Origin of the sequence: Paraburkholderia sp. GAS334, assembly GCF_050436625.1 — a bacterium.
In the GTDB taxonomy this organism is placed as follows: domain Bacteria; phylum Pseudomonadota; class Gammaproteobacteria; order Burkholderiales; family Burkholderiaceae; genus Paraburkholderia.
The window spans coordinates 115,343-173,013 of sequence record NZ_JBNDMO010000004.1; the positions used below are offsets into that span (position 1 = coordinate 115,343).

The following is a 57,671-nucleotide window of genomic DNA, read 5'->3' on the forward strand; positions in this document are numbered from 1 at the left end:
AAGGCGGTGTCGTCCGCTTCGTCCGGTTCCACGGTCACAGCCCCTCGTGAGCGGCGCGGAAATCCGCCGCATGCGGGCGGCGCCCCGACCCGTCCCCAGGGTTTCCCACCACACCATTTCAACCTCCTTTCTGCCGATAACCCATAGAGGTAGGCCGTCCCATCCGACGTTCAGAAAAAGGCACGCGAGGTTGCCGCAATGCAAACACTCAGCTTCAGAAAGAAACTCTGGCTGCCACTGGTCGTCAGCCTGATCGCCCTGCTCCTCGTATCGGTCGCCGCCGCCTGGCAGTCCCGGCAAACGCGCGTCGAGGAGCGCAAGAACGATCTCGTCAATGTCGCGCACATTGGCCTTAGCATCGTCAACGAATACGCCGCACTCGCAAAAAGCGGCGCACTGACCGGGGATGAAGCCCGCAAACAGGCGCTCGATCGCCTGCGCGACGTGCGTTACGGCGAGGACGGCTATTTCCTCGTGATCGACTCGAGCCCGCGGATGGTGATGCATCCGATCAAGCCGGCGATGAACGGCAAGGACCTGCGCAACAACGCGGACGCGGACGGCCGTCACCACTACGTGACGTTCGCCACGGTCGCGCAGCAGCCCGAGGGCGGTTTCGTCGACTACGTGTTCGCGCGTCCCAGGGCGACGTCGGCAGGCCCGGCGGCTGAGGTCGGCAAGATCGGTTACGTGGTGCGCTACGCGCCTTGGGACTGGATCATCGCGACGGGCGCGTACGTCGACGATATCGACGCCGCGCTCGTGCGCTCGCTCTGGTTCGCGGCCGCCGTGTTCGTCGTGCTGGCGACGCTGCTCGCCACCTTCGTCGCGTTCACCAATCGCAGCATCCAGCGCACGATCGGTGGCGATCCGGCCGGCGCCGCGCACGTCGCCGACGCGATTGCGACCGGCGATCTCACGGTCGCGATCGAAACGCGCACCGACGACACCGTGAGCCTCATGCAGGCCATGCGCAGGATGCGCGATGCGCTGGCCCGCACGATCGGCCAGATCCGCGATTCGGCCGACCAGGTGGCAACGGCATCGCGTGAAATCGCAACCGGCAACGCCGACCTGTCCGCGCGCACGGAAAACCAGGCGGCGTCGCTCGAAGAGGCGGCGTCGAGCATGGAAGAAATCACGTCGATGCTCCGCCAGACCGCCGACAACGCGGGCACGGCCAGCCACCTCGCCAGCAGCGCCGTCAAGATCGCCGATCGCGGCGAAACGATGGTGATGGAAGTCGTCACCGCGATGCGCGATATTTCGGACGAGTCGCGCAAGATGGAGGACATCGTCGGCGTTATCGAAAGCATCGCGTTCCAGACGAATATCCTCGCGCTCAATGCGGCGGTCGAAGCGGCGCGCGCTGGCGAAGAAGGACGCGGCTTTGCGGTCGTCGCGGGCGAAGTGCGGACGCTCGCACAACGTAGTGCGACGGCGGCGAAGGAGATCCGCGCGCTGATCCAGAGCGCGGTCGGCAAGGTGGGCACCGGCGCGGCGCTCGTCGAACGCACAGGTGAGACGATCCAGGAGACGCGCGTTGCAATTGCGCGCGTGACCGATGTCGTGCGGGAAATCGCAGCGGCTGCGGCGCAACAGAGCACGGGCGTCGAGCAGGTCAACAGCGCGGTCGCGCAGATGGATACGATGACGCAGCAAAACGCCGCGCTCGTCGAACAGGCGGCCGCGGCCGCGCACTCACTCGAAGAACAGGCGCAGCAGTTGCAGGCTGTGATCGTCAGCTTCCGTACGGGCGGGCCTGGCATGGGCCAGTCAGAGACGAACCACGGATGGCACGGGGCGAATGCGGGCGTGAAGCCGGTGGCACGCGCGAACAGCCGTCACTTGCGGGCTCCTGCATAGCGCGGCAACACCCCGCTCAGGCGCACGCCGTTGACCGGGCTACAATCCCGGTCAACGGCGCGACATGCGTGCTTCGTCAGATTCAATGCGAAGCCGGATGATCCTTGCTACACAACGCTGCAGGCACGCCGTACAGCAGGATCAACGCACACGCCAGACTCATCGCGCCGATCACGTACAGCGCAGGTGTCGTGCTCCCGGTCAGATCCTTGATTCGCCCCACCATCACCGGGCTCACGATGCCGCCCAGTTGTCCCAGCGTATTGATCAGCGCAATGCCACCTGCTGCGCCAGCGCCCGTCAACAGCTTCGGCGGCAGTGCCCAGAAAGCGGGAATCGAAGCCACGACGCCCGCACCCATGACGCCGAGCGCGACAATCAGCAACGTAGTCTGTTTATCGAAGAACCCTGCGGCAAAGAATCCGAGCGCGGCCATCAGCAGCAGTCCGCATACAAACTTCCGCCGCTCGCCCGACGCGTCCGACATCCGCCCCACTACGACCATGCAGATCGCACCGCACACGTACGGCACGGCAGTCAGCAAGCCGATGATCGTCGGATTCTGCGTACCCGCAGTGCGGATCAGATGCGGCGCCCAGAAATTCAGCCCATACGACGCAACCTGGATCAGGAAATAGATCAACCCGAGCGTGAGAAAACCGGGCGTCTTTATCGCGCCGGACAGCGAATGGCCACCGGTGTTTCGCGGTTGCTGCTGCGCGATTCGCGCGGACAGGTACTGCTTTTCCGGGCCTGAGAGCCATTCCGCATCTTCGATCCGGTCCTTCAACAACTTCAGCACGAGCACGCCCAGCAGCACGCACGGAAGGCCGCCGAGCAGGAACAGCCAGTGCCATCCCGGCATGCCCCACACGCCGCTCAGATGCCCGAGCACGAGCCCGGAAAGCGGCGCACCGACCAGCCCGGAAAACGCCGACGCGAGAAACAGCAGCGACGTGATGCGGCCTCGATAGCTCGCTGGAAACCACAACGTCAGGTAGTAGAGAACGCCGGGCGCGAAACCCGCTTCCATGGCGCCGATGATGAAACGCAGCCCGTAGAACTGCCACTCGTTATTGACGAACACCATCGCCGCCGTGGCGAGTCCCCACGAGATCATGATGCGTGCGATCCAGCGCCGCGCGCCGACCTTGTACAGCATCATGTTGCTCGGCACCTCGAACAGCACATAGCCGATGACGAACAGACTCGCGCCCAGGCCATACGCGGTATCGGTGAAACCGAGGTCGCTCTGCAACTGGAACTTCGCGAAGCTGATGTTGATGCGATCGAAAAACGCGAAGAGATAGCAGATCATGATCAGCGGCATCAGTCGCCACGCGACCTTGCGGATGATCGCGTGCGTTCCCTGACTCGTTTCCGGGATCTGCCCGGCTTCACGATCGCTCGGGTTACCGAGGGCACTCAGGTCGCTCATGTTTGTCTCCTTGCCGGACTGGGCAGGTGCACCGTCCGGTCGATTGTTGATAGAAGGTAGGCGCGTGGGTTAAACGATGCTGCGTACGTAGTCCGGCACGGGATGCACGTCGCAGTTGCGGCCGGATTTCGCGAGTTGTCCCGGCACGTCATGGCCGAGCAACGCGGGCAACGCGCGCGACAGTTCGAGCAGCTTCACGAGATCGATGCCAGTCGGAATGCCCATTTCGTCGCACATGTTCACGAGATCTTCCGTGCAGATGTTGCCGGACGCGCCCGGTGCGAACGGGCAACCACCCAGCCCGCCGAGCGCCGCATCGAACCGGCGTGCGCCCGCTTCATACGCGGCCAGCACGTTCGCGAGACCCAGACCGCGCGTGTTGTGAAAGTGCAGCGTCAGCGCGTCGGGGCCGATGCGCTCCAGCACGCGCGTGACGATGCGCGCAACCTGACGCGGATTCGCCATGCCCGTGGTATCCGCGAGCGTCACACCGTGCATGCCGAGTTCGAGATACGCATCGACGATGGCAAGCACGCGGCCTTCGTCGATCGCGCCTTCGAACGGACAGCCGAACGCCGTCGCCACCGTGCCATTCAACGTGACGTGTGATCCCCTGACGCGCTTCGCGATATCGCCGAAGCCGGTCAACGAGTTCTCGCAGCTCATCCGCATGTTCGCGCGGTTGTGCGTCTGGCTCGCGGACATCACGAGATTCAGCTCGTCGGCGAGCGCGGCCATGGCGCGCTCCGCGCCCTTCACGTTCGGGATCAGCGCGACATAGATCACATCGGGATTGCGTTTGATGCGGTGAAATACGGCGTCGCCGTCGCGCAGTGCGGGGATCGCTTTCGGCGAAACGAACGAGCCCGCCTCGATACGCGAGAAGCCTGCCGTCGAAAGCTGATCGATCAGCGCGACCTTGTCGTCCGTTTCGACCCACGTCGGCTCGATCTGCAACCCATCGCGCGGCGCGACTTCCTGCACGATGAGTCTGTCGTTCAACCCCTCGGTGGCGGTATTCATTGCACGGCTCCTTCGCTACGCAGCTGCTCGATTTCGAGCGGACTGAAGCCGAGATCCGCCAGCACCGAACCCGTGTGTTCACCGAGCGCAGGCCCAGGCCAATGCACTTCGCCCGGCGTGTCCGACAGTTTCGGCACAATGCCCGGCATCTTCACTGGCGTGCCGTCCGGCAGGCTTGCCTGCAGCAGCATCTCGCGCGCCTGATAATGCGGATCAGCGACGATGTCCGCGATCGAATAGATGCGGCCCGCCGGCACCTGGGCCTGTTCCAGCGCGAAAAGGATGTCTTCGGTCGAATGATGCGAGGTCCACGCGGTGATCGCCTCATCGAGCATCGCGCTCTGCGCAGCGCGGCCGTCGTTGTGCGCAAGGGCAGGATCGTCGGCGAGATCGGCGCGGCCGATCACCTGCATCAGTCGCCGGAAAATCGGATTGCTGTTGCCCGCGATCACCACATACGCACCGTCTTCGCTGCGATACGTATTCGACGGCGCGATGCCAGGCAATGCGCCACCGCTGCGTTCGCGCACGTGGCCGAGCAGATCGTATTCGGGCACGAGGCTTTCCATCAGGTTGAAAACGCTCTCGACCAGCGACACATCGACGACCTGTCCGTCGCCCTGCCCCGTCTTCACCCGCAGCACTGACATCAATGCGCCGATCACGCCATGCAGCGACGCGAGCGAATCGCCCAGGCTCACGCCGACGCGTGCCGGCGCGCCGTCGGCTTCGCCCGTCGTATAGCGGATGCCGCCCATCGCCTCGCCGATCGCGCCAAAGCCCGGACGGTCACGATACGGACCGGTCTGGCCGTATCCGGAGATGCGTACCATCGTGAGTTTGGGATTGATTTCGTGCAGCACGTCCCAGCCGAGGCCGAGCCGTTCGAGTGCACTAGGACGCAGGTTTTCGATGACGATATCCGCGTCGGCAGCGAGGCGTTTGACGACCTCGATCCCTTCCACGGACTTCAGATTCACGCAGATCGACTTCTTGTTGCGCGACTGCAGATACCACCACAGTGACGTGCCTTCGTGCAGCTTGCGCCATTTGCGCAGTGGATCGCCGTCACGGGGTGCTTCGATCTTGATGACCTCCGCGCCGAATTCGGCCAGCATCCGGGCGGCAAACGGCGCGGCGATAAGGGTTCCGATCTCGATGACGCGAATACCCTTCAAGGGTCCACTCATGATGCTGTCTCCTGACCTGATCTTGTATGGAAGACAGCTTATGGGCGAGGCCGCTGCGGCGTCCAACCGCAATCCGGCAACGAGCGTTCGCCAGACGCGAACGCTCGCAAAGTGGCACGATCAGGCGCCCGTGCGGGCTTCGACGGTGCTCAGGTGATCGAACAGCAGACGGCTGACGGGCGACAGCGCATCGACATCACGCACGACGATAAGGAGACTGCGCGCGGCCCACTCTTCATCGAGCGTCACCGCCGTCAGCCCGAGCGACCGGCCGATCGCGTTATATACGTGCAACGGCAGCACGCCCACGCCCATGCCCGCCTGCACCATCCGGCACACCGCGTCGAAACCGGGCACATGAATGCGCAGCCGCAGCGGTTTGCCCGCCTGGCGCGCGGCGAGATGCGTACGCATGTTGATCGAGCTGGCCGCATGCAGTCCGACGTGATCGCTGTCGAGCGTATCGGCGAACGTCACGCTTTCGCGCGTTGCCAAAGGATGATCGTCGCACATCACGATGACGAGCCGGTCGTGACGGTAATGCGTAACGTGCAGGCCACGCGTGTCGGCGTCGCCGGAACAGATGCCGAGATCGACGAGGCTGTCGGCCACGCCACTGATTACACCACCGCTCGGCCGCTCTTCGAGTTCGATCCGCACGCGCTCATTGCCCGCGAGAAATGCGCGCAGATCTTCCGGCAGGAATTCGACGATCGCGGACAGGTTCGCCATCATCCGCACATAACCGATCACGCCGCTCGCGTGCTCGGCGAGTTCGAGGCCGATATTCTCGATGTCGCGCAGCACGCGTCGCGCGTGATGCAGCAGCGTCTCGCCCGCGGCGGTCAGTTCCATGCCGCGCGCCTTTCTCACGAAGAGCGCGGAACCGACCGCATGTTCGAGTTCGAGCAGACGCTTGCTCGCAGCCGATACTGCAATCGCTTCCCGTTCGGCCGCGCGCGTGAGCGTGCGCTCTTCATACACCGCGAGAAAAAGCTGCAGTGTCGTGAGATCCAGTTTTCTTTGGAGATTGGTCAGGGTCATGCTTGCCGGGCGCGTCGCGGAAAACCGCATTTTGACCTGAATCGTTCAGGATCGGGCTCCTTTGTCGGGCCGGCGCGATGTGATGCGGTGCCGCAATGCGTCTTCCCCGCCTGATCCGGATTTGCGCAATACGGATCAAATCGCCTGTCGCTCGCGGGCTCGCGTTGGTATGCTGGAAGCTGGTCTTCTCGCACGGGAGTCGTTTTGGCTGCTCAGGATCGCCCCCGCAGGCCCGCAACGGCCCTGCATATCGTCGCCGCACAGGCGAGCCCATGTGATGAACTCGTCATCCGCGCGCAGCCCTCCACGGTCGATCGTCCGTGCGTGCGCAAGCGTCTCGCGCTCGCGTCGACGATTCTTGGCTCCAGCATGGCGTTTATCGACGGCTCGGTCGTCAACGTCGCGCTGGCGTCGATCCAGAGCGAACTCGGCGCGAGCGTTGCGGCCATGCAGTGGGTCGTCAATGCGTATCTGCTCTTTCTCGGCTCGCTGGTGCTGGTCGGTGGATCGATGGGCGACCTGCTTGGCCGACGCACGGTTTTCATCGCTGGTATCGGGCTTTTCACGCTGGCGTCGATTGCCTGCGGCCTTGCGCCCGGATCCGGCACACTGATCGCCGCACGGGCTGTGCAAGGCATCGGCGCAGCGCTGCTCGTGCCGAGCAGTCTGGCGATCATCGGCGCCGTGTTCGATGACAGCGAACGTGGCCGCGCGATCGGCACGTGGGCCGGCATCGGCGCGATTACATCGGCGGCGGGGCCGGTTGCGGGCGGCTGGCTCGTCGACGTGCTTTCGTGGCGCGCGATCTTCTTTGTCAACGTGCCGCTCGCGTGCATCACGGTGGCGCTGGCCGTCGTCTCGGTGCCCAACAGTCATAGGTCCGATGCGCCGCGCCAACTCGACTGGGCCGGCGCATTCGCCGCCGCAGCGGGTTTAGCCGCGTTGACATGGGGATTGACCGTGGCGTCGTCACGCGGGCTTTCGAACCCGCTTGTGCTGGCCTCGATGGGCATCGGCATCCTCGTGCTGATCGCGTTTGTCGTCATCGAAATGAAGAGCCGCAACCCCATGATGCCGCTCGATGTGTTTCGCTCGCGCGATTTCATCGGCGCGAATATCGTCACGCTGCTGCTGTATTTCGGGCTGAGCGGCCTGTTCTTCTTTTTGCCGTTCACGCTGATCCGCGCGCACGATTTCAGCGCAACCGAAGCCGGCGCGGCCATTCTGCCGGTGCCGGTCATCATCGGTGTGCTGTCACGCTTTACAGGTGGTTTGTCCGATCGCTACGGGCCGCGTGCGCTGCTCACGGTGGGACCGGTTGTCGCCGGCGTCGGCTTCGCGATGCTCGGCTTGCCGTTCGTGCAGGGCACCTACTGGAGCGGCTTTTTCCCGGCAATGGTGGTGATCGGGCTGGGGATGACGATCACGGTTGCGCCGCTGACGACCACCGTCATGGGCGCGGTGTCGAGCGAGCGCTCGGGCGTCGCTTCCGGCATCAATAACGCGGTGGCCCGTGTAGCGGGTCTGCTGGCCATCGCGGTGCTCGGCATTGTGTTCGTGTGGTCGCACAACGCCGCGCTCGCGTCGAGCCTGAAAGTGCTGAATATTCCAGCGGATATCCATCGAAGCGGGCAATTGCTCGAACCGGAAGCCGACGCGGCAGAGGCTGTCAACACAGTTCGGATTCCGCCGCACACGCCGCTCGCCGACGCGCACGATGACGCCATCGACGATGCACTGCGCGCCGTCGCGCTCGTATCCGCAGCCTGCGCGCTCGCCGGCGCGGCCTGTTCGGCGGCGATGATCCGCACGCGCTCCTTCGCGCCCGCGAGCAACGATGCTGCGCGGGATTCCACGTCAGACCCTGCATCGGATACCACCGCGCACAGCGACTGACGGTCGAGCTTGCGGCGACATTTCGATCCAGCCTGAAACGTTGAAGGCAGCGCGCCACGCATACTGTGAGCACGAACCGGATATCAACCGGACGTGCCGACAGGAGCGCATTTCATGACCCTCACCTGCTTCATCCGCTACCAGATCGACCCATCCCAGCGCGACGCTTTCAGGGAATATGCAGAAAACTGGGGCCGCATTATTCCGCGCTGCGGTGGCCATCTCGTCGGCTACTTTCTGCCGCACGAAGGGACCAACGATATCGCCTGGGGATTGATCGCCTTCGAGAGTCTCGCCGCATACGAAGCGTATCGCGCCCGTCTGAAGACAGACCCTGAATCGGTCGCGAACTTCCGGATGGCGCAAACGCAGCGCTTCATCCTGCGTGAAGAACGCACGTTCACCGAAGTGGTGAACGGCACATTCGGCATTCCTCCGGAAAGCCTCGCGCGATAACGATGGGATGCTTTCAGTCTGCGCTTCGACGTGATTCGCGCGTATTTGACGCCATAACGTCGAATGCGCTCCGACGTCAGATCGATAGCACGATTTCTCGTTTCTGTTGCGAACAGGCGGCCTCTACCATGTTCAATGGTCACTACATGGACCCGCTATGTCGACTCCGCCCAGCCTCGAACTCGATTCCACCACGCTCGCCGAACAATACGACCGGCTCGGTACACGCCAGTTTTATCACGGTCTCGAACTCCTCAACGTGCTCGCTGTGCAAAGCGGCGAGAGAGTGCTCGACATCGGTTGCGGTACCGGCCTGCTGACGGAAGCCGTCGCTGAGCGCACGGGCGCGGACGGTGAAGTGCTCGGGATCGATCCACTCGCCCTGCGCGTTGAACTCGCGCAAAAGCGCGCACAGGGGCGCTTCCAGGCCCGGGTCGGCCGCGCCGAAGCGCTCGACGACGTGCCGGATGCGCACTACGACGTCGTCTATTTCAACAGCGTCATCCATTGGGTACCCGACCAGCTGGCCGCGCTTCAGCACGCGTTTCGCGTGCTGAAGCCAGGCGGTCGCGTCGGCTTTACGACGATGTCGCAGGAGGCGCCGCACGACCTGCATCTCGTCTTGCGCGAGCTGCTCGCGCGCGAACCGCGCTGGCAGACAGCGCGCGTCGGCGCCCCGCACAAGCTCACGCAGGAACGCGCCGCGCTGCTGCTTGCCGCCGCCGGCTTCAACGTGACGCTCAACGAAATCCGCGAGTTCGACGATGCCTTCGATACCGTCGATGAAGCGATCGCGTTCAGCCGCGCCAGTTCGTTCGGCAATTTCCTCTCCGCGCTGGACGAGGCGGATAGCGCGCGCGTGCGCCAGCTGCTCGGCGATGCGCTCGAAGCGAAGCGGGGTCCGCGCGGCATTCAGCTGAAACGGCGCATGACGTTCGCGGCTGGACGCAAGCCGGTTGCGCAATAACCGCTGGTACAGCCGCACAGTCACGCCGGATTCTCCCCATTGCACACGGAGCAGACGATGAGCAACAACAAGCGGCAGATCAAACTGGGCGCGTTCCTGATGGAAACGGGCCATCACATCGCCGCGTGGCGGCATCCAGACGCGCATGCGGGCGGCGGCCTCGACTTCGCGCATTACGCCGAAGTCGCGCAGATCGCCGAACGCGCGAAATTCGACACGATCTTTTTCGCCGACAGCGTCAGCGTGCGCGATACGAACCTCGCGTCGCTCTCGCGCACTGCCCGCGCAGATCACTTCGAACCGTTGACGCTGCTCTCCGCGCTATCGGTCGTGACGAAGAACATCGGCCTCATTGCAACCGTTTCGACGACCTTCAACGAACCGTACAACCTCGCGCGCAAATTCGCATCGCTCGATCATCTGAGCGGCGGACGTTCGGGCTGGAACCTCGTCACGTCGAGCACGGAATCGGAGGCGCTCAACTTCAGTTTCGAAAAGCATCCGGAACACGCAGTACGTTATGAACGGGCACGCGAATTCTACGACGTTGTCGCGGGCCTCTGGGATAGCTGGGAAGACGACGCGTTCCTGCGCGACAAGGAAAGCGGTGTCTATTTCGACCCGGACAAGCTGCACGTGCTCAACCATCGCGGCAAGCATTTCCAGGTGCGTGGGCCGTTGAACGTCGCGCGTTCACCACAGGGCTGGCCGGTCGTCGTCCAGGCAGGCGCATCGGATGCAGGCCGCGAACTCGCGGCGCAAACGGCCGAAGTCATCTTCGTTGCGCACCAGACACTCGAAGAAGCGCAGACGTTCTATCGCGACATCAAGAGCCGGCTCCCGAAATACGGCCGTCAACCGGATCATCTGAAGATCATGCCGGGCATCTTCCCGGTGATCGGCCGCACGCAGGACGAAGCGCGCCGCAAGTTCGACGCACTGCAGAACCTGATTCATCCGACGGTCGGACTCTCGCTGCTGTCGACTATGTCGGGCGGTGTCGATCTGTCGACGTATCCGGTGGATGGCCCGTTGCCCGAGCTGCCGGAAACGAACGGCGGCAAGAGCCGTCAGCGTTTGCTGTTCGATCTCGCGCGTCGCGAGAATCTGACGATCCGCGACCTGTATCTGCGCATCGCGGGCGCGCGAGGACATCAGCAGGTGGTCGGCACGCCCGAAAGCATCGCGGACCAGTTGCAGCAATGGTTCGAGGAAGAAGGCGCGGATGGCTTCAACATCATGTCGCCGTGGTTGCCTGGCGGACTCTCCGAATTCGCTGAACGCGTGGTGCCGGAATTGCAGCGACGCGGCCTTTTCCGCACGGAATACGAAGGTCAAACGCTGCGCGAAAATCTGGGCCTGCCGCGTCCGCAAAACCGGCACGCGCAACGGCAACGTCAGGAGGCCGCGAGTTGAGCGACGGCTGTTGCGCAAAACGCCCGGTCCGTGAAGCGCACAATTGCCTCGATGAACGCGAGGCGTTAAAGGCGCATCTGTTCGGGATTGCGTTCACCGCAATCGTGATCGTGAGTCTCGCGATGGCGGCGACGATGTTGATGCGATGGTTCGTCAACGAGTAACGTCGATGCCTCAGGGCATCATGCCTCGCCGAGTTGCTGCGCAAGTGTCTTCGTGTAGGGCGTCTCGACATCGCCTGTATGTTTCGTGCTCACCGTTTCGATGAGCACGATCCAGCATTCTTCGTGCGCCACCGGTTTGTGCAGCACGCCGCGCGGCACGACATGAATCGATCCCGGTGCAAGCTTCACCGTGCGGTCGTTTTCATAATTGATGTCGAGTTGCCCGCGTACGACGTAGAAGAGTTCATCTTCGTCTGCATGGCTGTGCCACGCGAACTCGCCCTGCACTTTCGCCACCTTGACGTATTGATCGTTGACCTGCGCCACGACTTTCGGCGACCAGTGCGCGGTGACGTCATCGAAGGCCGCGGCAAGGTCGACCGTTTCAGCAAACGGACTCATCATTCTCTCCACATTGGAACAATCGACGCGGCCAGCAGCACGCCCAACGCGACGTTGAGCACGCGCCACTGCCGCGGCGTTTTCAGAAGCCGCGCGAGCACCATGCCGGCGACACACCACAACGACAACGATACAACCGCCGCGATCCCGAAGGCTGAGCCGAGTAACGCCGCGAGCCGTAGCGGCCCGGTTGCCAGCACGGAAAACGAAGCCGCCGCGCCGAGCGTCATCGCCCAGCCTTTTGGGTTTAGCCACAGCAGACACGCACCGCCGATGAAACTCGTCGGCGCCGCAAGCTGCATGTCGAGCCTCGGCGGCCCGCTGCGGCCGATTTTCCACGCAAGCCACAGCAGATAAGCGCTGCCCGTGAGCTTCATCGCGAGTTCGAGCGCGGGCACAGCGAGCAGCACGCCAGCGAGCCCGGCCGCGGCAACCGCCGCCAGCAATGCAAGACCGACCGCAATGCCCGCCATCAGCGGAATCGAGCGACGAAAACCGAACTGCGCGCCCGACGCCGTGGCGAGGGTCGTCGCGCCGCCTGGCGTGACTGTGGAAACGGCCGCAAACAACAGCAAAGGTGCGACGGAGCTCGCAAGGATCATGGAGGCGTGGCGATCGTCTGTCTGAACGAGTCCAGACTGTAGGGCCGCGCGTGATATTAGTGAAACCATGTTTACGGATGCGAGGCATTAGCAAATATAATGTCTAAATGGCCAGAAACCTCGATCTCACCCTTGTACGCACGTTCGTCACGGCGGCGGACAGCGCCAGCATGACGGTTGCCGCGAACAGTCTGCATCTTACCCAGGGGGCGGTAAGCCAGCAGATCAGGCGTCTCGAAGAGGCGCTCGGCATCACGCTGTTCGAACGCGAGCGCCGTGGCCTGCGGCTGACGCCTGCTGGCGAGCGGATGCTGGGCAAGGCGCGCCGGCTCCTTGGCATGAACGATGAAATCTGGAGCGAGATGACCGCAAGCGCGCTCGAGGGACGCGTTCGGCTGGGTGTGCCGTATGACCTCGTCGGCAGCACGCTCGCGCCGGTATTCAAGGCGTATACCGAGGCCTGGCCGCAGGTCGAGATATCACTGGTATGCGGTTCGTCGCCCGAACTCGTCGATGCACTTGCAGACGGCGAAATCGACCTCGCCATCGTCGAAGCGCCGGTGGGCGCGGCAACCGGCGAGTGTCTGCGGGTCGAGCCGCTGGTGTGGGTCGGTGCGCGCGGCGGTGTCGCGCGCGTGAAGCGGCCGCTGCCCGTTTCGATGGTCACGGATACCTGCGCGTTTCGTCCTGTCGTGCTGGCCGCGTTGCGCGATCAGGGTGTCGAGTGGCGAACCGTATTCGAGAACGGCAACATCGAGGCGACCACGGCAACCGTCCGCACCGATCTGGCCATCACGGCGTGGCTGGCTTCGACAGTGCCCGCCGATCTCGAGATCCTCGGCGCCGATGCCGGTCTGCCTGCACTACCCAACTTCTCAATCAGTCTTCATTTGCCCGCACACGGCGGCGATGCGGCCACGCAGGAATTTGCCCGCTTTCTGCGCGCGGAATTGATGCGGCAACGCGAAGCGGCGTGACTATCCTTGATTGAGTGCAACTGAGCGCGACTGAACGCCAGGCGTCAGCCCAGCCTGCGCCACGGGCGGGACACGGGAACTTGTGCACGCGGGTCGCTGTCGGTTTGAATGGCGGTTGTACCGGCCCGCATTTTGCGTCCGCACTGTCCCGTTTGCATTTGCGTCAGCGTCTGCCGCCGTCTTCAACGTCCACCGGACCACCATGCGCAAAATCCTTCTCGCCTGCTTTCTGGTTACGTTTGCGCTCTCCGCGCTTGCCGCGTCGGCAGCGCCCGCCACGCCCCCGAGCGCCAGCAGTACCGCTGTCAATCCGCCCGTGAGGCTGACGCCCGATCAGGCCCGTCAGGCACTCGATGTCCTGAACGATCCCAAACGGCGCACCCAGATCGAAGAGACGTTGCGCGCCGTCGCCGCAGCCGGCGCGTTGAGTGCGGTCCCTGCATCCGCGACGGAGCCGGTTTCCGCAACTGCCGGCGCAAGCCGCGTGCCAGCGGCGCTCCAGACCAATGGTCTCGCGTCGCAACTCGCGCGCCAGGGCGCGCACTGGCTCGCGAACGGCGCCGCGGCACTCCGTCATTCGGTGGCGGCATTGCTCGACGTATCGTCGGTGCGCGCGTGGTGGCATAACGTGTTCGTGAACCCGCGGGGCCGCGCCGTGCTCGGCCGCATGATCCTGACAGTGCTCGTCGGATTGCTGCCCGCACTCGCGTTCGAGTGGCTCACACGACGCCTGCTGCGCCGCCCCTGCGAACTGACTGTCGAACGCAACGCGAAACGCACAAGTGAGGCGGAAGAGGCAGAAGAGGCAGAACGGGCGGAAGAATCCGGGCAGAGCGCAGTAGCCACAACAACGACAACATCGACAACCGCCGCGAAACCCGATGCAGCAGGCGGAAAACACAACGCGACGCGGCACTGGTCGCTGCTGCGACGTGTGCCTGGCGCCTTGCTCCTCGCCGTCTTCAGGGCCCTTCCGCTTGTCGTATTCGTGATCGTCGCGACGGTGCTGATGTCGATCCTCACCGACGACAACACGCCCGAAGGACGCGCGCTCGATGCGTTGATCGATATCTACGTGTCGTGCCGCGGCGCGGTGATCATCAGCGGTTTTTTCCTGCAGCCTGATGCGCCCGCGCTCCGTTTGTGGCGCATGGGCAACCGCTGGGCGACGCTCGCGCATCGACGGGTGATCGCGATCGCCAGCGTGATCGGTGTCGGCGCGGGTCTCGCTGAAATTGCGTTGCAACTCGGCATGAACGAGGATGCGCATCTCGCGGTGACGAAGATCGTCTCGCTGATCGCGCATGTGATGGTGTCGATCCTGATCCTGCAATGCCGCCGGCCGGTGGCCGCGCGGATTCGCGAGCGCGTCGCAAGCATTCCGTCGATGGAGATCGCCGGCAACTGGCTCGCCGACGTGTGGGCCTTTGTCGCGGTTTTCGTCGTGATGGCACTATGGTTCGTCTGGGCGCTCGACGTGCGCAACGGCTATCAGGCGCTGCTACATCTCGGCGGCATTTCTCTGGCGGTACTGGTGGGCGCGCGCGTCGCGTCGATCGTGATCTTCGGCGCCCTCGGACGCGCATTCAATATCGAAGAGGACACGCAAGGCTCGATCGCCCATCAGCACGCGTATCGTTACTACCCGTTCGTGCGGCGCGCGATTTCGGCGCTTCTGGTGATCGTCACCGCGCTGGTGCTGTTGCAGGTCTGGGGCTTTAACGTCGCGCAGTTCTTCGAGCGCGGCACGATCGGAGATCGCCTGGCATCGGCCATCGTGACGATCTCGATCGCGGCCTTCGTCGCGCTCGTCGTGTGGGAAGCGGTCAACGTGGCCATCGAACGGCGGCTCGATCAGTGGACGACCGGTGGCGATCTTGTTCGCGCCGCCCGTCTGCGCACATTGCTGCCGATGCTGCGCACGGCGCTCTTCGTTGTGATTGCGCTCGTCGTCGTGCTCACGGGCCTGAGCGAACTCGGTGTCAACACAGCACCGCTGCTCGCGGGCGCGAGTATTTTTGGCGTCGCGCTCGGCTTCGGCTCGCAGAAACTCGTGCAGGATTTCATCACCGGCATTTTTCTGCTGATGGAAAACGCGATGCAGGTCGGCGATGCGGTCACGCTTGCGGGCGTATCCGGCACGGTCGAATATCTGTCGATCCGCACGGTGCGTCTGCGTGGCGGCGACGGCTCGCTCTATACCGTGCCGTTCAGTTCCGTGTCGACGGTCAACAACACGAATCGCGGGCTCGGCAACGCGGCGGTCAGGGTCAGCATTGCGTACGGGCAGGACGTGGATCGTGCGATCGAGACGCTGAAGGAAACCGGCGCCGCACTGCGCAACGACGATGCATTCAAGGACGGTATCCTGTCGGACTTCAGCTTCTGGGGCGTCGATGCGGTCGACGGCGCGGCGATCACGCTCGCCGGGCAGATGCAGTGTCGCGACACGGCGCGCTGGTCGGTGCAACGCGAATTCAACCGGCGCATCGTCATGGCGTTTCAGGCACACGGCATCCAGATCGCGAATCCGAACCGCAGCCTGCTCGTGCCGATGGATGGCACAGCGGCTCGCCAGCCTGATACCGTGGACGAAGTCAAAGAAGCAAAGGGCGCTGACAGCGCGAAAGTCCCAAAAACCGCGAGCGCCAAAAAAGACGCGTGAAGCAATCAGGAATTGTTCACGACCGGTGTGCTCGCAGCCCACTCAACTCAATGCACCGGGCTCGCCCCGGCATAGTACGCAGCGGCTGCATCCATCTCTTCGGGCGTCATCTGCCGTGCGACGTTGCGCATCTGCTCGCTGATATCGTTGTGACGCGCGCCCGAAGCAAACGCCTGCAACTGCGCCTTCACATACGCGGCCGGCATGCCTTCGAGCCACGGGCTCCCCGCCTTGTTATCGATCCCGCCATGACACGCGGTACACGACACGATATTACGCATCGGCGAACCATGCGCGACGATCGCGGGCATCGGCGGATTCGGTGTGGTCCCGGCGAGAACCGGACGCGGTAGCGACGCGTAGTACGCCGCCAGATCGCGCATGTCCTGATCGCTCAGGCTGCCGACCATCGGCGACATCGCCGCATTGGTCCGCGCACCCGACTGATAATCGAGCAGTTCCTTGTAGATCACAACCGCGTATTGCCCTGCCAGATTCGGCGAATTTGCTTCGCTCATGCCGCGCTCGCCGTGACACATCGTGCAGCGCATCGCGAGCGTCGCGCCGCGTCCAATCGAAGGCGCGCCCGAATGCGCGAGCAGTTGCGGCGTGATTTCAGCGGTACTGGTGCGAACTTTCGTCTCCACAGGCTCGCCCGCCGCAAGCCATTTCTGCGGCACACCCGCCGCGCTGCAGATCGCATTCCAGATGCCCTGGAACGGCGCGTCCTTCTGCGCGGACGGCAGCCACACGAAACCAATCAGCGCAGAGCACACGGCAATCACAATCGTTGCGCCGACGCTCGTCCTGAACCACGGATTGCTCAGCGAGAACAGGCGTTCATTTCCCGTGTTACTCATCGCGAGCCTCCGATCGGTACGGCCGGCACAGACGTCTGCGGTTGCGACAGCAACTGCCCGATCGGGTAGCCGTAGTTCGCCACGGTCAAGCCGATCATCAGTGCGAGCCAGAGGCCGAAGCTGTTCAGTGCAACCGGCAGACGCACCGGCTCATGCACGGCTCTCGCGAAACGATATTCCGGCGGCGCGACGCGCGGACCGCGCTGCGTCTGATACAGGATCACGAAGAAGAGGATCGCCGAGATCACAAGGATGAGCCCGCCGATCGCCGACATCGTCACCCAGATCGCCTGCGCCGCGATTTCCGGGTTCGTGTAGTCGTAAAACGCCATGCGTCGCGGCATGCCGAGAATGCCGACGTAGTGCCACGGGAACGTCAGCACGATCATGCCGATGAACCACAACCACAGTTGCAGACGCATCAGCTTGAGGCTCGTCACCGCGCGGCCCGTGAGTTGCGGCCACAGGTCGTACGCGATCACGAAGTACATGATGACGATCGCGCCCGCGAAGATCAGATGGAAGTGCCCCGTGATCCACTGTGTGTTGTGGATCGTCGAGTCCATCTGGTAGCTCATGTTGATGATGCCGCCCGCGCCGCCGAAGCCGAGCATCACGAACGAGAACGCGACCGCCAGCATCATCGGGTTGTCCCATGGCAGCGCCTTCAGCCAGCCGAGCGCGCCCTTGCCGCCCCGCAGCCGCGCCGCGATTTCAACTGATGCGCTGATCGTGAAGACCGTCAGCAGCGTCGGCACGGCGACCAGCGCCGTGAACACCGAGTGCAGGAACTTGAAGCCCGAGCCGACCTGCGGATCGGTGAACAGATGGTGGATGCCGATCGGCATCGACACCACGAGGAACAGGATGAACGAGATACGCGCCATCGAGTCGCTGTAGAGCCGGCCGCCGATCGCGCGCGGAATGATCGTGTAGTACGCGATATACGCCGGCATCAGCCAGAAATAAACGATCGCGTGCAACGTCCACGAGAAGAACACGCGGGCAAGTCCGGCATCGATGGTGTGCGTGAAGCCGAGTGCGACAGGCAGGATCTGGAACAGCAGTTCGAGCGCGGCGCCCACAGCCGTCCAGCCCCACAGATATGCGCCGGCGACGGTGGCGAACATCGCGAGCGGTACCGGCTTGCCCGGATTCTCGCGCTTCCACGCGTGCATGTTGATGCCCATCAGCGCGACCCAGATCCACGAGCCGACCACCACCAGCACGACGCCGATGTAGTAGAACGCATTGCCGATCATCGGCGGATAGAACGTATAGAGCACCGAAGCCAGGCCCATCGCGACCGGCACCGTCGCCGCCACTGCGCCCACCAGCACCAGCCAGAAACCGGCCCACGCCCAGCGCAAGCCCACCAGCGGGCGCTTCAACGCGAGTTCGGAAACAGCGTAGCCGAAGCCCATCGCGATCAATGTCGGGAACACATAGCCCATCGCGGTGCCGTGCGCCGTCACCGAGCGGTAGTAATGCTCTGGATTCTGCAGCCACGGATGCAGCGGGCTGCGCACATACATCTGCCACGCGCCGAGCAGCAGCGCGAGGCCGAATGCGGCGAACGCCAGCCAGAAATGCGCGAGAACGACCCGTTTGCTATTGAACACAGCTGACCCTCCGCGAACCGGCCGCCATCTGCGCGAACGTTGCCTTGTCCACGACCTTGACGTGGGCCCACATGCCCTGGTGGCCGACGCCGCAGAATTCATGGCACGGCATCAGATGGTCGCCGGGTTGGTCGAATGTCGTCTTGAACGTCGAGACGTAGCCGGGTTCGAGCATCGAGTTGATGTTGGTGTGGGTAATCAGGAAGCCGTGCACGACATCCGCGCTGGTCGCACGGAATGTGACGGGCGTATTCGCCGGTATCACGAGGCACTGTGGCGTGAACGAATATTGCTGCGCGACGAGACGCACGGTGACCGTGCCATCGCCTTCGGCCGCGGTGCCCAGATTGCTCTCGATAAATTCGCCGGACACGTGCAGCGACAGCGGATTGATGGTCTCGACACGCGAAGGCGGCATCATGGCCCAGTGCAGGCCGGTGTAGACCACCATCGCGACCAGCACCGTGACGATGCCGACGACGAGAATCGCCCAGCGCCGCTCGACGCGTGCTGCGACGTCTTCCGACGATGAACCATGGGGTGCGGGAGTCATTGCCATGCAAGGTGCCTCACTGGATCACGCCGCGAGGCAGGAAGACGACGAAATAGAACGCGAACCACAGCCCGATGACAATGGCCGTTGCTATGCCCGCGAGCGCGATGGCGCCGCTCGGGCCGCGGCCGACGATTTCGTCGACGGTCTCGTCCTCGGCGTTGCGCGCGTGGCCGGAAGGGGAATCGCTCATGGCTTCCTCGGTATGCTCAACATGCTTTTCAGTTCGCTTCAGCTGCCTGCGTCAATAAAGCGGCGCGGTGCGCAACTCATTCGCTTCCTTCCCGCTGATCGGCGTGCCGCGATTGCCCCACGCAGTGCGGATATAGGTGACGACAGCCGCCACTTCTTCATCCGAGAGCGTGTGCGCGAACGGCGGCATGCCATACGGCGACGAATTCTTCGTCGTGCCCGGCGGATAGCCGCCGTTCAACACCATGCGAACCGGATTTACCGCCGACGTCATCAGGATCGACTGGTTCTGCGCCAGCGGCGGGAAATGCGGCACCTTGCCCTTGCCGTCGATACCGTGACAGACCGCGCACTGCGCGTCGTAGATCTTCTTGCCGAGCGGATAGAGACGGTTCTTTTCTTCGGTGACGGCAGCCGTCGGCGTGCTCGACGTCTGGCCGCTGCGTGCCGGCAGGCTCTTCAGATAGACGGCCATCGCGCGGATATCTTCATCGGACATGTACTGCAGGCTGTCGTAGACGACTTCCGCCATCGGCCCATATACCGCACCACGTTTCGACACGCCGGTCTGCAGCAGATCGGAGATCTCTTCGATGCTCCAGTCGCCGAGACCGGCTTCCTTGTTCGACGTGAGCGACGGCGCGTACCAGTTCTGCATCGGGATCAGACCACCTTCGAACGCCTTCGATGCCGAACTGCCGCCGAGCGCATTGATCGCCGTGTGGCACATCGCGCAATGCCCCGGACCTTCGACGAGATAGGCGCCGCGATTCCATTCGACGGACTGCGTCGGATCCGGCGTGTATTCGCCCTGGCGGAAATACAGCGTGCGCCAGCCGAGCAGCAGCTCGCGCTTGTTGAACGGGAAGCGCAACGTGTGCGGACGGTTCGGTTGATGCACCGCCGGCACCGACATCAGATACGCGTACATCGCATCCGAATCTTCACGCGTCATGCGTGTGTACGACGCGTAGGGCATTGCAGGGTAAAGAATCGTGCCGCCCTTCGACTTGCCCTCATGCAGCATCTTGTAGAAGTCGTCAGCAGTCCAGGTGCCGATGCCGGTTTCCCTGTCGGGCGTGATGTTCGGTGTGTAGAGGGTGCCGAATGGCGTATCCATCGGACGCGTGCCGGCGAACAGCTTGCCGGCCGGCATCGTGTGGCACGCGATGCAATCGCTGGCGCGCGCGAGATATTCGCCACGCGCGACCGCACTGGCGTTGTCTTTCGACGCCGCGGCCTGCGCATGCGCGAGCGTCACAGCGATGCAGGACAGCGCAACCAGTGAAGCGGCGTGACGCGCCAGCGTGTTGAGCGTTCTGACATATCGGAGAGCGTGCAATTCGGTTCTCCGGTTAGTGAGGGACGCTGCCGCAGGCGAGCGGCATCTTCAGCGAACCGGCCGCGACCGGCGCATAACCGGCCGGCGCTTTCTGCGACGCGAGCCACGCCGCGACAGCGGTGATATCCCGCTCGGTCAGGTGCGTTGCCACGACCTTCATGCAATCGGGTGCAGCCGTGCCGCGCGTGCCGTAACGCCATGCGCCAAGTTGCGCGCTCAGGTAATTCGAATGCAGACCGAGCAGGCCGGGAATGGCAGGTTCCATCCCCGTCAGCGCGCCACCATGGCACGCGACGCAGGCCGGGATCTGACGCGACGGATCGCCACGCGTGACGAGCGTCTGACCGAGCGCAAGTGTGGATGAATCGACGATCGGTGTGGCCGGCGGCGGGAATGGCGGACGTTCGGCCGCGAAGTAATCGGCGATCTTTTGCAGGTAGGCGTCGGGAAGATACGCGAGCAGATAGTTCATCGGCGGATACTTGCGCCGACCGTCGCGGAACGCCAGCAGCTGGTTGTACAGATAACCGGCGGGCTTGCCGGACAGACGCGGGAAGTAGTCGTTATCGGTGCCCTCGCCGCGCTGACCGTGGCAGGCGGCGCAGGCAAGTACACGGGCGTGCATCGTATCGGGCGCCTGATCAGACGCAGGCTCCGCGGCGAACGCCGTCAGACCCGAACACGCGAGAAGCGCGATCGCAAAAAGTGTCCGCCGTTTACCCACCTCGACCCTCTCAGGTTGCTGATGCATTGGTCTGTCGCGCAAACGGCAGCCGGTAACGCGGCGAAGCTTTCCATACCGTTTTGCGCAATTTGTTTTCACCGGATATGCGTCGCTAATTGCAAGTGCGCGTAACTGCACGCGACTTCCCGCGACTTCCGAACATCCGGCGCATTCTAAGGCTGCTGTACGGCTATACGAGTTATAGGGAACTGGAGCGAAAATTACCACAAGCCTTTCGCTCGTGCCTATTCAATTAGATACGAGGCTAATAGCGAAACAATCTCGCATATTTTTTTTAATCTGGAAAATATATGGCTGTCAGAAAACAACAATAATGGTGTCCGACACGTCTGCGCGTCGCTCAGCTGGTTACCTCAAAAAACCGCAAACCGGTCATTTAAAGGAACCACCTCATGACCTAATCTTGGTCCTGTTGCGCCATGTTGCGCACATTAACCCGACAGAGGAACCCGCCATGAACGAACGTCTCAACTTCTACTCCGCGAACCCGAATGCCATCAAGGCCGTGCTCGCGCTCGAAGAACGCATCGGCAAATCCGGTATCGAAAAATCGCTGGCCGAACTGGTCCGTCTGCGTGCTTCGCAGATCAACGGCTGCGCCTTCTGCGTCGACATGCACACCACCGACGCACGCAAAGGCGGCGAAACGGAACGCCGTCTGGCGACGGTCGTCGTGTGGCGTGAAACGCCGTTCTTCACGGATCGTGAACGTGCCGCGCTCGAATGGACCGAAGCGCTGACGCTCGTCTCGCAGGACCACGTGCCCGACTCCGTATGGGAAGCCGTCAAGCCGCATTTCAGCGATGAAGAAATCGTCGACCTGACGCTGCTCGTGGGTGCGATCAACACGTGGAACCGGTTCGCGATCGCGTTCCGCAAGATGCCGACCTGAGTCGGCACGATCACTTGAGCCCGAGGCGCTTCGCGAGCCGGTTCAGATTCGCGCGATCCATGCCGAGCTCGCGTGCAGCCGACGCCCAGTTGCGATCGTTGCGCGCGAGCGCTTCGCTGATGAGCGTGCGCTCGTAGCCTTCCACGGCCGCGCGGAAGTCCGCAGGCGTTTCCACGGCGCCATCCCCATCGCCACCGTTGCCCGCAACCAAAGCCGACGTGCGCCGCGCCTCGGACAGCGCCAGATCGTCCTGCGTCAGCGTGAGAATGCGCGGCCTTTGACCATGACGCGCGAGCGCTTTCAACGCGCTGCGCCCAATCAGATGCTCCAGTTCACGCACGTTGCCAGGCCACGGATACGCGAGCAACGCGGCCTGTGCCTCACTCGACAGACGCAGACTCAAGAGCCCGAGACGCGAGCGGTTTTCTTCGAGGAAGAAGCCGGCCAGCAGCAGCACGTCCCGTCCGCGTTCACGCAGCGGCGGTGCCCACAGCGGATACACGCTCAGACGATGATAGAAGTCCGCGCGAAAGCGGCCTTCGCGCACTTCCTCGGCGAGATCGCGGTTGGTCGCGGCGATCAGGCGTACATCGACCTTGTGTTCGTTATCGGAACCGATCCGCTGGAGCTGCCCGTTCTGCAGCACGCGCAGCAGTTTCGCCTGCACGCCGAGCGGCAATTCGCCGACTTCGTCGAGAAAGAGCGTGCCGCCGTCGGCAAGTTCGAATTTGCCGCGACGGTCCGCCGATGCGCCTGAGAACGCGCCGCGCACATGGCCGAACAGTTCGCTTTCGACGAGCGTATCGGGCAACGCCGCACAGTTCAGGCTGATCATCGGCTTGCCGGCGCGAGGCGACAGCCCGTGGATTGCGTTCGCGACCAGCTCCTTGCCGACGCCCGTTTCGCCCGTGATTAGCACCGTCAGATCGCTGTTGGCGACCACTGCGATTTCGTCCATCAGACGCTTGTGCTGCGCACTGCTGCCAATCATCTCGCGACGACTCGCGCTGCTCGCGAGGCGATATGCCTCGGCGCGCGCCCGCTCTTCCTCCGAACTGCGCGCGAGCGTATCGATGCGGTCGACCACGCTGACCGTCGCGGCCGCGAGGCTGAGAAACGCCTGCAACGACGGCAGATCGAGTGCGTCGAACTGCGACGGATCGAGCGCGTCGAGCGTCAGCAATCCCCACAGGCGACCGTCGAGATAGAGCGGGCACCCGAGGCAGTCATGCACCTCCAGATGGCCTTCGATGCCCTGCACGAGGCCATCGTAAGGATCAGGCAAACCGGAATCCGCCGCGAAACGCGTCGGTTCGCGCTGCGACAGCAGTTGTGCAAAGCGCGGATGGTCACTCACGCGGAAGCGCCGGCCGAGCGTGTCGCTGGAGAGGCCGTTGATTGCGAGCGGCACCAGCGTGTCGCCTTCAAGCCGCAGCAAAGCGGCCGCATCGCCGGGAAAGAGGGTGCGCAGCGTATCCAGCAAACGGCGGAAACGCTCGGTGGGCGGCAGCTCGCGCGACAGGTCTTCGACGAGTGGAATCAGCGCGTCCAGTACCGCATGGACAGTCATAGTGACTACATCAGTAGTCTTTTCGACTCGTGTCATATCAACTACACCAATTCAGATGCGACTGATTTTAAAGCACTTTTTAGCTGGCACGGAACCTGTATATAACAGCTCGAACGACGGACCCGCCGCGACGGCAAATCGCCGCGACGGCGATTCCCCTCTTCCACTGCTTGCAAAGGAATCCACAGATGCTTTCAACCGAACACCGTGCCATCGTCAAGGCTACCGTCCCTCTTCTCGAAAGTGGCGGCGAAGCGCTGATCACACATTTCTACAACACGCTGCTGAGCGAGAACCCGTCCGTGCGCCCGCTTTTCAACCAGGCTCACCAGGCGAGCGGCGCACAGCCCCGCGCGCTGGCGAACGGCGTGCTGATGTACGCGCGCCACATCGACGAACTCGAACAGCTCGGCGGTCTCGTTGCGCAGATCATCAACAAGCACGTCGCGCTGCAGATCCTGCCTGAGCATTATCCGATTGTTGGTGGCTGCCTGCTACGCGCGATCCGCGAAGTGCTGGGACCGGAGATCGCCACCGATGCCGTTATCGACGCATGGGGAGCAGCCTATCAGCAACTGGCCGATCTGCTCATCGGACTCGAAGAAAACATTTACGCCGAAAAAGAAAATGCGCGTGGCGGCTGGCGCGGTGCGCGCACGTTTCGCATCGCACGCAAGGTGCAGGAAAGCGAAGAAATCACGTCGTTTCACTTCCGCCCTGTCGACGGCGGCGATCTGCTCGAGTTTCATCCGGGCCAGTACATCGGCATGCGCGTGTTCGTGGACGGCGAAGAACTGCGTCGCAACTATTCGCTCTCCGCTGCGTCGAGCACGCATGAGTACCGCATCAGCGTGAAGCGTGAACCGGGCGGCAAGGTGTCGAACCATCTGCACGATCACGTGCATGAGAACGACACGATCGAACTGTTCGCGCCCTCAGGTGACTTCAAGCTTGAACACAACGCGAAGCCGCTCGTGCTGATCAGCGGCGGCGTGGGCATTACGCCGACGCTCGCGATGCTCGAAGCTGCGCTCGCGACGAACCGGCCGGTGCACTTTATCCACTCGGCGCGTCACGGCGGCGTGCATGCGTTCCGCGACTGGATCGACGGCCTCGCCAGGCGTCACCCGCAGCTGAAGCAGTTCTACTGCTACGAGCGTCAACGCCACGGCGACGCCGAAGCGCACGCCTATGGACTTCTCGATCAGGAACGTCTGAACGAATGGCTGCCGGAAACGCGCGACGTCGATGCGTATTTCCTCGGCCCGATCGGTTTCATGAAGGCAATCAAGAAGCATCTGAAGGCACTGGGCGTTCCCGAAAAGCAGAGCCGTTACGAGTTCTTCGGCCCGGCATCGGCGCTCGACTGAGTCCGTGTTCGCGACGCACTGCGAATAGCAGGCGGGTAGTAGCCGTGCGGGCGCGCTTCTGCTCCCGCACGTTTTCTCAGGCAGCCTTCGATGGATCTATACCGGAATATGCGACTGTTTGTGCGCGTCGCGGAAGACCTGAGTTTCACGTCCGCCGCACGTTCACTGACGATGAGTATTGGTGTTGCTTCACGGCTCATCACCGAGCTGGAGCAACATCTGGAAACACGTCTGCTGCATCGCACGACGCGTCAGATCGCGCTGACGCAGGCGGGCAAGCGCTATCTGGGCCGTTGCCGCGCGATTCTCGCTTCAATCGACGAAGCCAAGGCCGAGGCACGCGCGGTGCATCTTCAGCCGGTGGGGCGACTGCACGTGCATGCGTCGCCCGCAATCGGCCGGCATTACCTGGTGCCGGCGATCGGGCAGTACCGGCAGTTGTATCCACACGTGCATGTGGCGCTGTCGTTGTCCGACGAAACGACAGACCTGCTCGAAGATGGGTACGATACCGCGATCGTCGCGATGTCTGCGTTGCGCGACTCGTCGTTTATCGGCGTGAATCTTCGCGAGACGTATAGCGTGTTGTGCGCGGCGCCGGGTTATCCGCGACGCGATACGCCGCTCGAGACGACCTCCGATCTGGAATCGCATCCGTTCGTCAGCTTCGCGCCAGCGCTTACGGATTCGGTCGATCTGGCGCTGATCGACGCGGACGGCGCGACCGTGAATGTAACGATGAAGCCGGCGTTCTGCGTGAATACGCTTGAATCTGCGGCTTCTGCACTGGAACTTGGGATCGGTATCGGCGCGCTGCCATTGCATGTGGCCGTCGAAGCGATCAGCGCCGGGCGTCTCGTGCGGGTGCTGCCGCACTACCGCCTCCAGCCGCTCACGTTGTACGCACTCTTTCCGTCGCGGCAGTTCCTCGACGCGAAGGTGCGCACGTGGCTCGATCATCTGAAGATTCACTTCGAGCAGGCGGCACGACGCGAGGAATCCGTTCTAGCCGAAGAGCCCAAGGTTGCAACCGTGACCGCGCTGCGCGCCTGACGCTGCCTGGCAGTGTGCCCACGGCGAACGCTCAGCGAAGCAACCCGCGCGAAGTCAGATTGCGATACAACGCGCGCACGCCGAAGGTCCACGGCGCGATCTCCGTCGACAGCCGCACCGTATTGACGAGCGCGCCGAGCGACGGCGTCGCGATGGTCACCACGTCGCCGAGGTGGTGCGTGAAGCCGCCGCCGGGCGTGTCACGGTCCTTGATCGGCGAAAACATCGTGCCGAGGAACAGCATGAAGCCGTCGGGATACTGGTGATGTGCGCCGTGCGTCTGCGCAACGAGGTCCGCCGGATCGCGACTGATTTCGCTCATGTGACTGATGCCATCGAGCGAAAAGCCGTCGTCGGCGCCTTCGATGCGCAGTGACACGCTCGCTTCGCGCACCGTATCTAGCGTGAAGCGGCCGTCGAAAAGACGCACGAACGGGCCGATCGCGCACGAGCCGTTGTTGTCCTTCGCCTTGCCGAGCAGCAGCGCCGAACGGCCTTCGATGTCACGCAGGTTCACATCGTTACCGAGCGACGCACCGGCGATCTTCCCAGCTGCGTTCACGGCGAGCACGATCTCGGGCTCCGGGTTGTTCCACTTCGACGTCGGATAAAGACCCACTGCCGCGCCAGGCCCAACCGACGACATCGCCTGCGACTTCGAAAACACTTCGGCATCGGGCCCGATGCCCACTTCCATATATTGCGACCACGCGCCGCGCCGTTCGAGTTCGGCTTTCAGCTTCATCGCCGCGTCCGAACCGGGTCGAATCTTCGAAAGATCGGCGCCAATCAGATCGTTGATCATCGCGCGGGTTTCCTGCGCCTTGCCCGCGTCGCCGCCCGCGTGCTCCTCGATCACACGCTCCAGCAGGCTGACGGCGAACGTCACGCCGCATGCCTTGATGGGCTGCACGTCGCATGGCGCGAGCAGACGGATCATCGAGTCATCGGCATCCGCTGCAAGACTCGCGCGCATGAGATCGATGACCGGCCCGAGCGATTCGCCCGGCGCGTGGCGCGCGATATCGACGGCATCATCGCGATCGAACAGGTCCGCCGTGGTCGGTGCTGCTGCCGTGATGTCAAACGCTTCGCCGCGCCGCACGGCGATCACCGACGGACCGTCGACAGGCGCCGGACGCCACACGCGACCGATCAGCAGCGCGTCGTCGAGATCATCGGGAAGGCAGGCGGCAGGTGCGATAGCGTGCATGGCAGCTCCATATCAGGCGTGAAAGTAACGGGCGACGACGCCTCGTTTACCGGTTCTGTGCGCGTAGCAGCAGTTCCTCGAACTTCGCGAGTTCGACAGGCTTCACGAGATGCGCTTCGAAGCCCGCTTCGCGGGTCTGCTCGACATCGTTCTCGTGACCGAAGCCGGTCATCGCCGCGTAGAGCGTGTTGTCAAATCCGGGCAGCGCGCGTAACGCGGCGATCACGGCGAAGCCGTCCATCTTCGGCATCGCGATATCGATCAGCGCAGCGTGTGCCGTAAAGCTGCGCGCAATGTCGAGCGCCTGCGGGCCGTCGTAGGCAATGCGCACGTCGTGGCCCATCAGTTCGAGGAGCATGCCGAGGCTGTCGGCGGAATCGCGGTTGTCGTCGACGATCAGCACGCGTCGCGGTGCGGCTGCTGGCTGTTGCGTGTCCGCTGGGGCCAGTGGAGCAGCGGCCGGCCGGTCGCCTCGCAGCGGCAGACTAACAGTCAACGTGGCGCCCTTGCCCGCGCCTTCGCTGCCCGCGGAAATCGTTCCGCCGTGCAGTTCGACCAGGGACCGGCACAGCGTGAGCCCGATGCCGAGACCGCCCTGCCCTGGCAAGGGCCACCGCTCTTCCTGCGTGAACAGGTCGAAGACCGATTCGAGCATCCCCGCGCCGATGCCGCATCCTGAATCGCGCACCTGTAGCAGCGCCCAGCCATCGACGACAATCGTGCCTATCACGATCGTGCTCGCGTCCGGCGAGAATTTAGACGCGTTGTGCAGCAGGTTCTGCAACACCTGCATGAGACGCGTCGGGTCGCCATTCACATGAACCGGATCGCCCGACGAAGCCACCTCGACCGTCTGACCGCGTGCCTCCGTGAAGGGCCTCGACGCCTCGATCGCGCGCGCTATGACGTCGCCGAGTTCGACGTCTTCAAGGCGCAGTTCGACCTTGCCCGACGTAATACGGCCGACGTCGAGCAGATCGTCGACGAGCCGCGTGACATGCGTGACCTGCCGGTCAATGAGGTCACGTGCCTGCGCCAGCGACTGACTGAGCCCGGTTTCGAGCCGCATCACGCCGATCGCGTTGCGCAACGGCGCAAGCGGATTGCGCAGTTCGTGGGCGAGAATCGCGAGAAAGCGTCGCATGCGCTCGCCGGACACCTCCAGCTCCTCGCGACGGCGACGCTCCGTCATGTCGCGCGTCACCTTCGCGAAGCCGCGCAGTGCGTTCGTTTCGTCGTAGACGGGCGTGATCGTCACACTGGCCCAGAACATCGTGCCGTCCTTCCGTACGCGCCAGCCTTCGTCTTCAATGTGACCGGTCAGTTTCGCGGTCGCCAGTTCGCGGGCAGGCTTGCCTGTCGCGACGTCCTCCGCCGGGTAGAACACGGAGAAATGGCGGCCGATGATCTCATCGCGTGTGTAACCCTTGAGATTGCGCGCACCCGGATTCCAGCTGACGACGCAGCCGTCCGGGTCGAGCATGAAGATCGCATGATCCCTGACGCTTTCGACGAGCAGCCGGAACCGCTCTTCACTTTGACGCAGCGCTTCGAGGTGGCTGCGCTGGTCTGTGAGGTCGCGCGTGATCTTGGCGAAACCGCGCAGCTCGCCATGTTCGTCGCGCAGTGCCGTAATGACGACGTTGGCCCAGAATCGCGAGCCGTCCTTGCGCACGCGCCAGCCTTCGTCCTCGAAACGGCCCTGCAATGCCGCCTGGCGCAATTCATAGTCCGGCCAGCCGCGCGCGACCGCCTCCTCGGTGTAGAAGCGCGCGAAATGCTCGCCAATGATTTCTTCCGCCGCATAACCCTTGATGCGCTCGGCGCCGATGTTCCAGGTGATCACGTGGCCGGTGGCATCCAGCAGGAAGATGGCGTAATCCTCGATGCCATGAACCAGGGTGCGAAAGCTCGCGTCCTGAACGGCCGACGCGCCAGCGGACGCATCGGGCGCCACGCCGGTTGCGATCAGGCTTGAAGGAACGGGCGTGTCAGACGCGGGCATAGTGCGTGGAATATCAGTTATTGCCGAAGCAAAGCATACATCTCACACTGCGTGATACTGCCCTTGTTCGGGGTAATCCCGGATGGATTGCGACCGGCGATGACAGAGCGTACACGGCCGTGCTGACGCGTGTCTGAACGCGAAATGGCACATGAGAACGCCCAGCATGACCGGGCGCTGTAATGTACAGCGGCACAGTGGCGATGCGGCGCGCTGCGCCGCGCGTAAGGCGGTTACTGGCTGGCGCCCGATGCCGCCATTGCGCCGGCTGCGGCGGGCGTGCTGGCTGAGTTGCTCATGCCGGCGCTGCCGGAGTCGCTGGTGGTGTCGGCGCGCTTGCAGCCGGACGTACCCGCGGCGAGCACGACAAGCGATGCAGCAATCAGAACATTTCGCAGGGTCTGTTTCATGGTGGTTCTCCTGATTCCGTTTTGGAGCGGTAGTGTCGGGTGACCGGTCGAGCCGGCCGGCTGACCTTCTGCTTCCTGAAGGACATGTGAAAGAGAGCAAAGGGCGTGCCTTCCTGCGCGTTTCCTGATCGGGACAATACGGTGGGCCGCGTGTGATGCTGCCAGCGGCGCGTGCAACGGAAGGCACCTTGATAACGCCTTCGGTACGACGAGACATCCAGACACGCGATGCGGAAAAATCTCCTGGGGAAATTACAAAGCGACCGTAAATTTTTCCTTGCTGCCAGGTCGAGTCATGCAATCCAGTGCACAGCGTTGCCTACATGGCACGCATAAGCCATGCACGTTCGATGCGCAATAAAAGAACCCGCGCGCCGCTTTTCCAGACGACATGCAAATAATTACGGACTACCCGGCGAAACCTGCGAAGCAGCGGTTTCAAGCACGCGAATAATGCGATCGGGTGTAAGCGGCTTCGCGCAGTGTGCGTCGAAGCCTGCGGCACGTGCACGCGCCTTGTCTTCGGTTGAGGCAAACGCGGTACACGCGATCAGCAGCATGTGAGACGTCAGCGGATTGCTACGCAACCTGCGCGCCAGTTCGAGGCCGTCAAGCCCGGGCATCGCGATATCCAGTACGACGGCAAAGGGCTGCCAGTCGCACGCAATCGCGCAGACGGCAAGCGGATCATGCACGGCGCGACACTCGAAGCCATCGGCGTCCAGCAACATCTGCAAGGCGTCGGCGGCGTCACGATAGTCATCGACGACGAGCACACGACGATGGTCGGCCATCGCTCGCGTGAACGATCGCCACAACACCACATCGTCGCCGTCGCCCGGATCCGCCATACCTTTCTCCCGCCTGCGCTTAAAAATGCACCGACGCCGCGTATGCAAGATGCGCACCCGGCAAATCGCGTCCGCGTCACCCATCGGCGGATATCATGCATTGCCATGCTGTCGTGTCTGCGATATGAGACGTGCGCATGGCGTGCGGGCCGCTGCCTGCTTGACCCAAGGCTTTATCAGACACGAGCACTACGACCGATGCAATCGGCGCTGACCCGAGGATTGATCCATGGCTAATCACGAGCCTAAGAGGTCAAAAGACGGAACACAACCAGGGGTTGACGCGGATTTCGTCAGCGCGAAATATCTTCCAGCGCGACGTCACGCGTACGCGGTCCAAGCGTTGCGATGGCGAGAATCACAATCAGCATGGCACCGGAGATAAACACGAACACACCATTTACGCCGAAAAGCCTGAGGCACGCCGCGATCAGGAACGCGGAAAATACTGCCGAGATCCGGCTCCACGAGTAGACGAATCCCACCGCCCGCGCCCGGATGCTGGTCGGAAACAGTTCGGCCTGGTACGCGTGGTAGCTGTAGGAGATGATATTGCCCGCGAGCACGAGGCACACGCCGAGGCTCACCAGCAGCACCGTTTCGCGCGCCTGACTGAACGCGATACCGCACACCACATTGACCGCAGCCATGCAGATGATCACCGTCTTGCGCTCGAACCGGTCGGCAATCAGCAACCCGAGCAATGGCCCAAGCGGCGCGGCGATAGCGATGATCGACGCATACATGAGGCTCGTCGTCACCGTGATGCCCTGCTTGATAAGCAACGTCGGAATCCAGTTAGCGAAGCCGTAATAGCCCATCGTCTGGAACACGTGGAAGATGATCAGCATCAGCGTGCGACGACGATACGGCGCGCGCAGCAGGTCTCGAAACTGTGCTTTCGAGCGTACCGGCTCGGGCATCGACGGCACCGGCAATGCGCGTCCATATTCGGTTTGCACGCGAGCTTCGAGGCGCGTCATCACCGCATCCGCTTCGTCGATGCGCCCTTTTTGCGCCAACCACCGCGGGCTTTCCGGCAGGCGCAGACGGATCCACCACACGAAGCCTGCACCGACCACACCCGTCAACACCACCCAGCGCCAGCCGTCGATACCAAACGGTTTGTGCGGCACGAGCAGATACGAGAGGAACGCGACGAGCGGTACCGCGCAGAAACCGACCGCCTGTGAGCAGGCGGAGGCGCGTCCGCGAATATGCTTTGGCACCAGTTCGGAAATATACGTGCCGATCGTCACGATCTCGAGACCCAGCCCCACGCCGGCGATAAAGCGCCACATGTTCAATCCGAAGGCGGTATCCTGGAACGCCATGATCACGTTCGCAACCGTGTACCACAGCAGCGAATACGTGAACATCGCGCGCCGTCCGAAGCGATCGGCGAGAAAGCCACATGCCGCCGTGCCGACGAACAGGCCCGCGAACAGTGCCGCGATAAAGCTTGCGATGCCGCTCGTGCCGAACAGGCCGTGCGTCGTCGCGGTCAGGATGCCGCTGCGCACGAGCCCCGGCGCGATGTAGCCGGAGAACATCAGGTCATAGAGCTCAAAGAACAGGCCGAGGCTCAGCAGCATGACGAGCTGCCAGATCGCGCGCGTCGCGGGCAGACGGTCGAGTCGCGCCGAGATTCCTGCGGCGCCCTGGGCGATATCGTAGTCGCGCGCTTCGTCGAGCGCCTGCGTCCCGGTCAGATCCGAGCCGGTTGTGGGTCCATGTCCGACCGTTGCCACGCGTGCTGCAAAAACAGCCTGATTGGACGATCTCATCGTCTGTCTCCTGTTAGCCCGGTCTCGCGCCGGGTAGGTGAATGCCGCGGTGATGTTGCGTTGATGCAGTCGCGCGCCCTTCAGGCCGCTTCCTGCGGTGCGTGGCCGCTATGGGTCAACGCCTGGATCTGCGTATCGCTGTAGCCGAGTTCGCGCAGCACATCAGCGGTGTGCTCGCCTGTCTTCGCGATGGGCCGGCGCGGCTGCAGACGCTCGCCATCGATCGAGATCGGCAGCAGCGGCATGACAGTTTCGGTGCCATCGTCGAGCGTCAGGGGAGCGAGTCCGCCGCTTTCGATCAGATGCCGGTCGTTGAACAGCTCTTCTGGACGTGTGATCGACGCGAACGGAATGTGATCGCGCTCGAACAATGGAACGAGCTTCGTGCCCTCAAGATGCGCCAGCGTTTCGCCGAGTGTCTGCAGCAGCCATGTGCGTGCCATCACGCGATCGTTGTTCGTCGCGAGGCGGGGATCGGCCAGCAGATCGGGACGGTTGAGGATCGCGCAGAGCGCGCGCCACTGGCCGTCACCGGTCGCGGCGATGAACATCTGCTCGCCATTCGCGAGCGTGAACACGTCGTACACGGCCCATGCGCTGATGCGCTCGGGCATCGGCGCGGCTGCGACGCCCGTCGCCGCAAACTGCTGCATGTGCTGCGCCGACAGCAGCACACAGTTCTCGAACAGCGCGCTTTGCACCTCCTTACCCCTGCCGCTGGCATGACGCTCGTGCAACGCCGCCAGCACGCCGATTGCCCCGAACATGCCGCCCATGATGTCGTTGACCGAGCTGCCGGCGCGCAACGGACGACCCACCGGGCCCGTCATATAGGCGAGGCCGGCCATCATCTGCACGACTTCATCGAGTGCGAGGCGATGTTCGTACGGGCCGTTGAGAAAACCCTTGTGCGACACGTAGATCAGCTTCGGATTGCGCTTCTTTAGCGTCTCGTAGTCGAGGCCAAGACTCGCCATGCGGCCCGGCTTGAAATTTTCGACGAAGACATCGGCGGTATCGACAAGTTTGCGCAGTGCGTCGCGCCCAGCTTCCGATTCGAGATCGAGCGCGATGCTTTTCTTGTTGCGATTGAACGTGCGAAAAAAACCAGCGCCCGTGCCGAGCAGACGCCGCGTGCCATCGCCGCGCGGCGGTTCGACCTTGATGACTTCCGCACCAAGGTCGCCGAGAATCATCCCGCACGTTGGGCCCATCACCATATGCGACAGCTCGACGACGCGGATGCCGTCGAGCGGCAGCTTGTGGACGGCGGCAGCACCGTTAGCGGTTTGCGGGGATGCGGAAGAAGTCATTGAACCACCTCGTGTCCGGAAGAATGCATGGCGGAGAACTGTTTCGGCAGACCGGCGCGAGCGATGTAGCCATACAGCGGCTCATCAGGCAGCGCATCCGTGATCAGCACGCGCGAAGCGATGAGCTTCGCGATATCGATGCCGGTGTCGTAGCCCATGCTGTCGAGCATGAAGACGAGATCCTCGGTCGCGACGTTGCCGGTCGCGCCAGGCGCATGCGGGCATCCGCCGAGACCGGCGAGCGATGCATCGAATTCGCGAATGCCGTGCTGCAATGCGATCACCGTATTCGCGAGACCCATACCGCGTGTGTCGTGGAAGTGCAGCGAGCGCAGCCGCTCGCCCGCGATGCCGCGCACGAGGTCGATGATGTCGCCGACCTGATGCGGTGTCGCCTGCCCGGTCGTGTCGCCGAGCGCGATCACATCGGCGCCTGCTTCGACGGCCGCGCGCGTGATGCTGCCGATATCGGCGCGCTGCACGTCGCCTTGCAGCGTGCAGCCGAATACCGTGGACAATCCCGCGACCAGTTCGACGTTCGAAGCGCGCGACGCACTGTCGATCAGCGCACGCATTTCAGCGAAAGCGCCGATCATCTCCACGGGCGTCTTGCGCACATTCGCGAGGCTGTGCGCGGTGCTGACCGAAATCGGCGCGATGATGCGATGCACGCCGGCGTCGAGTGCGCGCTGCGCGCCCTTCACGTTCGGTACGAGCGCTGTTACCACGAGATCGGGATAGCGCAACGCGTGGGCGATGACTTCATCGGCGTCGGCCATCTGCGGCAGCAGTTTCGGCGGCACGAACGAGGCCACTTCCATATGACGCAAGCCGGCGGCATACGCTGCGTCGATCCAGCGCTTCTTGGCGGCCGTCGGCATGGTTCGCGCGATGCTTTGCAGGCCGTCGCGCATGCCGACTTCCGTCACGGTCACGCGCTCGTTGGGGAATGTCATCGTCGTATCCAGCGGGAAGATTGAGGGGCTGGATGCGATCGTGCCGCGCAAGGCCCGCGCGGAAAAGACTGCTTTGACGATGCAGTCCATCGCGCCTCGCGATGGCTGGGAAGCCTTGTGGCACGGCGCTGACGAGGCACAGAGGGAAAACCCCTAAGGGCTATCGAGGAGACGCCTGCGCGCCGTCTGGAGCGGTGGAGGCGGTCGTGGCGGCCGTCAGCAGCAGATGATCAAGCAGACGGGCAGCGGGCAACGCCAGCGCTGCCCGATCGCGTACACAGATCACGAAGCGGCGCTCGACCCACGGTTCACGCAGCGGCACCACGGCAAGACCGTATTGCTCGCGCATATGCGGCGCAACCGCTTCGCCCGGCAGGATCGCGACAGCGAGACCCGCCTGCACGAAACGGCATGCGGCATCAAAGGTAGATACATAGCTGCGATAACGCAATTCGTGGCCTTTTTCCGCCGCGATGCGCTGCATCAATGCATTCACCGACGCGTTCGACGCAAGCCCGAGGTGATCGAACGCGAGCGTCTGCTCGAAGCTGATGGCGGCCTCGCTGGCAAGCGGATGTGATGTCGGCACGACGAGCGCGAGATGATCCGAACGATACGGCAGCACATCGAGATCGCCGGTGGGCACGACATCGCGACAGATACCGATATCCGCGACGCCTTCCTCGATGCCACGCACGATATCGACGCTTACGCGCTCTTCGACATCGACGCGAATCCGCGGATGCGCGGTCAGAAACGTGGACAACGTCTCCGGCAAAAACTCCACCATCGACGACACGTTCGCAAGCACGCGCACATGTCCGCTCGCGCCTGCGGCGTATTCGCCGAGTTCGGCCTGCAGCCGTTCGTGGCTGCGCATGATGAGTCGCGCATGCTTGAGTAGCGCTTCGCCAGCTGCGGTAGCGCGCACACCGCGCTGGCTGCGCGAAAGCAGCGCGACATCGACGAGTGCTTCGAGATCAGCGAGCCGTTTGCTCACCGCCGAAGGGGCAATGAACTCCCGCTCGGCCGCGCGCGCAATCGTGCCTTCCTCACACACGGCGATGAAGAGGCGCAACGTCGTCTGGTCGATCTGCCACATGGGATCGTGCGCGGAACTGGATTCGGAATCGGGTGCGGAGCCTGCTGGAATCAGCGCGGAATCAGACGCGCAGCACGTGCCCGTCCGGCCCAATCTTGCGCGGGATATCCGTATTCGGGTCGATCGGGCGAACCTTCACGCGCGGCGCAGCGGCCACCGCACTCGCAGTGCTTGCGGCCGGATCAGTGACTTTCTTCGCGATCGTCTGGGATGGCTTTCTGGCGCCTGTCTTGTGGCTGGTCTTTTTCTGCGCGCCGGGTTTCGCGGGCGCGGTATGCGCTTCAGGCGGATTCCAGACCTCGACGTACCGATCCCCCGCATACGCGCTCGACGCGATGCCCAACAACGCTACCGGCAGAATGAATGTGCGCAAGAAAGGTCTCCAGCGGGTCCGGCCGCGCCCTGATGACGGCGACGCCAGCTATATGGTCGCAACACTGTACATTCATACAGGCTTACGCGCAAACGTTACATTAAAAATGACGGGCCGCTGCAACAGCACCCGTTGACAGCGAAATTTTGCCGGGGGCACCGGACTGCGCGGACTTCGTCCCTACTGCCCGTTTTTTATGAGGGCACCGTTTGACCCTGAAAGCGAGCAGAATCGCGAAAACTGCCCAGCCCTTTCCGCCTGCGCGGAAGCAGGCCAGCACGCCAGCACACCCATGTCTGGCAGCAGTTCGTTCTCAGGAGACATCACATGGATCTGAAACTGCGCGGCAAGGTCGCGGTACTGACGGGCGCGAGCGCCGGCATCGGGCTCGCGGTGGCGGAAGGCTTTGCGGCCGAGGGCGTGAACCTTGTGCTGGCCGCGCGCCAGCAGGACCGGCTCGACGCTGCCGTCGCGCAGATCAGCGCGAGTCATGGCGTGCAGGCGGTGGCCGTCGCCTGCGACGTCGCGACAGCTGAAGGCGTCGACCGGCTCGTCGACGCCACGATGCAGGCGTTCGGCGGCGCCGACATCCTGTTCAACAACGCGGGCACCGGCAGCAACGAGACAATCATGAACGCGCCCGACGACAAATGGCAGTCGTACTGGGACCTGCATGTGATGGCGGCGGTGCGTCTTGCGCGCGGCCTCGCGCCCTCGATGAAAGTGCGCGGCGGCGGCGCGATCCTTCACAACGCGTCGATCTGCGCGGTGCAGCCGCTCGGTTACGAGCCAATCTACAACGTCACGAAAGCCGCGCTGATGATGTTCTCGAAGAACCTCGCGAACGAACTGGTGAAAGACAATATCCGCGTCAACACGATCAATCCGGGGCTCGTGCTGACGCCTGACTGGATCAAGACCGCAAAGCAGCTGACGCAGGATTCGGGCGGCGACTGGGAAGCGCATCTGCAACAGGTCGCTGACGAACATGCACCGATCCGCCGTTTCGCGACGCCGGCGGAACTCGCGGATTTCATCGTGTTTCTCTGCTCGGAACGGGCGAGCTACAGCGTAGGCGCGACGTATTTCGTCGACGGCGGCATGCTGAAAACGGTGTGATCCGTGAGCCTGCGTGTGACGTAGAATCGCTGAACCCGAGCCACTCGCGCAAGGAGATTACGCATGCCAAGCCCAACCGGATCAGTCGTGGCGCTCAGTTCAGCAGCCTCGACAGTATTCTCGATCGGCATCGTTTTTCTCGGCTACTGGGGCGTCCATGAAGACACGAAATGGGCCGTCTCGCACGTGTTCGTGGTCGGCTTCGCGCTTGCAGGCTTCGCCTGCCTCGGCCTCGTTCCATGGATGGCGACGAGCCCCGTCGAACCCGATACAAGCGACGTGAAGATTCGCGTCGCGCGACGGATGTTCGTCGCTGGTGTGAGCGCGATCTGGCTCGCCGTGACGCTGTCGATCATTGTGTAAGTTGCGAAGCGCCGCAGGCACCATTCGCTCCTTGCCGTGCCGCACAATCCGTTTGATACTCGATCGCACTTCACACAATCTGCTACGGTTGTGCGCAGTTCACGGCATCTTCTTCCTTTCATCGGAGACAAACCCATGCGAATGGAAACGGCCTTCCTGTTCGACCTCGACGGCACGCTCGTCGATAGCGTCTATCAACATGTACTGGCGTGGAAAGAAGCACTCGACGCGGAGGGCATCGAACTCTCGGTGTGGCGTATTCACCGCAAGATCGGCATGAGCGGCGGCCTGTTCACCAACCAGTTGTTGCGCGAGACGGGCGGCGACATCAGTCAGGAACGCGTCGACCGGCTGCGCCGCACGCACGCCGAAGCGTATAAGCGCCTGCGCGCACAGGTGTGTCCGTTGCCCGGTGCGCGCGAACTGCTCGCAACGCTGACAGAGACCGGCACGCGCTGGGCGATTGCCACGAGCGGCCGGATGGAGACGGCGGCGGTCAATCTCGAAGCGCTCGGCGTCGATCCGTCGAAGGAAGTGGTCGTCACGCGCGATGACGTCAAGTATGCGAAGCCCGATCCTGATCTCTTCATCGCGGCGGCCGCGCGGCTTGGCGTGCCGATCGAGCAGTCAGTGGTGGTTGGCGACAGTATCTGGGACATGCTTGCCGCCCGTCGCTGCCGCGCGCTTGGCGTTGGATTGCTATCGGGCGGCTATGGGCTGGAGGAACTCGAACGCTCCGGCGCGCTGCGCGTCTACGAAGATCCGCACGACCTGTTGCTGCATCTCGACGAAGTCGCGGCGCGTCCATGACGGGCGCGCACGGACTCTTCACGTCGCGTCAATAAATTCTTGACAAGCCTTTCGCCTCCGATGACACTCATCGACATGCCTATGCTCCTGTCTATCGCGAACGCGATTAATCACCCAATTCACGCCATCTATGGCGGGCTTTGGTCAGGACGCGTGCGCTAGTTTCATCGATTCACGCAGATTCCCCAAGGCCCCGCCGGAAACGACGGGGCCTTTTTCTTTGTGTACGTCCCCCGTCGTGTCGGCATTCAGACGGAGATGATGATGGACGGGAGCAGTCAGCAAGACCGCGCGGTATTCAGCGGTTCGCAGCACGCGCAGGAACAGCAGTCGCAGCAGCGCAGGTACGTGGTGCAGTTCGCGGTTGCAGCGGGCGAGACGGTGTCGTTGAAGATTCGCCGCGATGCGGTGGTCTCTTCCGCTGGCGCGCATCTGTGGGTGACGCGCGCCGGCGACAAATGGGATTACTGGCTGAAGCCCGGTGAGACCTTGCGTCTGTCGCGCGGCGAGCAGGTGTGGGTGATGGGTGAAGTCGATGCGCATGCAACGATCGGCGCACAGCGCGATGCCGACGTTACGCTCACGATGTATCTCGCGCGACGCCGGCGCATCCGCTGGAAATGGGCGTTGCGGCCGGCCTTCGCGCTCTGGTGGCGATAGAGGTCAGTCGATGCGCGCGTCGGATGCGGGCGCGGCGTGCCGGTCAGATGCGATCCAGCGCGACCTGTTGCGGCACGTTCCAGCCACGCGCAACCGCGAACGCGACGGTGGCGCGCGCCAGTTCGAGCGTGCTGTCGATCAGCGTGATTGTCGGCGCGGACAGGGTGTGCGCGGCCAGCGGAATTTCGGTGCAGGCCATCACGGCTGCGCGCACACCCTGCGCAATCAGGATCGCAAGCGCTGCGGAGAGTTGCACGGTCGCCTCGTCGACGTCGCCGGCTTTCGCCGCACGCACGCATGCGTCGAGGTGCGCCTGCGTGATCCCGTCCGGGACGATCGGATCGACGCCCCGCGACGCGAGCGCCTCCTGATAGAAGCCCGACGCCACCATGCCGCTCGTGCCGAGTATGGCCACGCGCTCTGCGCCGGCCGGGATAGCCGACACGCACGCTTCGCCGATATGAAGAATCGGCGCTGCACTTCTCGCCTGCAGCTGCGGATACCAGTGGTGTGCGGAATTGCACGGGATTGCGATCACGCCGACCTCGTTACGGTTCAGCAGATCGACACCTGAGAGCATGGCGGGCAGCGGATCTTCACCGCCATCGAGTATCGCGAGCGAACGATCGGGAATGAACGGCAGGTTCGCGACCAGCATCGGCAGATGCTCCTGGTCGCAGGTCGCGCGCGTCAGGCGCACGACCTTGTCCATGAAATCGACGGTCGCAAGCGGGCCCATCCCGCCGAGAACTCCGATGAGTGCCATCCCTTAGGCTCCAGTGACTTCAACGGACGCGGCCCACATGCTGGCCGCGGCATCACCCGCCGACAGCGACGGGCGAGCGCAGCATAACGCAGAAACACGGATCTCATACAGTGGGTGGCTAACAGAAGAAACCTGGGTCAGGATAAACCATGAGAAGGCTCGCGCCGGCGCGTCGAATCCGTCGCTGCGCCGGAGGCCGGCGGCCATGGAAAAAGGCCTAACGGAGAGGCCTTTGGCGAGCCAGGATGGCGACCTCAGATCTGTCGACGCAATTCCGCGGGCGGCACCTTCATCAGATGCCGGTATTTCGCCACGGTGCGGCGCGCGACGAGCACCCCCTGATCGGCCAGCATCCTGGCGAGCGTGACGTCTGAAAGTGGATCGCTGGCATTTTCCGCTGCGATCATCTCCTTCAGCAACGCGCGCACCGCCGCGGCCGAGCAGGTTCCGCCGCTTTCCGTGCCCAGTTCGCGTGGGAAGAAGTGCTTGAACTCGAAAATGCCGCGCGGCGTGGCCATGTACTTGTTGCCCGTTGCGCGGGAAATCGTCGATTCATGCAGGCCGAGTTCGTCGGCAACATCGCGTAGCACGAGCGGTTTCAGCGCGATTTCGCCGTACTGGAAGAACGCGCGCTGGTGCGCGACGATGCATTCGGCAACGCGCTGGATCGTATCGAAGCGCTGCTGCGCATTGCGGATCAGCCAGCGCGCTTCCTGCAACTGCTGCGCGAGCGGCGAGCGGCTCGCGCCGGCCGATTGCGCAAACAGCTCCGCGTACTTGCGATGAATCCGCGCGCGCGGCATCACGGCCGGATTGATCGTCACGACCCACTTGTTGCGCACCTGACGCACGATCACATCGGGCACCACGTAGTTGTCTTCCGCGTTGCCATAAAAATTGCCGGGCTTGGGATCGAGTTTGCGAACCAGCGCGCATGCAATGCGAAGCGCCTCCGCGCTACAGCCGATCTGCTTTTGCAGTTCCGCCTGTTCACGGCGCGCGAGCCGTTCAAGATGATGGTCGACGACCTCTATCGCGACATCGCGGCCTGGCGTGTCATCGTCCATGCACTCGAGTTGCAGCTTCAGGCATTCCGACAATGAACGCGCGCCAACACCCGGGCGATCGAGCACCTGCACGAGTCGCAGCGCGACGAGCAGTTCCTGCTCTGTCAGTTCCGGTTCGACGTCAAACACATCGGCGAGATCGGCGAGATCCTGGCGAAGATAGCCGTCGTCATCGAGCGACTCGATGATCAGGCGCGCGACTTCGCGGTCGCGCTCGTTCAGCGGGTAAAGACGCAGCGCATCGTGAAGCTGTTCGTGCAGCGACGGTTGCGAGCGCGCCCATTCAGCGGGGTCGCTTCCTTCACCGTCGCGGTTATGACGCGATGAGCCACGGTCGAATGAGTCGCCGCTGTAGTCGACGCTGTAATCAGTGCTGTAATCGCTGGCGGGTTCGTCGTGAGAGGACGCATCGGCGCTATCGGACGAAGGCACATCCGCGACGGCATCTGTTGCAGTCGGCACGGGCGCACCGATCGCTTCGATACCCTCGCTCGGACTCTCGCCTGCGAGCGCGACATCGTCCGTTTGCGACGCGTCGTATTCGAGGAACGGATTGGTGTCGAGCGCCGTGCGCAACTCCTGCTGAAACTCCAGCGAAGACAGTTGCAAAAGCCTCACTGACTGTTGAAGTCGAGGGGTCAGCGCAAGCGATTGTCGTGTGCGTAGCTCGATTGAAGGCGACATTGTAGTGCGATCCTGTTGAAGATTCTGGTTCAAACGCCCCGAAGGAAGTCCCCTTGGGAAAACTGTCGTTTGGCTGATTAAGGCAATCACCGTACCAGGTCTCGCAAACCACTGTTTTTTCAGCAATATGAATGTCACACGGGCAAATTTAGTCCGCTGCGAACCGCTGTCGCGTTCCATTTTTACAAGCCGCCGGAAAAATCCGCGCCTGCGGACAAACCCGTTTCATCTCCTCTTCACGCTTTCGATTCCACCCTGCAATCCCGTCCCGAAAGGGATGCAGCCGGACAAGAGGGATCAACGGACTGTAATGGCACGCGGATTGCGCCTTCCTTGCCGTGGACGGATGCGGACACCCGCATTCGATGTCGACCACGGGGCTGACGGAACCGTCACGCGGCAACCCTCCCCCACGCGCGTCATCAACGGCAACGGCCGCGATCGACCGCACAGGCAACAAGACCGCAAAACTCTTCAACAACCCGAAAGGAGAAGTCCATGAAAACGATCCAGTTCCTCAAGGCCGCAGGCAGCATCACATGTGTCGCATTCGCCCTGAATGCGAACGCCCAGTCGACCGCTTCCGCACCGGCCAGTGTGTCGGAATCGATGGGAGCGCACGTCGACGACACGACGATCACCACCAAGGTCAAGGCTGATCTGCTTGCCAACAAGAACGTCAAGTCGACCCACATCCATGTGAAGACGCAAAAGAGCGTCGTATGGCTCACGGGGTCGGTGCCTTCAGCCGAAGACAAGACCGCTGCAGGAGAGCTCGCGCATCAGGTCAGCGGCGTAAAGGGCGTGAAGAACCATCTGAAGGTCGCCGCAGAATAAGCTTTACGTTCGGGCCGCGATTCCGGTCGCGGCCTGAATGAAAAAAGCCGTCCGCATTTCGTGAACGGCTTTTTCTTTTGCTGCACTGCGCTACGTGGTGAACCTGCGTGATGAACCTGGCATCGGGCAGCGAGATCATCTCACTGCCCGACATCCCCTACCCGTTTAGTCCATTGCTTTAGCGGGCCGCGTATTGATCGCGCAGATCGCGGATGCGGTCGTGGTTCTGAAGCACGCCCTGATACTGGCGCTCCACTACCGCGCGAACATCGGCTGGCAGTTCCTTTTCGAGCGCATCGTGATAGCGCTTCTTCGCAACGTCCTCGCCCTTTTCGCACTCGGCCAGAATCTCGTGGTCGCTGCGATTGCTGACGGCCGACTTGAGGTCAAGCCAGCCGCGATGCAGTGCACCCGTCATGGAGCCACCCGTATCCGGCTTGCCACCGAGCCGCTGGACGGTGTCCTGTAGCTCGCGTGCGCCACGCGCGCAGTCATCCGCGCGGCTGACGAACAGCGACTTCAGTTGCGCATCGTGTGCATCTTCGGCTGCCTTGCGAAAGCCCTTTTCTCCGTCCTTAGAGGTTTCGACCAGATCATTCAGTTCGGAAACAACGTTCGTAGCCATATAAGAGCTCCTTAAGTCTGGTTTGGTCGGTTGCCGCGGTAAGCTGCGGACCTTCGGATAGACGCACGCGGCGTGCCCGTCTCCTGGCTTGTTGCGCAGCACCCGGCCGTTGTGAAGAACGTTGTTTCGTCGCGTAAAAGTTGCCTGATGGCGTTCGCGCGCGCGAGCGGCCCGCGGAAATGGCCAATACGAGTAAAGGCGTCTGGAAGACCGCAAACAACGCAGCACCCAGAATCGCGCCTATGACAGCCCCGATCGTGACGCCCTTGCCCGCACCCTTCGGCGTGTCCTGCGCGCCTGGATCGACGCCCTGATCACCGCCGATCGGATAACGCGAGTGCTGTCCGCGCGGTTGCCGTGCGGGCGTCACCAGGCGTACGCGTGCCCGCTACGCCTTCAGCCCGTGATCCGGCTCCATTCCTTCTACCCGGAAGAGTCCGCTGTGCAGCACGACGCTTTCGCCGTCGTTCTGATCCAGCGCCTCGGCGCACACGGAACGGATCCGGGCGCGTCCGCGCTGGAATGCTTTCAGAAGCGTGTCTTCCAGAGTAGCGTCTGCGCCAAAATGGTCTTCAAGTGCTTCCGCCGTGATGACGCAGACAACGGGTTGCCCGTCGACGGCCGCCGTGAAGAGCACCGTCAGATTTGTGCCGTCGAAGACGGGCGCATCGTCGGGGAAAGTGATGGTCATGTTGGCATCCTCGTAGGCAGCCCTCGAGAGGATCGCACTCATGATGCGCCCTTCTTCGCGTTGCCCAGTTGCTGCGCCATAGCAAGATGGTGCTGGATCACCGGTAGCGCCTTCGTGGCCGCCGCCTTCAGTTGCGGATCGGTACCGCTTTCGCTCTCCTTCTGGAACAGTTCGACCGCCTTCTGATGGCCGCCCACCGCTACGTCGGCGACATACGCCTGATCGAAATCGGCGCCCTTCAGGCCCTGCAACTTTCCTACGACGGCAGAATCCGCTGACGGTGGCGCCTTGAGGCCCTTCTTCGCCGCGACAACGTCAAGGTTGCGGGCAAGTTTCGAGTGATCGGCAATCATCTGTGTCGCAAACTGCTTGACCTGCGGATCGCTCGAGTTTTTCAGTGCAAGCTTGCTCGCGGCCATTTCCGTCGCGCCGGCCTGCGAAGCATCCTGCACGAACTGCTGATCGGCCGCCGACAGCTTTGTTTGCGCCGCAGCCGATGGCTCGCCCGTCTGCGCATGCGCGGCGCCGAGCGTTATCATCGCAACGCCGATCGCCACAGCCGATACGCGAAGTGAATGCTGGAATGTCAGCGCACGTTTCGGTTCAACGAGTTCGGCCTGCTCGAATCCGTCGACAGCGGGTACCGCGATCTTGCAACCTTTAAGCGTGTTCTGCATATGTTTTCTCCCTGTTACCTGATGGTGAGTGGGGATCGAAATCCTGCTGCAGCGCACTGCGCCGCATCCGCCCGCGCATACAGCGCACGACGGAGTCACAGGGAAGGACGCAAAAGGTGTGCCTGAGAACTTCGGATAAGCGCGTCCACAAAAAAGGAGAGTTCAGACGATGACGCAACCCGGCGATACCACGCATGCGGAGCGCAAACAGGCAGCACGTTCACTGCTCGATATGTTCAAGGCACTGCCGGCGCGCGAGCGGATGGCCGAAGGCGGCATCATGGCCGTTCAGGCCGTGGGGGGTGCCAGTATGGCGTATGTGATTGGCCGTATGCTGCACACCGAACAGGCGTTCTGGGCCGCCATTACCGCAATCGCCGTGACGCAGCACAGCTATATCGACACGCAGCACCTGTCGCGCGACCAGTTCATCGGCGCGATCGTCGGCGGCGTGTGCGGGCTGGCTGGCGCCTTGTTCGGCGGTGGCTACCTCGCGTCCTACGCACTCACGGTAGCTGTCGCGATCGTCGCGTGCTGGGGACTGAACATCGGCAGCGCGGCGCGCCTCGGCGGCGTCACGGCTACGATCATGCTGCTCGTGCCTGCAAGCGGTTCTCCATTGCAAATCGCGCTGATACGGCTGGGGGAAGTCACACTCGGCGCACTCTGCGCCCTGTTCATCAGCTGGCTGATTTCAGTTATCGAAACGCGATGGCTGGCGAGGGCCCGAACCGGGCCCTGACCTGCCCACACATTGCCGCCGCCCTACCGCTTCGATCGCACAGCGTGCCCTGACTGCGTCAGCTGTTCGCGTCGCTGTTCGCCCTGTCGCTCGAACATCCATCCGGGATACTCGGATGGCAGGCGGCTCACCTCATCGAGCTTCGCCAGTTCGTCGGCGGACAGTTCGACCTGCGTCGCCGCGATGTTGTCGTCGAGCTGTTCGACTTTTTTCGCACCGACGATCACGGTCGTCACCGCGCGTTGATGCAGCAGCCAGGCCAGCGCGATCTGTGCAACCGATACGCCTTTGCCTTCCGCGATGCCGCGCATCACGTCGATGCAGTCAAACGCGCGGTCACGATTGACCGGCGGAAAATCGAATGTCGTGCGGCGGCTACCGGCTTCGCCCTGCTGCTCGCGCCCGTACTTGCCGCTCAACAATCCGCCAGCAAGCGGACTCCACACCATCAGCCCCAACCCTTCGCTCTGCAGCATCGGCACCAGTTCCCGTTCGAGATCGCGGCCAGCGAGCGTGTAATACGCCTGCAACGTTTCGAAGCGCGCGAGCCCGAGGCGTTCAGCGATTCCAAGCGCTTTCACGATTTGCCATGCGGCCCAGTTCGACACGCCGACATAGCGCACATGCCCATGCTGTACGAGCGTATCGAGCGCCCGCACCGTTTCTTCAATCGGCGTAGCCGGATCGAAACCGTGGATCTGATACAGATCGACGTGATCGAGTTGCAGACGCCGGAGACTCGCCTTGATACCGTCGATGATGTGATAGCGCGACGCACCCCGCGCATTCGGAAACTCGCCAGTAGCGCCAAACACCTTGGTCGCGACGACTACGCTGTCGCGCGGCACCTTGAGATTCTTCAGCGCCTGTCCTGTGATCTGCTCGGAGAGTCCTTCCGCGTAGACGTCCGCGGTATCGATGAAATTGATGCCGGCATCGAGCGCGCGCCCGATGAGACGCTCGGCGTCGCCCTGCTGCAGATCGCCGATCTGCTTCCATATGCCCCCGCCTCCGCCAAACGTCATCGTGCCGAGACACAGCTCAGAAACGAACACGCCGGTACGGCCCAGCTGGTTGTATCGCATCGTCAAAGCTCCGTGGGTGGATGAGTCAACGTGTGAGGATACTGCAGACATCGCGATTCTTCACGACGCCCGGTCAGGCTGAAAGCTGCTGGTCAGACAAGGGGCAATGCAGCGTTTTCGTTCGTCTGACCCGATCCTGACGCAGAAGCCGGCCTCAATTGAATGAGCGCACAACGATGTGCGGCCAGATTGTTAAATAGATTTTGTAATGCTTTGAAAGGAGTCTATAACTCACTCTGCTAATGCCACACCCATTCCCATTTGTACGGAAAGGACGTGTCGATGAAGAGATCGTTCGAGATCAGTGTCGGTGGCGTGGTATTGCTCGTCAAGATATTCGCCCAGCCTGCGAACGCTGCATGCACGAACAACGCTCCGCCCAGTAACACCACCGTCACCTGCAGCGGCAGCAACACCACCGCTGTCATCACGCCGACCAGCAGCACAGGCGTCACGATCAATCTCGATTCGACCAGTTCCGCAACCTTCGCACACGCGCTGAACGCAGTGGGGTTCAGTGTCGATCACGCGAGCTCGATCACGAACAACGGCACCTTCTCGCTGACCGGCAGCGGCGGCACCGGTACATTGCGCGGTGCGGTACTGCTCGGCGCAGCCGACAACAACCAGTTGACGAATGCAGCGGGCGGCGTGATCAACACGACGGGCGCATTCAACGACGCGATGGCCGCCAACGGCAGCGGCAACACGCTCACCAACAACGGCCGGATTACGACGGCGGGACCGAATGCTTACGGCATGACCGCGGCGTGGGGGCAAACCAACTCGGGTCAGTTGAACAACACGCTCGTGAACACCGGCAGCGTGTCGACGTCAGGCACCAATGCACGCGCGGCGTCGATAGTGGGTGGCAGCGGTTTGATCAACAACAGCGGCACGCTGTCGACCACGGGCGCGGCAAGTCCCACCGCCTATATGCAGGGCAACAACGACCGGCTGATCAACACCGGCTCGATCACGGCCAGCGGCACCGGTTCGGACGCCGTATTTTCGAACACGGTGGCGTCGAGCTTCACCGTGCAGATCGAGAATCGCGCGGGCGGCAGCATCATCAGCCAGAATGGCTCCGGTATCCGGACGCTGAACGGCAACAGCACCATTATCAATGCAGGTCTGGTGCAGAGCGGGATTGGTACCGCCATTACGATGGGCAACGGCAACAACTCGCTGATCCTGCAAACGGGTTCCGTGATCAACGGCGGCGCGGACGGTGGCGGCGGCACGAATACGGTGACATTGCAGGGATCGGGTACAGCATCGAACGCGTTCACGAACTTCCAGATCCTGCTGATGCAGGGCACGCAATGGGACTGGACAGGCACGGGTACCTTCACGACGGCGCGCGTGCAGAGCGGCACACTGAATCTGGTCGGCACGCTCGGCAGCTCGACGAATGCGCTCGTCGACACCGGCGCGACGTTGCAGGCCACCGCGCAAAACCTGCCGCTGACGGTGACGGACAATGGGCTTGTCCGTTTCGCGCAGACCGCGAACGGCACCTACGTGGGCCTGATTTCCGGCGCCGGCGTGATCGAAAAAAACGGCGCAGGGACGTTGACGCTTGCGCCTTCAGCTACGGGTGGCAACACGTATTCGGGCGGCACGCTGATCGACGGCGGCACGCTGGCCATCGGCGCGGATAACGCACTGGGTGCGACCAGCGGCGGCGTCACATTCGATGGCGGCACATTGCAGTTGACGCAGCGTGTCGATCTCGCTGGCACCCGTGCGATTACGTTGAATGCCGGTGGCGGCACGATCGATACGCAGTCGTATTCGTCGACGCTTGCGCAGGCGGTGACGGGCACGGGCGGGCTGACGAAAGCCGGCAGCGGCACGCTGCTTTTGAACGGCGTCAGCACGTACAGCGGCGCGACGAATGTTGCGGCAGGCACGCTCGCGCTGGGCGATGCGGCACACACCAACGCTGCGCTGACCGGTGGCGGAAGCACGACGGTTGCTTCGGGCGCGACGCTCGGCGGATACGGCAGCGTCACCGGTACGGTCACGAACAACGGGACGATTGCAACGGCGAATGCATTGCCTCTGTTTTCGAGCGCCGCGAATGGAAGTTTTACGGTCAACGGCTCACTCGTGAATGCCGGGCTCGTTCAGATTGGCGGCCAGGGCGTGGGTAACCGGTTGATCGTCAATGGCAACTACGCAGGACAGAACGGCACGCTTGCTTTGAACACCGTGGTCGCCGAAGACGGCGCGGCCTCGGATCGCCTTGTGCTGAGCGGCGGGACGGGTGCGGGCACGACGAGCCTCCAGATCGCGAACGTCGGGGGCCAGGGCGCTCAAACTGTCGCTGATGGTATCGAGGTGATCCAGGCAACCAACGGTGCGACGACTGCCGCGAGTGCATTCCGTCTCGCTGCACCCGTGAAGGCCGGCGCGTTTTCGTACTTCCTCGCAAAGGGCGGCGTGACGGGCGGGAGCACCGGTAACTGGTATCTGCGCAATACGGTCGCGCCGCTGCCGGCCACAAGTACACCGACCGCGCCCGTCGCCGAAGCCGGCGTGCCGCTCGCCGCCGAAGGCAGCCCGCCGCTGCCTGACGCCCCACCCGCGGGATCCGATCCCATCCCGCTCTATCGCCCCGAAGTGCCGGTCTACGCCGTGATGCCCGCGGTCGCGCGACAACTCGGCATCCTGCAGGTCGATACATTCCACGAGCGCCAGGGCGAGCAATCACTGCTGAGCGAAACAGGCCCGGTGCCGGCGAGCTGGGGACGCATCTGGGGCGGCCACAGCAACTTTCGCGAGGATGCGCAGCAAGCCCAGGCTTCGATGGCTCGGTGTTCGGCGCGCAGGCGGGCCAGGACCTCTACGCGGACACCCGCGCGAGCGGCCATCGCAATCACTACGGCGTGTTTGCAGGCTTTGCGCGGGCGACGGGCGATGTCGAAGGCTTCGCGCTCGGCATGCCGAATCTCGACGCGGGACATCTCTCGATCAACGCGTACAGCCTCGGCGGCTACTGGACGCATATCGGCCCCGGCGGCTGGTACACCGACGCCGTGCTGATGGGCAGTTCACTGACGATGACCCCGGTTTCGCGCGACAACCTCGACGCAACGACACACGGCACGGCGGTGACCGGGTCGCTCGAAGGTGGTCTGCCGATCCCGCTCGCAGCGGGCCTGACTGTCGAGCCGCAGGCGCAACTGATCTGGCAGCATCTGTCGATCAACGATCTGAACGACGGCGTCTCGACGGTCAGCTTCAACAACGGCAACACATTTCTCGGACGGATCGGCGTACGGCTGCAGGGCCACTTCGATACGATCGGAACGAGCTGGCAACCGTGGCTGCGTTTCAACGTATTGCGCTCGTTCGGATCCGACGACAAGGCGACCTTCGCGGGCACGACAGTGATCGGCACGACTGTCGGGCAGACGGCCGGCCAGATTGGAGCGGGAGTCGTCGGAAAGATCGGCAGGTCAGCGAGCGTCTTTGCGACGGCAAGCTGGCTGACCAACCTGGGTGGCCCGCATCAACGAACCATCCTCGGCGACGCGGGCGTGCGCTGGGCCTGGTAGGCACATGCCGCGTGCCGCGCACACCCGAGTTTTTTTTCGACACGACGAACGTGTGTTTCGTCCACGCCACCCTTCCCTGTCGAGCCCTGGCCGGTAGCCATTTTCACGGCGCTGGCACGCCCCGCCAAAACCTGCCAGACTTTCCGTTCGACCACCGAAACGGACGGTGCCCGCCGCCCTCTGGAAATGGCACGTCGCGCCCCCACCTACCGCTCCATGACTCCCGGCTCCTTCGCAGCGGGCGCGTTGGCCGGCTTTCATCCGGCCGTCGCCGGCTGGTTTCTCAAGGCCTTCCCTGCCCCGACTGACGCCCAGGCGGCCGCCTGGCCGGAAATCCGTCGCGGCCGCTCGACGCTGGTCGCCGCGCCCACCGGTTCCGGCAAGACGCTCACGGCCTTTCTCTCGGCGATCAATGAACTCGTCAAACAGGGCATCGACAACGACGGCGAGCTGCCCGATGAAACGCTCGTCGTATACGTATCGCCGTTGAAGGCGCTGTCGAACGATATCCGCATCAACCTGCAGACGCCGCTTGAAGGCATCGCGAGCGAACTGGCCGAACGCGGACTGCCTGCACTCGATATTCGCACCGCCGTGCGCACCGGCGACACCACGCAGCAGGAACGCAATGCGTTGAAGAAGCGCGCGCCGCACATTCTCGTGACCACGCCTGAATCGCTTTACGTGCTGCTCGGTTCCGATTCGGGCCGCCGCATGCTGGCAACGACGCGCACAGTCATCGTCGATGAAATCCACGCGATAGCAGGCGGCAAACGTGGAAGCCATCTGTCGCTCAGCCTCGAGCGACTCGATGCGCTATGTGGGCGACGTTTGCCGCGCATCGGCCTCTCTGCGACACAAAAACCGGTCACGGCCGTCGCACGCTTTCTGACCGGCGGCGCTGCGATCGATGACGACGCGCCTGCCGATTGCGCGATCGTCGATGTCGGTCATGTTCGCGCGCGCGATCTCGCGCTGGAAATGCCACCCGTGCCACTCGAAGCCGTGATGGCGAACGAAGTGTGGGAGCGCGTCTATGACAGGCTCGCAGAACTCGTCGCGATGCATCGCACGACGCTCGTGTTCGTCAACACGCGGCGCATGGCTGAGCGCGCGTCGCGACATCTGACCGAGCGGCTCGGCAAGGAAGCGGTGGCCGCGCATCACGGCAGCATGTCGAAGGAGCATCGTTTCGACGCTGAGCAGCGCCTGAAAAGTGGTGACCTGCGCGTTCTGATCGCCACGGCTTCGCTCGAACTCGGCATCGATATCGGCGACGTCGATCTCGTCTGCCAGATGGGTTCGCCGCGCGGCATCGCGCCGTTCCTGCAACGCATCGGGCGCTCGGGACACCATGTCGGCGGCATGCCTAAAGGGCGTCTTTTTCCCACCTCGCGCGACGACCTGATCGAATGCACCGCGCTCCTCGACTGCGTGCGGCGCGGTGAACTCGATACGCTCGTGATTCCGCGCGCGCCGCTCGATGTGCTCGCACAGCAGATCACAGCGGAGGTCGCGAGTCAGGAATGGAACGAAGAAGCGCTCTTCGATCTCTTCCGTCACGCGGCGCCGTATGCCGGTCTCGATCGCGAGCAGTTCGACGCCGTGCTGCGCATGCTTGCCGAAGGCTATACAACGCGTCATGGCGCGCGCGGTGCCTGGCTGCATCGTGACGTGGTCAACGGCACGCTGCGTGGCCGCCGCGGTAGCAAGCTGGTCGCGGTTACGTCAGGCGGCACGATTCCGGAGAATGCAGACTACGCGGTGATTCTCGAACCGCAGGGCGTGAACATCGGCACGGTCAACGAAGACTTCGCGGTCGAAAGTCTCGCGGGCGACGTGTTCCAGCTCGGCAACACGTCATACCGGATCCTGCGTGTCGAAACGGGCCGCGTGCGGGTGGAAGATGCGCACGGGCAGTCGCCGAACATTCCATTCTGGCTGGGCGAAGCGCCAGGACGTAGCGACGAACTGTCGATGGGCGTCGCACGGCTGCGTGCCGACATCGATCGCCTCTTGTCGTTCAAACCGGAAACCGCAAACGTTGAACGTGCAACCATCGCGCCCGCAGGCGACGGCATTGCTATCGCCGAACCCGAAACCGCTACGCTCGCGCCGCAGATCGAACACGCGGTCGACTGGCTGATCGAACACATCGGTATCGATGAATCCGCCGCGCGGCAGATCGTCGAGTATCTCGCGCGGGCGCGTTCAGCGTTAAGTGTTTTGCCGTCGCAGGAAACGCTCGTGATGGAGCGGTTCTTCGACGAATCCGGCGGCACGCAGCTCGTGATTCACGCGCCGTTCGGCAGCCGGTTGAATCGCGCGTGGGGTCTCGCGCTGCGCAAGCGCTTTTGCCGTACGTTCAATTTCGAGCTGCAGGCCGCAGCAACCGAAGACGCGATCATCCTGTCGCTCACCGGCAGCCACAGCTTTGTGCTCGATGAGGTGTGGCGCTATCTGCATTCGAATACTGCCGGGCATCTGCTGATCCAGGCGCTGCTCGACGCGCCGCTTTTCGGCGTGCGCTGGCGCTGGAACGCGACAACCGCGCTTGCATTGCCGCGCTATAACGGCGGCCGTAAAACCCCACCGCAGATCCAGCGCATGCGCAGCGACGATCTGCTGGCCGCGGTATTTCCCGATCAGGCGGCGTGTCTGGAGAATATCGTCGGTGAACGCGATATACCGGCCCATCCGCTCGTCGATCAGACGATCGACGACTGTCTGCACGAAGCGATGGATGCCGATGGCTGGCTCGCCCTGCTCCGACGCATCGAACAGGGCAAGCTGACGCTCGTCACACGCGATCTGCCCGCGCCCTCGCCACTTGCCGCCGAAATCCTCACGGCAAAGCCCTACGCATATCTCGACGACGCGCCGATCGAGGAACGCCGCACGCAGGCCGTGCTCAATCGTCGTTATACCGATCCGGCTTCCGCCGACGATCTCGGCGCGCTCGATCCCGAAGCGATCGAGAGCGTGCGTGACGAAGCGTGGCCGGAAGCGCGCAGCGTCGATGAAATGCACGAAGCGCTGACGGGTCTCGCCTGCATCACTGAGACGGAGGCGCAGCGCAATGAAGGCTGGCCTGCGTGGCTCGACACGCTGGCCACGGGCGGCCGCGCGACGCGCATGCAGGTCGGCCAGCATGACACATTGTGGTTGCCGGTCGAACGCCTGATGTGTCTGCGTGCAATCTATCCCGATGCGCCCATCGATCCCTCCGTGAAAGCGCCCAAGGGTTATACGGAAACATGGACTGCAGAAGACGCGATTGTCGACGTCGTACGCGCGCGTATGACCGGGTTTGGTCCGCTACCCGTGCCGCAGATTGCACGTGCGCTTGCGCTGGATGCGTCTGTCTTGGCGCAGGCGTTGACGCGACTTGAAGCGGAAGGCTACGTGATGCGTGGCCGGTTCACGCCCGGTGCAAACGAAGAAGAATGGTGCGAACGTCATCTGCTTGCACGCATCAACCGCTATACGGTGAAGCGGTTGCGTCGCGAGATCGAGCCTGTCGAGCGGCACGATTTCATGCGCTTCCTGTTCGCGTGGCAACACGTGACGCCCGACACGCGCGGAGAAGGACGCGAAGCGCTAGCCGCCGTAGTCGACCAGCTCGAAGGATTTCAGGCCGCTGCGGGCGCGTGGGAAGAAGACATTCTGCCCACACGTCTCAAGGATTATTCGATTACATCGCTCGACGAATTGTGCCGCTCGGGCAAGGTGGTGTGGACCCGGCTGACCGAACGCTCGAAGGTCGCGGCGGCGCCGGTGCGCAGCACGCCGATCGTGCTGTTGCCGCGCCGGAACGTGAACGTCTGGAGCGCGCTGATCGATACGTCGAAGTTGCCGGACCTGTCGCCGCGCGCTCAGCACGTGTACGACGCGTTGAAGGAACACGGCGCGATGTTCTTCGACGAATTGTTGACCGATGTACGCGTGCTGAAAATCGAACTGGAAAATGCGCTGGGCGAACTGGTCGCCGCGGGTCTTGTGAATTCCGATAGCTTCGCGGGTTTGCGCGGGTTGCTGAAGCCGGTTGCCAAACGCAATGCATACTACGGGAGCCGCCGGCCACGCGGTGCCGGCGCGCTGATCGGCGGAATGGACGACGCGGGCCGCTGGGCGCTGGTGCGGCGTCGCGTAGCGCCTGCAGTGGAGACGTCGCCGCTGCTATCCATCCGGCCGCCACCCACTGACCCCGAGGTGCTGGAACATATCGCCATGACACTGCTGCGCCGCTATGGCGTCGTGTTCTGGCGTCTGCTCGAGCGTGAAGCCGACTGGCTGCCGCCGTGGCGCGAGCTGCTGCGCATGCTGCAAAAGCTCGAAGCGCGCGGACTGGTGCGCGGCGGACGGTTCGTCAATGGCCTCGCGGGCGAGCAGTTCGCGCTGCCCGAAGCGATTCCGATGCTGCGCGAAGTGCGACGTCATGCGAACGATGGTGCTTTTGCATGCGTGTCGGGTACGGACCCGCTGAATCTCGTCGGCACGTTGTTGCCAGGCGACAAGGTGCCTGCGGTGAGCGGCAACCGGGTGTTGTATCGCGATGGCGTGCCGGTGGCGACGCTGGTGGCGGGTTCGTTCGGCTATCTCGGCGATTTCGACGCAGAAGCACGCGAACGCATGCGTATTGCGCTGGCACACCGCTACTGAAGCGCCGGCGAAATGGCAAGGTCATGCGACCTTCGATAGCAGTCGCGCCGCCCCAACACCTGGCTTTAAAACCACAAATCTGTTAAAGAAATGGGAATATCCCGTCGTTAACCTGTTACGAAACCCGTCATCCGGCCACCTGGATACAATGAAGCCAATCTTCGACGGAAGACCGTTTGCCGCCCGACCGCTCGCATGCGTTTACAGCGAGCCCGATGGCGCAGCTTGTCCGGGGGACCCCATGCAGGATGACCAGGAGCACCAGGTGCTGTTTGCGCACTTCGGCACGACCAGCCCATGCTGGCGTCTGTCGAGGGATAGCAATGCGCTTGAGTTGACCGCAGAAACAGGGTCCGGGCCCGCTGACGTCGCCGTCGCCCTCACCGGCCAGCAGGCCGCCCAGATCCGGCGCCTGACTGGCATCACCGCCAGTCTGATCCTCGATATTCGCCTGTTCGGCGAATCGTTGCGTCTGCATCTGGTCGGCAAGAAGCTGAATGGCATGTCGTGGGCCGGCACCGCTTCCGCCTATTCCGATACCGAATCTGTCGCGCGCGATCTCGTGCACGGACTGTCGTTTGCCGAACAGGTCGTGTCGGAGGTCAATTCACTCGTCGTGATTCTCGATCAGGCCGGACGTATCCAGCGTTTCAATCGCCTCGGCGAAGAACTGTCCGGCATGAAAGAAGAGGACGTGATCGGTAAAAACGTCTGGGCGCTGTTCATGTCGTCGGAAGACGGCGCGGCGTCCAGTTTCAATATCAGCGGCTTTTTCAATCGCGGTGTGTCGTATGAGGTCGAGCGGCTCGTAAAGACCGTTCACGGCGAACGTCTGTTCCTGTTCCGCAACAAGTTCGTCAAAAGCGGTAGCGGCGTGGACGAGCAGTTCCTCATCTGTTCCGGCACCGACATCACCGAGGAACGGCGCGCGCAGGCGCGCCTGTCGGAACTGGCGAATACCGATTCGCTCACGGGCCTGCCGAACCGCAATGCCATCCAGGACAGGATCCGCAAGGCCATCGAGTCCGCGAAGGAAGGCGAATCCGTCGGCATTCTTTTCCTCGATCTCGACAACTTCAAGAAGGTCAACGATCACTACGGTCATGTGTTCGGCGACCGGCTGATCCAGGACGTGTCGTCGGCGATCCGTGGCTGCCTCGATGAAGGCGACACGATCGCGCGCCTCGGTGGCGACGAATTCATTGTGCTCGCAACCAGCGCGACGCGGGCCGCGCTCGAAGCGACCGCGCAGCGCATTCTCGAGCGCCTGCGCACGCCGTTCAGCCTCGGGCTGGTCGAGGTGTACACGGGCTGCTCGATTGGCATCGCGCTGTGTCCCGAACATGGCGACAGCCTCGAATCGGTGATCCGCTCCGCCGACACCGCGATGTACGTCGCGAAAGACGAAGGCAAACGCACCTGCCGCGTGTTCTCGCCGGAGATGGACCGCAAGGTCGCCGAGTACATGTGGCTCGACACGAACCTGCGGCGCGGTCTCGAAGAAGGTCAGCTCACCCTCTTCTATCAGCCGAAGCTGGAGCTTGCCACCGGCGTCGTAAAGGCCGTCGAGGCGCTGGTGCGCTGGAACTCGCCGGAGCGCGGCCAGATCCAGCCGAACGAGTTCATCCGTTACGCGGAAGAATCGGGCCTGATCGGGCCACTCGGCCGCTGGGTCATGCAGACCGCGGCGATGCAGGCCGCAGCGTGGAAGGCACAAGGGCTGGATCTGCGCGTGGCGATCAATGTGTCGGCACGGCAACTGGTCGATACCGCCGTGGTGCGGCATTTCAGCGAAGCGCTCGAACGTGCGAATCTCGATACCTGTCTCGTCGATCTGGAGCTGACAGAAAGTTGCCTGATCGAAGACGAAGCCGCCGCCATCGAACTGATCACGCAGTTCCGCCAGCTCGGCGCGCAGGTGCATCTGGACGATTTCGGCACGGGCTATTCGTCGCTGTCGCAGCTTGGCCGCATTCCGCTCGATGTCATCAAGCTCGATCGCAGTTTCGTGCGATCGATCAACGCCGACAAGAAGGCGCAGGCATTGGTGCGCTCGATGGTGGCCGTCGCGCAGGAACTGGATCTGAAGGTGGTCGCCGAAGGGATCGAAACCGAAGCCGAAGAAGTATTCATGAAAGGACTCGGCGTGGAATACGTGCAGGGGTACCGTTATGGCCGGCCCATGCCCGCCGCGGAGTTCGAAGCGTGGTTGCGCGACAGACAGAAAGTCAGACTCATCGCCTGAACGTCAGCTGTCGCGCTTACTGCACTGCCATTACCGTTTACCGTTTTCTGTTGTTGGCCGTGTTAATCGGGGCTTCTGGTGCGGCCACGAATGATTCAGGGGCCCTTACGCCACGTTCGCGCTCGGCGCCGGGCTTGCACGCAGATTCGACGTCCGGCGGTTCTGCAGCATCACGAGGCGCTCCATGAAGGCAAGATCCTTCTCTTCGATCGTGAACGCCGCCTCGACCCAATCCTCTGTGATCTCCATCAGCTCGGCACGCGAAAGCTGCAGCACGCGCTGGCGCGCGCGCATCATCGCGCGAATGCCGTTCAGCTTCGGGCGCATCGTGTCGATGAAGGTACGCGTGGCGACGTAGGCATCGCCCGGTTCGAACAGCTGGTCGACGAGTCCCCGCGCCGAATGCCATTCCGCCGTGTGCGATTCGCCGACGCCGATCAGTTCCTCCGCGAGACGCATGCCCGCCTTGCGCGCGACGAGTGAGTAGCCGCCCATGCCGGGGAACAGGTTGAAGGCAATTTCCGGAAAGCCCATCCGCGCGTCGTTCTGCGCGAGCAGGAAATGGTGCGCAAGCGCAGCTTCGAAGCCGCCGCCGAGCGCCGTGCCCTCCACCATCGCGATCGAAATCGCGCCGGTATCGAAACCGCGTGCGGCAGCGTGAACGCAATCGACGCAGGATCGCGCATAGGCCATCAGTTCCTCGCGCTTGCCCGAGCGGATGGCGTCGGCAAAAAAGTCCAGATCGCCGCCGACGTTG

At 63.1% G+C, this 57,671-nt stretch carries 49 protein-coding genes and 2 pseudogenes (1 of these 51 cut by a window edge); 21 read left to right on the forward strand and 30 right to left on the reverse strand.

What is annotated here, in order from left to right; all coding sequences use genetic code 11:
* The first annotated feature begins 198 nt into the window (after positions 1-198).
* A complete protein-coding gene (locus P3T21_RS09470; RefSeq protein WP_429255673.1) occupies positions 199-1,866 on the forward strand; it encodes a methyl-accepting chemotaxis protein in 1,668 nt (555 codons plus the stop codon).
* Between the two features lie 82 nt (positions 1,867-1,948).
* On the opposite strand, the gene P3T21_RS09475 is transcribed toward P3T21_RS09470, so the two are convergent.
* The 4 genes from P3T21_RS09475 to P3T21_RS09490 form a co-directional block, all read right to left on the reverse strand.
* Positions 1,949-3,304: an MFS transporter gene (locus P3T21_RS09475; RefSeq protein ID WP_429255674.1), complete on the reverse strand. Its 1,356-nt coding sequence runs from the start codon at positions 3,302-3,304 to the stop codon at positions 1,949-1,951.
* A 69-nt stretch (positions 3,305-3,373) separates the two neighbouring features.
* Positions 3,374-4,327, reverse strand: a complete 954-nt coding sequence (locus P3T21_RS09480; RefSeq protein WP_429255675.1) for a hydroxymethylglutaryl-CoA lyase — start codon at positions 4,325-4,327, stop codon at positions 3,374-3,376.
* Positions 4,324-5,517 (reverse strand): CaiB/BaiF CoA transferase family protein, encoded by a 1,194-nt coding sequence (locus P3T21_RS09485; protein ID WP_429255676.1) that lies wholly within the window; start codon positions 5,515-5,517, stop codon positions 4,324-4,326. The genes P3T21_RS09480 and P3T21_RS09485 overlap by 4 nt, the downstream gene beginning before the upstream one ends.
* A 120-nt stretch (positions 5,518-5,637) precedes the next feature.
* Positions 5,638-6,561, reverse strand: coding sequence for a LysR family transcriptional regulator (locus tag P3T21_RS09490; RefSeq protein ID WP_429255677.1), 924 nt, complete (start codon positions 6,559-6,561; stop codon positions 5,638-5,640).
* A 204-nt stretch (positions 6,562-6,765) separates the two neighbouring features.
* Between P3T21_RS09490 and P3T21_RS09495 the strand changes: the two genes are divergently transcribed.
* The 5 genes from P3T21_RS09495 (at position 6,766) to P3T21_RS09515 (ending at position 11,460) form a co-directional block, all read left to right on the forward strand.
* A complete protein-coding gene (locus P3T21_RS09495; protein ID WP_429255678.1) occupies positions 6,766-8,457 on the forward strand; it encodes an MFS transporter in 1,692 nt (563 codons plus the stop codon).
* Positions 8,458-8,571: 114 nt separating this feature from the next.
* Complete coding sequence (locus tag P3T21_RS09500; RefSeq protein ID WP_429255679.1) at positions 8,572-8,913, forward strand: NIPSNAP family protein; 342 nt, start codon at positions 8,572-8,574, stop codon at positions 8,911-8,913.
* A gap of 157 nt (positions 8,914-9,070) precedes the next feature.
* Positions 9,071-9,880 carry a class I SAM-dependent methyltransferase gene (locus P3T21_RS09505; protein WP_429255680.1) on the forward strand — a complete coding sequence of 270 codons (810 nt, stop codon included), beginning with the start codon at positions 9,071-9,073 and terminating at the stop codon, positions 9,878-9,880.
* A 57-nt stretch (positions 9,881-9,937) separates the two neighbouring features.
* Complete coding sequence (locus P3T21_RS09510; RefSeq protein ID WP_429255681.1) at positions 9,938-11,296, forward strand: LLM class flavin-dependent oxidoreductase; 1,359 nt, start codon at positions 9,938-9,940, stop codon at positions 11,294-11,296.
* Entirely contained in the window at positions 11,293-11,460 is a 168-nt protein-coding gene (locus P3T21_RS09515; protein ID WP_429255682.1) for a hypothetical protein, read from the forward strand. The genes P3T21_RS09510 and P3T21_RS09515 overlap by 4 nt, the downstream gene beginning before the upstream one ends.
* An 18-nt stretch (positions 11,461-11,478) precedes the next feature.
* On the opposite strand, the gene P3T21_RS09520 is transcribed toward P3T21_RS09515, so the two are convergent.
* Together P3T21_RS09520 and P3T21_RS09525 are read right to left on the reverse strand one after the other, a co-directional pair.
* Positions 11,479-11,862, reverse strand: coding sequence for a cupin domain-containing protein (locus P3T21_RS09520; RefSeq protein ID WP_429255683.1), 384 nt, complete (start codon positions 11,860-11,862; stop codon positions 11,479-11,481).
* A complete protein-coding gene (locus tag P3T21_RS09525) occupies positions 11,862-12,464 on the reverse strand; it encodes a LysE family translocator (RefSeq protein WP_429255684.1) in 603 nt (200 codons plus the stop codon). The genes P3T21_RS09520 and P3T21_RS09525 overlap by 1 nt, the downstream gene beginning before the upstream one ends.
* 107 nt (positions 12,465-12,571) lie before the next feature.
* Here P3T21_RS09525 and P3T21_RS09530 point away from each other — a divergent pair, with 107 nt between their 5' ends.
* Both P3T21_RS09530 and P3T21_RS09535 read left to right on the forward strand, forming a co-directional pair.
* On the forward strand, positions 12,572-13,441 hold the full coding sequence (locus P3T21_RS09530; RefSeq protein WP_429255685.1) for a LysR substrate-binding domain-containing protein: 870 nt from the start codon (positions 12,572-12,574) through the stop codon (positions 13,439-13,441).
* A gap of 202 nt (positions 13,442-13,643) precedes the next feature.
* Positions 13,644-16,106, forward strand: coding sequence for a mechanosensitive ion channel family protein (locus P3T21_RS09535; protein ID WP_429255686.1), 2,463 nt, complete (start codon positions 13,644-13,646; stop codon positions 16,104-16,106).
* 47 nt (positions 16,107-16,153) lie between these two features.
* On the opposite strand, the gene P3T21_RS09540 is transcribed toward P3T21_RS09535, so the two are convergent.
* The 6 genes from P3T21_RS09540 to P3T21_RS09565 are packed head-to-tail and all read right to left on the reverse strand — an operon-like array spanning position 16,154 to position 21,426.
* Complete coding sequence (locus P3T21_RS09540) at positions 16,154-16,966, reverse strand: c-type cytochrome (RefSeq protein ID WP_429255687.1); 813 nt, start codon at positions 16,964-16,966, stop codon at positions 16,154-16,156.
* On the reverse strand, positions 16,963-18,588 hold the full coding sequence (locus P3T21_RS09545; RefSeq protein ID WP_429255688.1) for a b(o/a)3-type cytochrome-c oxidase subunit 1: 1,626 nt from the start codon (positions 18,586-18,588) through the stop codon (positions 16,963-16,965). The genes P3T21_RS09540 and P3T21_RS09545 overlap by 4 nt, the downstream gene beginning before the upstream one ends.
* A complete protein-coding gene (locus P3T21_RS09550; protein WP_429255689.1) occupies positions 18,578-19,147 on the reverse strand; it encodes a cytochrome C oxidase subunit II in 570 nt (189 codons plus the stop codon). Before P3T21_RS09550 ends, P3T21_RS09545 begins: the two co-directional genes overlap by 11 nt.
* Positions 19,148-19,157: 10 nt before the next feature.
* Entirely contained in the window at positions 19,158-19,334 is a 177-nt protein-coding gene (locus P3T21_RS09555; RefSeq protein WP_429255690.1) for a hypothetical protein, read from the reverse strand.
* Positions 19,335-19,385: 51 nt separating this feature from the next.
* Positions 19,386-20,639 carry a c-type cytochrome gene (locus P3T21_RS09560; RefSeq protein ID WP_429255929.1) on the reverse strand — a complete coding sequence of 418 codons (1,254 nt, stop codon included), beginning with the start codon at positions 20,637-20,639 and terminating at the stop codon, positions 19,386-19,388.
* A 49-nt stretch (positions 20,640-20,688) separates the two neighbouring features.
* On the reverse strand, positions 20,689-21,426 hold the full coding sequence (locus P3T21_RS09565) for a c-type cytochrome (protein WP_429255691.1): 738 nt from the start codon (positions 21,424-21,426) through the stop codon (positions 20,689-20,691).
* A 448-nt stretch (positions 21,427-21,874) separates the two neighbouring features.
* Here P3T21_RS09565 and P3T21_RS09570 point away from each other — a divergent pair, with 448 nt between their 5' ends.
* Positions 21,875-22,312 (forward strand): carboxymuconolactone decarboxylase family protein, encoded by a 438-nt coding sequence (locus tag P3T21_RS09570; RefSeq protein WP_429255692.1) that lies wholly within the window; start codon positions 21,875-21,877, stop codon positions 22,310-22,312.
* Positions 22,313-22,322: 10 nt separating this feature from the next.
* Here the strand turns inward: P3T21_RS09570 and norR are convergent, their stop codons facing one another.
* Entirely contained in the window at positions 22,323-23,918 is a 1,596-nt protein-coding gene (gene norR / locus P3T21_RS09575) for a nitric oxide reductase transcriptional regulator NorR (protein WP_429255693.1), read from the reverse strand.
* Between the two features lie 152 nt (positions 23,919-24,070).
* On the opposite strand from norR, the gene hmpA reads away from it, so the two are divergent.
* Positions 24,071-25,252, forward strand: coding sequence for an NO-inducible flavohemoprotein (gene hmpA / locus P3T21_RS09580; protein WP_429255694.1), 1,182 nt, complete (start codon positions 24,071-24,073; stop codon positions 25,250-25,252).
* A gap of 90 nt (positions 25,253-25,342) precedes the next feature.
* Entirely contained in the window at positions 25,343-26,305 is a 963-nt protein-coding gene (locus P3T21_RS09585; protein WP_429255695.1) for a LysR substrate-binding domain-containing protein, read from the forward strand.
* A gap of 31 nt (positions 26,306-26,336) precedes the next feature.
* On the opposite strand, the gene P3T21_RS09590 is transcribed toward P3T21_RS09585, so the two are convergent.
* From P3T21_RS09590 to P3T21_RS09630, 9 genes are all read right to left on the reverse strand, one after another.
* Positions 26,337-27,518: a fumarylacetoacetate hydrolase family protein gene (locus P3T21_RS09590; protein ID WP_429255696.1), complete on the reverse strand. Its 1,182-nt coding sequence runs from the start codon at positions 27,516-27,518 to the stop codon at positions 26,337-26,339.
* A 46-nt stretch (positions 27,519-27,564) separates the two neighbouring features.
* Positions 27,565-29,523, reverse strand: coding sequence for a hybrid sensor histidine kinase/response regulator (locus P3T21_RS09595; RefSeq protein ID WP_429255697.1), 1,959 nt, complete (start codon positions 29,521-29,523; stop codon positions 27,565-27,567).
* 233 nt (positions 29,524-29,756) lie between these two features.
* A complete protein-coding gene (locus P3T21_RS09600) occupies positions 29,757-29,933 on the reverse strand; it encodes a hypothetical protein (RefSeq protein WP_429255698.1) in 177 nt (58 codons plus the stop codon).
* Positions 29,934-30,334: 401 nt separating this feature from the next.
* Positions 30,335-30,784: a response regulator gene (locus tag P3T21_RS09605; RefSeq protein WP_429255699.1), complete on the reverse strand. Its 450-nt coding sequence runs from the start codon at positions 30,782-30,784 to the stop codon at positions 30,335-30,337.
* Between the two features lie 293 nt (positions 30,785-31,077).
* A complete protein-coding gene (locus P3T21_RS09610) occupies positions 31,078-32,571 on the reverse strand; it encodes an MFS transporter (protein ID WP_429255700.1) in 1,494 nt (497 codons plus the stop codon).
* A gap of 80 nt (positions 32,572-32,651) precedes the next feature.
* The gene (locus tag P3T21_RS09615) at positions 32,652-33,884 is read right to left on the reverse strand and encodes a CaiB/BaiF CoA transferase family protein (RefSeq protein ID WP_429255701.1); all 1,233 of its coding nucleotides are present in this window, start codon (positions 33,882-33,884) and stop codon (positions 32,652-32,654) included.
* A complete protein-coding gene (locus P3T21_RS09620; RefSeq protein ID WP_429255702.1) occupies positions 33,881-34,840 on the reverse strand; it encodes a hydroxymethylglutaryl-CoA lyase in 960 nt (319 codons plus the stop codon). Before P3T21_RS09620 ends, P3T21_RS09615 begins: the two co-directional genes overlap by 4 nt.
* A gap of 160 nt (positions 34,841-35,000) precedes the next feature.
* Positions 35,001-35,942: a LysR substrate-binding domain-containing protein gene (locus P3T21_RS09625; RefSeq protein WP_429255703.1), complete on the reverse strand. Its 942-nt coding sequence runs from the start codon at positions 35,940-35,942 to the stop codon at positions 35,001-35,003.
* Between the two features lie 61 nt (positions 35,943-36,003).
* A complete protein-coding gene (locus tag P3T21_RS09630) occupies positions 36,004-36,315 on the reverse strand; it encodes a hypothetical protein (RefSeq protein WP_429255704.1) in 312 nt (103 codons plus the stop codon).
* Positions 36,316-36,642: 327 nt separating this feature from the next.
* Between P3T21_RS09630 and P3T21_RS09635 the strand changes: the two genes are divergently transcribed.
* From P3T21_RS09635 to P3T21_RS09650, 4 genes are all read left to right on the forward strand, one after another.
* Complete coding sequence (locus P3T21_RS09635; RefSeq protein ID WP_429255705.1) at positions 36,643-37,434, forward strand: SDR family NAD(P)-dependent oxidoreductase; 792 nt, start codon at positions 36,643-36,645, stop codon at positions 37,432-37,434.
* 63 nt (positions 37,435-37,497) lie between these two features.
* Positions 37,498-37,797 (forward strand): hypothetical protein, encoded by a 300-nt coding sequence (locus tag P3T21_RS09640; RefSeq protein WP_429255706.1) that lies wholly within the window; start codon positions 37,498-37,500, stop codon positions 37,795-37,797.
* Positions 37,798-37,932: 135 nt separating this feature from the next.
* Positions 37,933-38,607, forward strand: a complete 675-nt coding sequence (locus P3T21_RS09645) for an HAD family hydrolase (protein ID WP_429255707.1) — start codon at positions 37,933-37,935, stop codon at positions 38,605-38,607.
* 264 nt (positions 38,608-38,871) lie between these two features.
* Positions 38,872-39,267: a DUF2917 domain-containing protein gene (locus P3T21_RS09650; protein WP_429255708.1), complete on the forward strand. Its 396-nt coding sequence runs from the start codon at positions 38,872-38,874 to the stop codon at positions 39,265-39,267.
* A gap of 43 nt (positions 39,268-39,310) precedes the next feature.
* Here the strand turns inward: P3T21_RS09650 and P3T21_RS09655 are convergent, their stop codons facing one another.
* Both P3T21_RS09655 and P3T21_RS09660 read right to left on the reverse strand, forming a co-directional pair.
* Positions 39,311-40,033, reverse strand: a complete 723-nt coding sequence (locus tag P3T21_RS09655; protein WP_429255709.1) for an aspartate/glutamate racemase family protein — start codon at positions 40,031-40,033, stop codon at positions 39,311-39,313.
* A gap of 254 nt (positions 40,034-40,287) precedes the next feature.
* Positions 40,288-41,784 (reverse strand): RNA polymerase factor sigma-54, encoded by a 1,497-nt coding sequence (locus P3T21_RS09660; RefSeq protein ID WP_429255710.1) that lies wholly within the window; start codon positions 41,782-41,784, stop codon positions 40,288-40,290.
* Between the two features lie 498 nt (positions 41,785-42,282).
* Between P3T21_RS09660 and P3T21_RS09665 the strand changes: the two genes are divergently transcribed.
* Positions 42,283-42,621: a BON domain-containing protein gene (locus P3T21_RS09665; RefSeq protein ID WP_429255711.1), complete on the forward strand. Its 339-nt coding sequence runs from the start codon at positions 42,283-42,285 to the stop codon at positions 42,619-42,621.
* A gap of 178 nt (positions 42,622-42,799) precedes the next feature.
* On the opposite strand, the gene P3T21_RS09670 is transcribed toward P3T21_RS09665, so the two are convergent.
* The 4 genes and pseudogenes from P3T21_RS09670 to P3T21_RS09685 all read right to left on the reverse strand — a co-directional run bounded on the left by P3T21_RS09670 (position 42,800) and on the right by P3T21_RS09685 (position 44,527).
* On the reverse strand, positions 42,800-43,246 hold the full coding sequence (locus P3T21_RS09670; protein WP_429255712.1) for a PA2169 family four-helix-bundle protein: 447 nt from the start codon (positions 43,244-43,246) through the stop codon (positions 42,800-42,802).
* Between the two features lie 169 nt (positions 43,247-43,415).
* A pseudogene (locus P3T21_RS09675) lies at positions 43,416-43,598 on the reverse strand (hypothetical protein); the annotation flags it as partial.
* Positions 43,599-43,634: 36 nt separating this feature from the next.
* Positions 43,635-43,979 (reverse strand): DUF1488 domain-containing protein, encoded by a 345-nt coding sequence (locus P3T21_RS09680; protein ID WP_429255713.1) that lies wholly within the window; start codon positions 43,977-43,979, stop codon positions 43,635-43,637.
* Positions 43,976-44,527, reverse strand: a complete 552-nt coding sequence (locus P3T21_RS09685; protein WP_429255930.1) for a DUF4142 domain-containing protein — start codon at positions 44,525-44,527, stop codon at positions 43,976-43,978. Before P3T21_RS09685 ends, P3T21_RS09680 begins: the two co-directional genes overlap by 4 nt.
* A 256-nt stretch (positions 44,528-44,783) precedes the next feature.
* Between P3T21_RS09685 and P3T21_RS09690 the strand changes: the two genes are divergently transcribed.
* Entirely contained in the window at positions 44,784-45,356 is a 573-nt protein-coding gene (locus tag P3T21_RS09690; protein WP_429255714.1) for an FUSC family protein, read from the forward strand.
* A 23-nt stretch (positions 45,357-45,379) separates the two neighbouring features.
* Here the strand turns inward: P3T21_RS09690 and P3T21_RS09695 are convergent, their stop codons facing one another.
* Entirely contained in the window at positions 45,380-46,441 is a 1,062-nt protein-coding gene (locus P3T21_RS09695) for an aldo/keto reductase (RefSeq protein ID WP_429255715.1), read from the reverse strand.
* A gap of 1,311 nt (positions 46,442-47,752) precedes the next feature.
* Here P3T21_RS09695 and P3T21_RS09700 point away from each other — a divergent pair.
* The 4 genes and pseudogenes from P3T21_RS09700 to pdeR all read left to right on the forward strand — a co-directional run.
* Positions 47,753-48,817, forward strand: a pseudogene (locus P3T21_RS09700) (autotransporter-associated beta strand repeat-containing protein); the annotation flags it as partial.
* 446 nt (positions 48,818-49,263) lie between these two features.
* Positions 49,264-50,007, forward strand: a complete 744-nt coding sequence (locus tag P3T21_RS09705) for an autotransporter domain-containing protein (protein ID WP_429255716.1) — start codon at positions 49,264-49,266, stop codon at positions 50,005-50,007.
* Positions 50,008-50,193: 186 nt separating this feature from the next.
* Positions 50,194-54,669 carry an Lhr family helicase gene (locus P3T21_RS09710; RefSeq protein ID WP_429255717.1) on the forward strand — a complete coding sequence of 1,492 codons (4,476 nt, stop codon included), beginning with the start codon at positions 50,194-50,196 and terminating at the stop codon, positions 54,667-54,669.
* Positions 54,670-54,910: 241 nt separating this feature from the next.
* Positions 54,911-56,914 (forward strand): cyclic di-GMP phosphodiesterase, encoded by a 2,004-nt coding sequence (gene pdeR / locus P3T21_RS09715; protein ID WP_429255718.1) that lies wholly within the window; start codon positions 54,911-54,913, stop codon positions 56,912-56,914.
* 105 nt (positions 56,915-57,019) lie between these two features.
* Here the strand turns inward: pdeR and P3T21_RS09720 are convergent, their stop codons facing one another.
* Positions 57,020-57,671, reverse strand: the 3' portion of a protein-coding gene (locus P3T21_RS09720) for a crotonase/enoyl-CoA hydratase family protein (protein ID WP_429255719.1). It continues 236 nt past the right edge of the window; 652 of the gene's 888 nt are visible here — the last part of the coding sequence; the start codon falls outside the window, past its right edge; the stop codon is at positions 57,020-57,022.

Coding starts and splice junctions, on each gene's coding strand:
- P3T21_RS09470 (WP_429255673.1), top strand. CDS start 199: ATGCAAACACTCAGCTTCAGAAAGAAACTCTGGCTGCCACTGGTCGTC.
- P3T21_RS09475 (WP_429255674.1), bottom strand. CDS start 3,304: ATGAGCGACCTGAGTGCCCTCGGTAACCCGAGCGATCGTGAAGCCGGG.
- P3T21_RS09480 (WP_429255675.1), bottom strand. CDS start 4,327: ATGAATACCGCCACCGAGGGGTTGAACGACAGACTCATCGTGCAGGAA.
- P3T21_RS09485 (WP_429255676.1), bottom strand. CDS start 5,517: ATGAGTGGACCCTTGAAGGGTATTCGCGTCATCGAGATCGGAACCCTT.
- P3T21_RS09490 (WP_429255677.1), bottom strand. CDS start 6,561: ATGACCCTGACCAATCTCCAAAGAAAACTGGATCTCACGACACTGCAG.
- P3T21_RS09500 (WP_429255679.1), top strand. CDS start 8,572: ATGACCCTCACCTGCTTCATCCGCTACCAGATCGACCCATCCCAGCGC.
- P3T21_RS09505 (WP_429255680.1), top strand. CDS start 9,071: ATGTCGACTCCGCCCAGCCTCGAACTCGATTCCACCACGCTCGCCGAA.
- P3T21_RS09510 (WP_429255681.1), top strand. CDS start 9,938: ATGAGCAACAACAAGCGGCAGATCAAACTGGGCGCGTTCCTGATGGAA.
- P3T21_RS09520 (WP_429255683.1), bottom strand. CDS start 11,862: ATGAGTCCGTTTGCTGAAACGGTCGACCTTGCCGCGGCCTTCGATGAC.
- P3T21_RS09525 (WP_429255684.1), bottom strand. CDS start 12,464: ATGATCCTTGCGAGCTCCGTCGCACCTTTGCTGTTGTTTGCGGCCGTT.
- P3T21_RS09530 (WP_429255685.1), top strand. CDS start 12,572: ATGGCCAGAAACCTCGATCTCACCCTTGTACGCACGTTCGTCACGGCG.
- P3T21_RS09535 (WP_429255686.1), top strand. CDS start 13,644: ATGCGCAAAATCCTTCTCGCCTGCTTTCTGGTTACGTTTGCGCTCTCC.
- P3T21_RS09540 (WP_429255687.1), bottom strand. CDS start 16,966: ATGAGTAACACGGGAAATGAACGCCTGTTCTCGCTGAGCAATCCGTGG.
- P3T21_RS09550 (WP_429255689.1), bottom strand. CDS start 19,147: ATGGCAATGACTCCCGCACCCCATGGTTCATCGTCGGAAGACGTCGCA.
- P3T21_RS09555 (WP_429255690.1), bottom strand. CDS start 19,334: ATGAGCGATTCCCCTTCCGGCCACGCGCGCAACGCCGAGGACGAGACC.
- P3T21_RS09565 (WP_429255691.1), bottom strand. CDS start 21,426: ATGCATCAGCAACCTGAGAGGGTCGAGGTGGGTAAACGGCGGACACTT.
- P3T21_RS09570 (WP_429255692.1), top strand. CDS start 21,875: ATGAACGAACGTCTCAACTTCTACTCCGCGAACCCGAATGCCATCAAG.
- norR (WP_429255693.1), bottom strand. CDS start 23,918: ATGACACGAGTCGAAAAGACTACTGATGTAGTCACTATGACTGTCCAT.
- hmpA (WP_429255694.1), top strand. CDS start 24,071: ATGCTTTCAACCGAACACCGTGCCATCGTCAAGGCTACCGTCCCTCTT.
- P3T21_RS09585 (WP_429255695.1), top strand. CDS start 25,343: ATGGATCTATACCGGAATATGCGACTGTTTGTGCGCGTCGCGGAAGAC.
- P3T21_RS09590 (WP_429255696.1), bottom strand. CDS start 27,518: ATGCACGCTATCGCACCTGCCGCCTGCCTTCCCGATGATCTCGACGAC.
- P3T21_RS09595 (WP_429255697.1), bottom strand. CDS start 29,523: ATGCCCGCGTCTGACACGCCCGTTCCTTCAAGCCTGATCGCAACCGGC.
- P3T21_RS09600 (WP_429255698.1), bottom strand. CDS start 29,933: ATGAAACAGACCCTGCGAAATGTTCTGATTGCTGCATCGCTTGTCGTG.
- P3T21_RS09605 (WP_429255699.1), bottom strand. CDS start 30,784: ATGGCGGATCCGGGCGACGGCGACGATGTGGTGTTGTGGCGATCGTTC.
- P3T21_RS09610 (WP_429255700.1), bottom strand. CDS start 32,571: ATGAGATCGTCCAATCAGGCTGTTTTTGCAGCACGCGTGGCAACGGTC.
- P3T21_RS09615 (WP_429255701.1), bottom strand. CDS start 33,884: ATGACTTCTTCCGCATCCCCGCAAACCGCTAACGGTGCTGCCGCCGTC.
- P3T21_RS09620 (WP_429255702.1), bottom strand. CDS start 34,840: ATGACATTCCCCAACGAGCGCGTGACCGTGACGGAAGTCGGCATGCGC.
- P3T21_RS09625 (WP_429255703.1), bottom strand. CDS start 35,942: ATGTGGCAGATCGACCAGACGACGTTGCGCCTCTTCATCGCCGTGTGT.
- P3T21_RS09635 (WP_429255705.1), top strand. CDS start 36,643: ATGGATCTGAAACTGCGCGGCAAGGTCGCGGTACTGACGGGCGCGAGC.
- P3T21_RS09640 (WP_429255706.1), top strand. CDS start 37,498: ATGCCAAGCCCAACCGGATCAGTCGTGGCGCTCAGTTCAGCAGCCTCG.
- P3T21_RS09645 (WP_429255707.1), top strand. CDS start 37,933: ATGCGAATGGAAACGGCCTTCCTGTTCGACCTCGACGGCACGCTCGTC.
- P3T21_RS09650 (WP_429255708.1), top strand. CDS start 38,872: ATGGACGGGAGCAGTCAGCAAGACCGCGCGGTATTCAGCGGTTCGCAG.
- P3T21_RS09655 (WP_429255709.1), bottom strand. CDS start 40,033: ATGGCACTCATCGGAGTTCTCGGCGGGATGGGCCCGCTTGCGACCGTC.
- P3T21_RS09660 (WP_429255710.1), bottom strand. CDS start 41,784: ATGTCGCCTTCAATCGAGCTACGCACACGACAATCGCTTGCGCTGACC.
- P3T21_RS09665 (WP_429255711.1), top strand. CDS start 42,283: ATGAAAACGATCCAGTTCCTCAAGGCCGCAGGCAGCATCACATGTGTC.
- P3T21_RS09670 (WP_429255712.1), bottom strand. CDS start 43,246: ATGGCTACGAACGTTGTTTCCGAACTGAATGATCTGGTCGAAACCTCT.
- P3T21_RS09680 (WP_429255713.1), bottom strand. CDS start 43,979: ATGAGTGCGATCCTCTCGAGGGCTGCCTACGAGGATGCCAACATGACC.
- P3T21_RS09690 (WP_429255714.1), top strand. CDS start 44,784: ATGACGCAACCCGGCGATACCACGCATGCGGAGCGCAAACAGGCAGCA.
- P3T21_RS09695 (WP_429255715.1), bottom strand. CDS start 46,441: ATGCGATACAACCAGCTGGGCCGTACCGGCGTGTTCGTTTCTGAGCTG.
- P3T21_RS09710 (WP_429255717.1), top strand. CDS start 50,194: ATGGCACGTCGCGCCCCCACCTACCGCTCCATGACTCCCGGCTCCTTC.
- pdeR (WP_429255718.1), top strand. CDS start 54,911: ATGCAGGATGACCAGGAGCACCAGGTGCTGTTTGCGCACTTCGGCACG.